Genomic DNA, 45511 nt, shown 5'->3' on the forward strand with positions numbered 1-45511 from the left:
GCCAGCAGGCCGCCGACCTGGGCATCGACACCGAACATGGTGGTGCGCTTGCTCGACTCAAAGCCGGCGAACACCTGCGCGATGACCAGGAAGGTCACCAGGCCGATGACCATCGACACCAGGATTTCGATCAGTCCGAAGCCGGCGAATCTGGCAACGGCGGGTGGGATTGAAGGGCGCATGGTCTATCCCGAAATCATGGTGGAGGTGGAAAAACTGTGCACCTGTGTTTCCTGCGGCGCTCGCCAGCAGACCGTAACCGTCACTTCGCCGGTGCCGCCATTGGCCAGGATCTGCGCGACGCCATTCGGCAGGGTGCCCAGCACGGTGCCTTTGCTGCTGCTGTTGCCGATCCAGTTGGTTACCGCGGCCAGGGCCGATGCAGAGACGGTGAAATTGCAGGTCCCCACCGTGACGGGATTGTGCGCATAGTTGGCCAGGTTTGCCCGATCGACCCACATCTGACCGATGATTTGGTTGGCGAGGTAGCTCGCTTCGGTGCGCAGTTGCGCATCACCCGCGTTCTTGATGGCGTTGGCTTTGCTGCTGACCAGCGCGAGCAGCGCGAAAGCGAGGAGAAGCATCGACACCAGCACTTCGATCAGCATCATGCCGCCTTGTTTTTTCATATCAGCACCCCAGCGGCGAGTTGGCGATCAGGAGCGCCGGGTCGCACAGTCGTAGCGCGCCGCCCTGTCCGATGGTGACCCGCAGGGGGCGGTTCGATCCGGCGCATGAGACATTGATGTTGACGACGTTCGCGGGCACCGGGTTGAGCAGACCGAGTCCACTGAAAATCAGGTTGTCCGCGTTGGCGTTGACTACCGTACATGCGGCTTCATTCCTGCTTCTGCCCTGCACGAAATCGGCGGCTGTATAGGTGCCGCCGGACTGAAATAGCCGAACCACCCAGTTCCTGCCAGCCGTCGCAGCGACGATCGAATTGACGTTAGCCACGATTGGATCGGTGTCGGTCAGTACGAACTGCACCCGGCGGTTGAGGCGAATCGCTTCGGTTTTGGCGAGCATCAAGCCACCCTGGATTGAGTCGGCGCTCGAACGCACCCGCGAATTGGCGACCCAGGGTCCGTAACTGTTCACTCCGACGCCAAGGAGAATGCCGGCGATGGCGACGGCGATGATCAGCTCGATCAGGGTCATGCCGGATTCCCCTCCTGTCCCCGGACAGCCCGATTGCGGCCGACTCATCAGCATTCACTCCCGGCCACCAGCCAGCAGGCTTTGGCCGGCGAAGGGACGACCCCCTTGAATTTTGTGCTGGCCCTGGCGTTGCTCTGGTTGAGGGTGTAGGTGTAATCGGCTGCCGACCCCAGACCGGCACCGGCCAGATTGGTGGCGGTGAGGGTGTAGGTCTGCTGGGTGTTGGCCGTGGCACAGGCCAGCAAGAAATATTTGGTGGTCGGCATCGCAACCCCGCAGGTCGGGTCGGCGGCACCATAATTGCGGTTGTCCTGGTAGAACTGCTCCATCCTGACCCGTTGCTCACTGAGGCTGGTCTGAACTTCGGTGAGCTTGGAGCGTCGGATATACTCGGTGTAGTTCGGGATGGCGATCGACGCGAGGATGCCGATGACCACCACGACAATCATCAGTTCGATGAGGGTAAAACCAGCTGGCTTCAATTTCACGGGAGCGCTCCGGAAGAATGCGACTGGTTCTCAGGCTAGCACCGGGGGCGGCCAATTGCTGAAAACACTGATCGAAGGTCGATTTACCGCGACGAGCGGTGCCTTCATCCATACTTTGTGAGGCGGCGAGCGCTTGGTGCTGTCGACAGGTGGTATCGTTTGGGCACGGCGCAGATGGGCACAGCGAGGGTCGAAAAGTGTCGAAAAATTTTACACTTTCCGGACGTAAGGAGCGGCCGAACCCCGGAAATAGCGAGACATATCAATTAAAGCAGTCTATTGTATTATCTGGCATCGTTATTGCTTTAAAGAAATTAACTGGTGATAGTCAGCCGGTAGCAGTTTTGAAATTCCACTTCAACCTCTCAAGGAGATGGCAATGCGCATTCTGACGACACTCATGCTTTCCCTCGCGGCGTTCTCTGCACACGCCATTGACACCATCCCCGGAAACAACGTTCCGGAGCCGGGCACCCTGGCCCTGCTGGGTTTGGCCGCGGTGGTCGGGCTGGTTGCCCACAAGCGGCGGAAGTAAGCCGCCACTCGAGAGAGTGTGGGTCGGAGAAGGGCGGGCGCAAAGCATCCGCCCTTCTTTGCGTTTACCAAGACAAGATCGGTCACGCCCAGGTCCAGCGCGCCGGACGTTTCGTCGGAGGGGGCCAGCAGGTCGTACAGACGTGACCGTGTGAACGCTTCGCTTCCCGACATCGGAGCAATCCAGGTACGCAGGTGTGGCCACTGTCGCCACGCCGCCGATCCCGGCGACCACGCCGCCCGCGGTGAGCAACGCCAAGCCGTGTCGACGATTCCTACGCATTATTACCTCCGGGACAGCATCGACGGAAGTTGGCGGTTTGGCTGCCTCGATTGCGGAAGTGGCTCACTGGCCGGCTGTGTGCTTCAGGTCTGGACACATCGGACCATGCGGCCATCATGAACATGCCTGGCTCCGCGGGCGATCTTCTTGCCCAAGCGGGCATGCGCTGTCGAAACACCCCCGAGCCCCTTTCCGCGCAGGGGGAGAGCGGAGACTGGTGAGTGGCGGACGCGACGCTCAGGGTAATGCCTGCCGCCAAGATCTCGCCGGACCCGGGGTGACCACCGGCGCATGGTGGCGGACGAGCGGCATGGCGGCTGTCACGGCCGGCAGTAGAATCAAGTTTCCACCGACTCCGGCATCGTTCTTGGGCACAGTGCACTACTTCTTGACATCGCTCGTCTCGGACAGCAGGTCGGCGCAGAAACAGTGGCCTGGGCCGTTGTTGGCGCTGGCGGCGTCGTTGTCCTTGCATCTGTTGGTGTTGGCCATTTTTCACGCTACTCCTGGATCGGCAGGTCACGGTTTGTCCAGGCCCGCGACGTCGGCCGTGGTGGTGACGCTGGCTGGTTCTGCTTCCCGGGAAGTTGTGGAAACGGTCGCTGCGCCGGACCGCCCTGTGGACTCGATCGAGCCGGTGGCGTCTGGTGTTCCACGTGCTGCTCACCGACTGGCGCCGTCTTTACCGGCAGTCGAGTCGCCGGTTCTTTCCCTGAACTTGCCGCTGCACTCATGGTACTTCGCGCGTTCCGAGCTGACCGTTCCCCCTGCACTAGAGGACGAACCGGTGATTCTCGCGCCGGAGGAGCGTGCTGGCGATGCCTCATCGACTGGCAAGACGGTGTTGCGGGTTTTCGTTGGCGCCGACGGTTCGGTTGACCGCATTGAAGTTGCCAGCAGCAATCTGCCATTGGCCTATGACGCCGCGGCGGTCGCCGGATTTTCGCGCGCAAGATTTCGTCCGGGGGAAATAGCCGGTGTGGCGGTGGGCAGCGAGCTTCGTTTCGAGATTGCCTTCGAGGACGGCGAAAGCGGCGCCAGCAATGGTCCAGGCATGCTCGCCGGCGGCGAGCTGCCGGTCGGTCGTCACGTTTTGCAGCAGTCTTCTCGGGCAGCGGCGGAGGCGAGCCAGGATGATCTGCTGGTGTCCTCTGCTGTGCCTGGGCAGCGCCCAGGCAGGTAGCCGGTGAGTACTGCCTTGGCTCTTTACGACTGCAGTTCGCGCGGTAAGGCGAAGGTGACGTTCTCCTCGACACCGTCGAGTTGCTCAAGCTTCCTCGGTCGGCCAGCGGAGAGTCGGTCGACAACGTTCTGGACCAGCACTTCCGGTGCCGATGCGCCGGCGGTGACGCCGACCCGGCTGGCGCCATCGAGCCAGGCGGGGTCGATGTGCTCGGCCTGGTCGACCAGGTAGGCACGGCTGCCGCGCAGTTCGGCGACTTCACGCAAGCGATTGGAGTTGGAACTCGATGGGCTGCCAACGACCAGTACGACTTCGCTTACGCCGGCCAACTGCTTGACGGCATCCTGGCGGTTCTGTGTCGCGTAGCAGATGTCGTCCTTTTTCGGACCGATGATCGCCGGAAAACGGTCCTTCAAGGCGGCGACGACCTGTGCAGCGTCGTCGACCGACAGGGTGGTTTGCGTGACGTAGGCGAGCCGGGCAGGTGTCCTGACTTCCAGTTGCAGCGCGTCGGCGACGGTTTCGACGAGATACATCCCGTCGCTGCTCTGTCCCATGGTTCCCTCGACCTCGGGGTGCCCCTTGTGGCCGATCATGACGATCTCGCAGCCGTCCTTGCGCATGCGGGCGACTTCCAGGTGTACCTTGGTGACCAGTGGGCAGGTGGCATCGAAAACCTTCAGTCCACGGCTTTCGGCCTCGTCGCGAACGGCCTTCGAGACGCCGTGGGCACTAAAGATGACGGTATTGCCGGCCGGCACGTCGGCCAGGTGGTCAACGAAAACGGCTCCCTTGGCGCGCAGATCGTTACAAACGAACTGGTTGTGCACTACTTCATGGCGAACGTAGATCGGCGCTCCGTATTTTTCCAGGGCGCGCTCGACGATGGCGATGGCGCGGTCCACACCGGCGCAGAAGCCGCGGGGATTGGCGAGGATGATTTGCATGGGGGCCCTCACATGATGGCGATGACGTGAACTTCGAAGCGGATCGCCTTACCGGCGAGCGGGTGGTTGAAGTCGAAGAGGGCGCTGGTCTCGGTCAACTCGCGCAGGAATCCGGCAAAGCTGCCGGCCCCATCCGGGGAGTTGAATTCGATCAGCGAGTTCTCCCGGAGTTCAAGCTCTGGTGGTAGGGCGCTGCGCGCGATGCGCTCAATCAGGCGCGGGTTGTGCGGCCCGAAAGCTTCTTCGGCCGTCAGCTGGAAGACACGGCGTTCACCCGCCGACAGCCCGATCAGGCAGTGTTCGAGCGTTTCAGCCAGTTGCCCGCTGCCCATCTGCAGGGTCGCCGGTGACAGGTCGAAGGTGCTGACGTAGTCCGTGGCTTCGAGGTCGGCGAGGCGGTAGTGCAGCGTCAGGTAGCTGTCACGGTCGACCGTTGGATGGTCGCCCGGGCAAGGTTTGAGAGTCAGAATCGTTCCCCCTGGCGTCGTTGGGCGGTATCAGGCCGATCGTGCGGTTTGCCGGCCAGCTGGTCCCAGATCATCAGCGTCGCCCCGATGCTGATGGCCGCGTCGGCGACGTTGAAAGCCGGCCAGTAGAAGCCGGCGGCGTGCCATTGAATGAAGTCGACGACGGCGCCGAAGCGCAGGCGGTCGATGACGTTGCCCACAGCACCGCCGAGGATCAGGGTGAGCGCCAGCGACAGGCGGAATTCACCGCTATGGCGGGGCAGGATACTGATGATCCAGGCCGATATGCCCAGCGCCAGGGCGGAGAAGAACCAGCGCTGCCAGCCGCTGGCATCGGAGAGGAAGCTGAATGCGGCGCCGGCGTTGAAGGTCAGCACCCAGTTGAAGAAGGGGGCGACATAGATCGAATCGCCCGGCTGTAGCCAGGCGAGGACCAGCCATTTACTGAGCTGGTCGATCACCACGACGACGCCGGCCAGCCACAGCCAGCGCTCAATGTTACGCGAAGGCACGTGTTTCACCCCCGCCGTACAGGTTGCTGATGCAGCGGCCGCAGAGACCGGGCTGGTCGGCGTCGCTGCCGACATCTTCGCGGACGTGCCAGCAGCGTTCGCACTTGGCCGACGCCAGCGGCGCGCAGAGCAGTTTCTCGGCAGCGTCGTGAACGACGGCGGTCTGCGAGCAGATGAGCACGAAGCGCAGGTCATCGCCCAGTGAAGTGAGGATGTCGTATTTCTCGCCAGTGCAGTGCAGGCGTACCTCGGCCTGCAGGGAGGAGCCGATCTTGCCTGCGATGCGCAGCTCTTCGAGGGCGCGCATGACGTCGGCGCGATAGCCACGGATCTTGCCCCATTTGTCGAGCAGTTCACCCTCCGATGCCGGTGTCGGTAGTGGCTGCCAGGTGTGCAGCATCACCGACTCGTTCTCGTCGCCGCTCTGGATGCGCCAGATCTCGTCGGCAGTGAAGGAGAGAATCGGTGCCATCAGCTTCACGAAGCACTGCAGAATGTGCCACAGGGCGCCTTGCGCCGAGCGCCGAGCGGTCGACCCGGCAGCGGTGGTGTACAGGCGGTCCTTGAGGATATCGAGGTAGAAGCCGCCGAGGTCCTCGGAGCAGAAGGTCTGCAGCGACTGGACGACACGGTGGAACTCGAAGCGGTTGTAATCGGCTTCGCATTGCGCCTGCAGCTGGCGGGTCATGGCCAGCGCGTAGCGGTCGATTTCCAGCCACTGTTCGACTTCCAGCATGTCGCGCGTGACGTCGAAGTCGGCGGTGTTGGCGAGCAGGAAGCGCAGCGTATTGCGGATGCGGCGGTAGGACTCGACGACGCGCTTGAGGATCTCGTCCGAAATCGTCAGTTCACCCGAGTAGTCGGTGGCGGCAACCCACAGGCGCAGGACTTCGGCGCCCAGGGTGTCGGCGATCTTCTGGGGCGCGATCACGTTGCCCCTGGATTTCGACATTTTCAGGCCCTTGCCGTCCACCACGAAGCCGTGCGTCAGCAAGGCGTTGTAGGGAGCACGGCCGTCCATCGCGCAGCCGGTCAGCAGCGAACTCTGGAACCAGCCGCGGTGCTGATCGGAGCCTTCGAGGTAGAGATCGGCAGGGTAGGCCAGTTGTCTTTGATGCGAGCCGCGCAGGACGCTCGAGTGCGTCGTGCCGGAGTCGAACCAGACGTCCAGAGTGTCGCTCATCTTGCGATACTGGGCGGTTTCGGCGCCGAGCAGCTCACTGGCGTCCAGCGCGAACCAGGCTTCGATGCCCGCTTTCTCGACCCGCTGGGCAACGGCCTCGATCAGTTCTGGCGTGCGCGGGTGCAGCGCGCCGGTCTCACGATGGAGGAAGAAGGGGATCGGCACTCCCCAGTTACGCTGCCGGGAAACGCACCAGTCAGGGCGCGTTTTGATCATCGCCTCGAGACGGGCACGGCCCCAGCTGGGGAAGAACTGTGTCTCGTCGACAGCGCGTTCCGCGGACCAGCGCAAGGTCGGTTCCTCTTCGCTGTTATGGGTAGGCGAATCGTCTGACGGTGTCGCGCGTTGCTCCATGCCGATAAACCATTGCGTGGTGGCGCGGAAAATAATCGGTGTCTTGTGCCGCCAGCAGTGCGGATAGCTGTGTTCGATCTTCGCCGATTTGAGCAGGTGGCCGCTGGCTGCAAGTTCCTGCAGGACCAGCGGGTTGGCTTCCCAGACGCTTCTTCCGGCCAGTTCGCCGACGCTCAGGGCCGGCGTACCGGCGAGGAATCGGCCGTCGTCACCGACCGGATTGTTCACCGGCAGGCCGTAGACCTTGCCGATCAGGTAGTCGTCGGTGCCGTGCGCCGGGGCCGTGTGCACCAGCCCGGTACCGGCTTCGACGGTAACGTGCCGGCCGCAAATGATGGCCACGTCGCGCGCCTGGAAGGGGTGCCTGAGCAGAACCTGTTCGAGTGCTGCGCCTTTGGCGGAGCCGAGCACGGTGCCGCTCAGCCCGTAACGCTGCAGGCAAGTGTCGGCGAGGTCGCGCACCAGGATCAAGGCGCCTTTGGGCGTATCGATCAAGTCATAGTCGAAGTCCGGGTGGGCGCTGACCGCCTCGTTGGCCGGCAGGGTCCAGGGGGTGGTGGTCCAGATCACCGCAAAGGCCGGACCACGAAGATGGGTCAGGCCGAACGCCCTGGCCACCTTGTCGGCGTGATTGGGATGCACCTCGAAGGCGACATCGATGGCCGCCGAGGTCTTGTCTTCGTATTCGACTTCCGCTTCCGCCAGCGCGGAGCCACAGTCGAGACACCAGTTGACCGGCTTGAGACCCTGGTAGAGGTAACCTTTTTCGAGGATCTTGCCAAGCGCCCGGATTTCGTCGGCCTCGGTCTTGAAGTCCAGAGTCAGGTAGGGGTTATCCCATTCGCCGAGGATGCCAAGGCGTATGAAGTCCTTTTTCTGGCGTTCGACCTGCTCGCCGGCAAAGGCGCGGCATAACGCGCGTACTTTGTCGCCGGCAATATGCTTGCCGTGCAGTTTCTCGATCTGATGCTCGATCGGCAGGCCATGGCAATCCCAGCCCGGCACGTAGGGGGCGTCGAAACCGGCCAGGGTCCTGGCGCGAACGATGATGTCCTTGAGGATCTTGTTGACCGCGTGGCCGATGTGAATGTCGCCGTTGGCGTAGGGAGGGCCATCGTGCAGAACGAAGCGCGGCCTGCCCTGCGAGGCTTCGCGTATGCGTTCGTAGAGCTTGCTCTCCTGCCAGGCGGCGACCCATAGCGGTTCGCGTCGGGCGAGGTCGCCACGCATCGGAAACGGCGTGTCGGTGAGGTTCAGGGTTTTCTTGTAGTCAGCCATCGTGTCGTTCTCACAACTGAAAGTAGGCTTGCGCGGTTTTGACGTCGCTGGCGATCTGTGCCTTGAGGGCGTTCAGGTCGGCGAATTTCATTTCGTCGCGCAACTTGTGCAGGAAACGGACGTTCAGATGAGCACCGTAGATGTCGGCAGAGAAATCGAACAGGTGGACTTCGAGTAACGGTCGGGTCACCTGGTTGGCAGTCGGGCGGTAGCCAAGATTGGCGGCGCCTTGGTGCGGGCCGCCGGGGAGTCCCTTGACTTCGACTGCGAACACACCCTGCAGGGGCGGTCGCTCATGTTTGATACGGATGTTGGCCGTGGCGAAGCCCAGTTGCCGGCCCAACTGGTCGCCACGCACGACCCGTCCGTCGATCGAGTAGGGGCGGCCGAGCAGACGGGCGGCGTGTTCCAGCCTGCCGCCCTGGAGGGCGTCACGAACCGCCGAACTGGAAGCGCGCTCGCCATCGACGGTGACACTGTCCATCGCGTCGACCTGAAAGCCGAGCCTGGCGCCGGCATCGCGCAACAAACTGAAGTCGCCAGTGCGCCTGGCGCCAAAACGAAAATCGTCGCCGACGATCAGATGCCGTACTCGCAGCGCGCGAACCAGCACGCGCTCGATGAATTCGTCGGCACTCAAGGCGGCAAAGCGGGCGTTGAAGTGACCGACGTAAGCCAGGTCGACGCCGTCGTCGGCGATCAGTTCGAGTTTCTCGCGCAGCGTGGACAGGCGCGACGGTGCCGATTCCGGCGCAAAGAACTCGCGTGGATGCGGCTCGAAGGTGAGCACTGCCGCCGGCAAGCCAGCCTCTGTCGCAGCAGCCGTCAGGCGGGCGAGCAGCTGGCGATGGCCAAGATGAACGCCATCGAAGTTACCGATGGTCAATACCGTGGCGTTGTGTGCCGGCTGTGAAAAACCGCGATAAACGAGCATCGGGAACCAGGGCTCGAAAAAACGTGCAATTATAACCAGTTTAGTGAGGCGCCTGCGGCTATCGACGGTGGCTCGGAGGTCTCGTGGCGATGACTGAAGCGGTCAGGAAAGGAGTGGGCTGACAGCCAGGGTGCCGTCTTCGCGCTTCCGCTGGCGTCGATCGGCGTGATTTGGCCTGACTTGGCGGTGGCTGTCGGTGATTCGCAGTAAGATGCGCAGCTTCTGTGTGTCGGGCGTGCTCGGTCGATCCGCTGCGACCTGCCAAGAAGTGCGCTAAAGACTGCTTCGGCGCGTGCGATCCAGGTCACCGCGACTGATCCGCCGGGCTTTCAACCCCGGTCGGCGGCCGCTGGCCGCTAGCCATTTTCGCCCAGTGTCCCTGTCATGAGTCACGGCAATTGCTACCATTGCGGCCAGTCAGTGCCGACCGGTGTCGATCTCGCAGTTGCGATCGACGGCCAGGCGCGCGCCATGTGTTGCGGCGGCTGTCAGGCCGTCGCGCAGGCCATCGTCGCCAATGGGCTGGCTGACTACTACCGCAATCGTGATGCCCTGCCGAACTCGCCACGCGAGGCGCTGCCAGAGATCGCCGGTGGCTTGCAGCTCTTTGATCACGCGGACTTCCAGAAGAGCTTCGTGCGGGTTCTCGGGGACGCTGGCGACCGCAGCGAACGTGAGGCGTCGCTGATTCTCGAAGGGATTACCTGTTCTGCCTGTATCTGGCTGAACGAGCAGCACCTGGCACGACTCGGCGGGGTCACCTCGGTCGATATCAATTACGCAACTAGACGTGCCCGGGTGCGCTGGGACGAGCGGCTGATCAAGCTGTCGGACATCCTGGCGGCGATCGCGGCGATCGGCTATCGCGCGCATCCGTACGACCCGGCGAAAAGCGAAGAACTGGCGCGTAAGGAGCGGCGCCGCGCGCTGTGGCGGCTGTTCGTCGCCGGCTTCGGCATGATGCAGGTGATGATGTACGCGGTGCCGCTGTATCTGGCCGGTGACGGTGAGATGACGCCGGAGATCGCGCAACTGCTGCGCTGGGCCAGCCTGGTACTGACGACGCCGGTGGTGGTCTACTCGGCGGCTCCCTTCTTTCGTAATTCCTGGCGTGATCTGCGACTTCGTCGGGTCGGCATGGACGTGCCGGTCGCGCTGGGGATAGGCGCCGCCTTTACGGCCAGCGTCTGGGCGACGTTGACGGCGAGCGGCGAGGTGTACTTCGACTCGGTGACGATGTTCGTTTTCTTCTTGCTCAGTGGGCGTTTCCTGGAAATGACCGCACGTCAGCGCGCGGTCAGTGTCACCGAGGCCTTGGCCAAACTGATGCCGGTAGCCGCTCGCCGTGTTCGTGCCTATCCTGACAACCGCGAGGTCGAACAGGTGCTGGCGGCGGATCTGCAGCCCGGCGATGTGGTGCTGGTCAGGCCGGGCGAGACGGTTCCAGCTGACGGCCTGGTGATCGAGGGTGAGAGCAGTACGGATGAGGCAGTGCTCACCGGCGAGAGTGTGCCGGTGAGCAAGTGCCCGGGAGCGGTGGTTACCGGCGGCGCGGTCAACATCGAAAGCCCCTTGCTGGTCGAGGTCAAGCAGGTTGGTGAGGCGACACGGCTGTCGGCGATCGTCCGCCTGATGGAGCGTGCTGCAGCGGAAAAGCCGCGAATTGTCGAGCTGGCCGACCGGATTGCCAGCCGCTTCATCATCGCGCTGTTGTTTCTGGCAGTGGCGGTGGGTATCACCTGGCTCTACCTTGATCCCGCGAAGGCGCTGTGGATTACGGTTTCCGTTCTGGTGGTCACTTGCCCCTGCGCACTGTCATTGGCAACGCCGGTGGCGCTGACCATCGCCAGCGGAGCAATGGCGCGGGCCGGATTGCTGGTGACCCGCAGCCATGCCGTGGAGACCCTCGCTCAGGCAACTCATTTCGTTTTTGACAAGACCGGTACGCTGACCACCGGCCGCATGCAGCTGCTGGAAGTGCTACCGCTGGGCGAACTCGATCGGGCCCGCAGCCTGGCGCTGGCGGCTGCTCTGGAAGGGGCGTCGGAGCACCCGATCGGCGCCGCCCTGCGTAATGCGGCCGCTGACCGGCAGCTGCCGGCCGTGGACTCGTTGAGCAATACGCCAGGCTGCGGCATCGGCGCCCGCCATGGCGGACGCAGCGTGCGCCTTGGACGGGTCGACTACGTCCTGGCCTTGCACGACCAGCCCCTGCCGGAATCGGCACAAGCCCTGATTGCCGGCGGCGATACGGTGGTTGCGCTTGGTGACGAGGCCGGATGGCTCGCCTTGTTTCGCATCGGCGACGATCCGCGGCCAGAGGCCGCGGCAATGGTTGCCGCCTTGAAGGCGAAGGGGAAGCAGGTGGTGCTGTTGAGCGGTGACGCGCTACCGGCCGTCCACCGCGTTGCGCAGGCTCTGGGGATAGAGGAGGTAATTGCGGGCGCCTCGCCACAGGCCAAGCACGACTACGTACGCCAGTTGCAGGCGAGCGGGGCGGTGGTGGCGATGATCGGAGACGGCGTCAATGATGCGCCAGTATTGGCACAGGCACAGGTCTCGGTAGCCATGGGCGGTGGCTCGCAACTGGCGCGTACGCAAGCCGACCTGGTGCTCCTCTCGGAGAACCTGGATCACCTGCTGCGTGGCGTTGACGTTGCACGCAGCTCGCTGCGCGTGATTCGGCAGAATTTGCTATGGTCTTTCGCCTACAATTTGCTGGCGCTGCCGCTGGCAATGACCGGCTTCGTGACGCCGTGGATGGCCGGTATCGGGATGTCCGGAAGTTCCCTGCTGGTGGTCTTGAATTCCCTGCGGCTGCAGAGAGCCGCCGCGAGCTGATCGCTGATGGAAACACTCTACCTGCTGATTCCGATCTCCGTCGTGCTGGTGTTCCTGATCGCCATTGCCTTCTGGTGGTCGCTGCGCAGCGGTCAGTTCGATGACCTTGAAGGACCCGCCTACCGCATCCTGATGGATGACGATAGCGCGTCGCCACCGGCGTCGGAGAGCGTTCCCGCGCCATCGCCATCCGACGAGAAGTCCGGGCAAGACTGAGCGAGATTCTCGGTGGTCGATGTGCGTCGCACTTGACCCAGGTCAAAATGATTGCTGCGCGGTCTGGTGATAATTCTTCCGTTGATGGCGCAAATGCACCGGCATTGGGCATTGGGCGCTGGGAGTGGTGTGATGCTTCTTCTCTGTTGGGGTTCGGGTGCGCTTCGGCGCACCCCTTTTTTTGCCCATAAGGATTCAATTATTCACTCGGCAGCGCTTCAGCCATGTCAAGTTTCTTTCCGGCAGGTTAAAATAGCACCCGCAAAATCAGTGCCGCAAACAAGGGCATTCAGGGCGGTGAGAACCGGTTTTCAGTCATAAACGAGGTGGGTCCATGTCGGAAACTCAGTCAACATACAACTACAAGGTGGTGCGGCAGTTTGCCGTGATGTCCGTCATTTGGGGCATTGTCGGGATGCTGGTCGGGGTGATCATCGCCGCCCAACTGGTCTGGCCCGAGCTGAATCTGGGGTTTCTGCATTTTGGTCGCCTGCGTCCGTTGCATACCAATGCGGTCATTTTTGCCTTCGGCGGTAGCGCACTTTTCGCCACCTCGTATTACGTCGTTCAACGCACTTGCCATGCGCGGATCTTTTCGGATCGCCTGGCTGCCTTTACGTTCTGGGGTTGGCAGGCGGTGATCGTTCTGGCGGCAATTACGCTGCCATTGGGAATGACCCAAGGCAAGGAGTATGCCGAACTCGAGTGGCCGATCGATATCCTGATCGCGGTGGTCTGGGTGGCCTACGCGGTGGTGTTCTTTGGCACCATCGCCAAGCGCAAGGTCAGCCATATCTACGTCGCCAACTGGTTCTACGGGGGCTTCATTCTGGCCGTCGCGCTGCTGCACATTGTCAATAGCGCTGCCATCCCGGTTTCGCTGACCAAGTCCTACTCGGCTTACGCTGGTGTTCAGGACGCCATGGTGCAGTGGTGGTACGGCCATAACGCGGTGGGCTTTTTCCTCACCGCCGGCTTCCTCGGGATGATGTACTACTTCGTGCCCAAGCAGGCCGGTCGCCCGGTGTATTCGTATCGTCTGTCGGTGGTGCACTTCTGGGCGCTGATCTTCACCTACATGTGGGCCGGTCCGCACCACCTGCACTACACGGCGCTGCCCGACTGGACGCAGTCGGTGGGCATGGTCTTCTCGCTGATTCTGCTCGCACCCTCCTGGGGCGGCATGATCAATGGCGTGATGACCCTCTCCGGTGCCTGGCACAAACTGCGCGACGATCCGATTCTCAAGTTCATGATCACCTCGCTGTCGTTCTACGGCATGTCGACTTTTGAAGGCCCGATGATGGCCATCAAGACAGTCAATGCGCTATCGCATTACACCGACTGGACGATCGGGCACGTGCACTCTGGTGCGCTTGGCTGGGTGGCGATGATTTCCATCGGTTCGATCTACTATCTGATCCCGCGCCTGTATGGCAAGCCAGAAATGTTCAGCGTCAAACTGATCACCGTGCATTTTTGGGTGGCAACGATCGGCGTTGTGCTTTACATCGCGTCAATGTGGATTGCCGGCGTAATGCAGGGCTTGATGTGGCGCGCGGTCAACGCGGACGGTACGCTGGCCTACAGCTTTGTTGAATCGGTCAAGGCCTCGTATCCGTTCTGGGCGATTCGTTTCGTCGGTGGCGTTCTCTTCTTTTCCGGCATGCTGATCATGGCCTACAACATGGTCAAGACGATCGCCGGTGGGCGAAGCGTGGACGATGCGCTGGTCCTGCTACCGGCTGCACACCACGCCTGAGAGGAATGAAATGAAATTTACGCATGACGCAATTGAACGCAACGTCTGGCTGATGGTGGTGCTGACCATTCTGGTGGTCAGCGTCGGTGGCTTGGTCGAAATCGTGCCGCTGTTCTTCCAGAAGTCGACCACCGAGCCGGTGACCGGGCTGAAACCCTATGATCCGCTGCGCTTGACCGGGCGTGACGTCTACATCCGCGAGGGCTGCTACCTCTGTCACTCGCAGATGATTCGTCCGTTCCGGGCGGAGACCGAGCGCTATGGCCATTATTCGGTCGCCGGGGAGTTTGTCTATGATCATCCGTTCCAGTGGGGATCGAAGCGTACCGGCCCGGATCTACATCGGGTCGGCGGCCGCTATTCGGACGAGTGGCACCGCGCACACCTGCACAATCCGCGCGACGTGGTCCCAGAATCCAACATGCCCGCTTTCGCTTTCCTCGAGAGCGCACCGGCCGATGCTGCGCTGATCGAGACCAAGATGCGCGCGCTGCGCAAGGTGGGGGTTCCCTACAGCGATGAAGAAATCGCCGGTGCCAAGGCGCAACTTGAAGGCAAGAGCGAGCTCGACGCCCTCATCGCCTATCTGCAGGGAATGGGCCTCGAACTGAAGAACGCGAAGTAAGCTCATGGATATCAATGATCTACGAGCCATCGTCACGGTCGTTTCGCTGCTGACCTTTTTGGGAATCGTGTGGTGGGCGTACGGCGTGAAAAGTAACAAGAAGCGCTTCGAGGAAGCGGCCATGCTGCCGTTCAGCGATGAGGAAGCGGATTGGGCCGAACTTGGCCTGGATCGCAACGGAAAAAGGAAAGCATCATGAGCGATTTTGTCAATCAGTTCTGGAACTGGTACGTCATCGTCCTGACGGCGGTCAGCATCGTTGCCTGTAGCGTCGTGCTCTGGTCGCAGAACATCTCGCCTGTCAGCGGCAAGGCGGCTACCACCGGTCACGTCTGGGACGAGACCCTCGAGGAGTACAACAACCCGTTGCCGAAGTGGTGGATGTGGCTGTTCCACATCACGGTCGTGTTCTCTTTGATTTACTGCGTTCTCTATCCGACGCTTGGCAGTTTTCAGGGCGTCCTGGGGTGGTCATCCGCTGGGCAGTACACGAAGGAAGTGGCCAAGGCCGATGCCGAGACCAAGCCGATGTACGACAAGTACCTGGCGATGGAGCTGCCGGCTCTGGCAGCTGACAAGGAAGGCGTCGAAACCGGCAAGCGTTTGTTCCTGACCTACTGCATGCAGTGTCACGGTGCCGACGCGCGCGGTGGCAAGGGTTTCCCGAATCTCGCCGACAACGATTGGCAGTGGGGTGGTGAACCGGCGGAGATCGTTGAAACGATCAGCAATGGTCGGATGGGGGTCATGCCCGCACACGCTCAACTTGGCGCCGAGACAATCAGGGATCTGGCCAACTACGTGCGCTCGCTGTCAGGCCTGCCGGTCGACTCGCTGCGTGCTGCCAAAGGCCAGGAGGCTTTCAACAGCGTCGGCTGTTCGGGCTGCCACGGTCCGGATGCGAAGGGCATGCACGCACTGGGGGCTCCCAATCTCACCGACTCGACCTGGCTATACGGCGGTTCGGAAGCAGTAATCACCGAAACCATCACCAAAGGTCGTAATAATCAGATGCCTGCTTGGCAGGCGTTTCTGGGGGATGCCAAGGTGCACGTCCTGTCGGCCTACGTACTCAGCCTGAGCAAAGGTAACGAAAGCAAGTAGCGGGAGTGCTGCTTGAGCGAGAGCGGCCGGTCGGTCGCTCTTTTTTCTTGCTGTCCGACCCGTTGCCAGCCGGTACCCTGGCTCTTGTGGTGCCCGGGAGAGCGACACCAGTGTCGTGATTGATGCGCGGTACCCAAACCAATCAGTCATACTCACGCCTTTCTTAAGGACAACGATGAAAAATTCCGCTACTGGTACACCGTTATTTCGTCAGCGCAGCATGGCCCTTGCCACGCTTGCTGCCGTCCTCCTGCTCGCGGGCTGCGCGAGCGAAAGTTCTGTCATGGGCAGCGGGGCAACGGTCACTGCCAGCGACAAGACGCGCATGACCGACAGCGGTTTCTTGTCCGACTACGCGCGCTTGAAGCCAGCCCCGGGGGGGGAGGGGGCCGAGTGCTGGCGGGATCCGAAACTGGACGCCAGAAAGTACGACAAGGTTCTGATCTCGCGCATCGTGGTGTCGCTGGTGCCACCCCGGGATAAAAGTGAGCCGCAGACCATCGACCCAAGTGATCTGAAAACGCTTACCGACTATTTTCATGATTCGCTGGTCAAGGCCTTGAAGCCGCAGATGCAGGTGGTCGACCAGGCCGGGCCCGGGGTGTTGGTGATGCGCATCGCGCTTACCGATCTGGTACCGACGAAGGTGAGCGACAGCCTTGCCGGGACACTGATTCCTTACGGCTTCGTCGTCGAAGCGGGCTCCGGTGCGGCAACCGGCCGGCCGGCCGGTTCAACCCCCTACATGGGTGAGACGGGTATGGAGATGCAGTTCCGCGATGGCGGATCGGGTGTCATCCTCGGTGAGTGCAGGGACACCGAGATCGGGCGCAAGTACGCGGCAGACGTCGATGGAAGTACCGTCGGCGCAGCGCAAACCTGGGCCAGCGGCTACCTGAATTCCTTTCAGGCCTGGTCTTACGCCAAGAACGCCTTCGACAAATGGTCACTGCTGGTTGCCAAGCGTCTCGGTGAACTACGCGGCGTCAGGCAGTAACCGAGCCAGCGTGCTGTGGCGGAGCGGGTGAATGGCGGCAGCTATCCCCTTCGCCGGGCGCGCGCCCAGCGCTGGCGCGTTGTCCGCAGGTGCGTGTTGCGGAGCCGAATGCGGCTTTGACGGCGCAGGCAGCAATCGCTCCGGGCAGGTGCCGCTCGGGTACGGCGTTGGCAAGCGGGCAGTGGTTGCCGGGTGTGCTGTGCTTCCGCTGTCCCGCCATGCCTGGCGGCAGGGTTGGGCGCGCTTTTTTTGGAAACGTACGCTGGACTTCGGGTCAAGACGTCTGAGCGAGCGCTGCCAAAGGCCTGCATACGGCCGGGTGCCCGAATCGCTCGCGTCGCTGATGCATATCAAACCCTGTTCTGATGCCGATCTGTAATATTAGAGTTTGGTGTAATTCTGAAATTGAGCGGAGCTTGGATCATGAATGAGGCGGCCAGCAGGAAGGCCAAGGAAATTCCCATCAACGTTGATGGCTTGTACGAGAAGCACAAGACCGTTCATGCTCGTACCGTAAGCGGCACCTTCAATAATTGGCGCTGGGCGATGGTTTTCTTTACCCAGGCTTTGTTCTATGGTCTGTGTTGGTTCGAATGGAATGGCCGGCAGGCGGTTCTTTTTCACATCGTTGAACGCAAATTCTACATTTTTGGTATGGTTTTCTGGCCGCAGGACGTCATCTATCTGGCGATTCTGCTGGTGATCTCGGCCTATGGACTGTTCCTCGTCACCGCCGTCGGGGGGCGCCTGTTCTGTGGCTATGCGTGTCCGCAGACCGTGTACACCGAACTCCTGACCTGGATCGAACGCAAGGTCGAGGGCGAACGTCCCGCGCGAATCAAGCTCGACGCACAGGCGATGAATCCGCGCAAGTTTCGGCTTAAATTAATCAAGCATTCTCTCTGGCTGCTGGTTGCGCTATGGACGGGGATTACCTTTGTCGGCTATTTCACGCCGGTCAAGGAGCTGCTCGCCGAAATGGCAGCGTTCCGGATCGGGCAGTGGGAAGCCTTCTGGGTCTTCTTCTACGCATTTTTCCTCTACATGATGGCCGGCTTCCTCCGTGAACAGGTCTGCAAGTACATGTGCCCCTACGCACGCTTTCAGGGCGTCATGTTCGATCCCGATACCTTGATCATCAGTTATGACCCCGAGCGTGGTGAGCCGCGCGGACTACGCAAGAAGAAGGGTGCTGGGGATGCGCCGCCACTTGGTGACTGTGTCGATTGCAGTATCTGTGTTCAGGTCTGCCCGACCGGTATCGATATTCGCAATGGCCTGCAACTCGAGTGTATTGCCTGTGCGGCCTGTATCGACGCCTGCGATCAGGTGATGGACAAGGTCGGTTCGCCGCGGGGTCTGATTCGCTACTCGACCGAGAATGCTCTGGCCCAACACTACACGGCGCGCGAGATCCTCGCGCACCTGTGGCGTTTCAGAACGCTCCTGTACACCTTCATCCTGCTGGCCATTATCGCGGCCGCGGCGTGGAGTCTCAGCCAGCGCGTGCCGCTGAAGCTGGACGTGCTGCGTGATCGCTCGACCTTGTCACGTGAGGCCACCGACGGACGTATCGAGAACGTGTTTACGCTGCGTATTTCGAATACCGATGAAGCGCCGCACCGCTATGTGATCAACGTTAGCGGCATCGATGGCATCGATATCGTCGGCGAGCGCTTCGTGGATCTTCCGGCAGCCTCATCGGACACCGTTGCTCTGTCGGCTCGGGTCGAGCCCGGGGCTGCGAAACCGGGTTCCCATCAGATCTTCTTCGAAGTCCGCTCGGAGAAGGATGATCAGATCTCGGTTCGCGAAAAAGCGAGTTTCTTCATGCCATGAAGAGCACCCACGCGACCGACAGCGGGCCATGGTACCGCGAGCCCTGGCCCTGGCTGATCATGCTTGGCCCGCTGGTGGTCATCATCGCCGGATTGGCGACGGCTTATCTGGCGGTGATCAGTAATGACGGCCTGGTGGCCGACGATTACTACAAGCAGGGACTGGCGATCAATCAACGCACCGAGCGTGACCAGCGCGCTGCCGAGTGGGGACTGGAGGCAGAGCTGATTCTGGGCGGGAACAACGATCGCATTCGCGTTCTGCTGCGCGCCAACGCGGGGACGCCACTGCCGGCTAAGCTCACTCTGCGCATTACGCACCCGACGCGGCCCGGATTTGACCAGAGCGTTTCGCTGCTCTCCGAAGGTGGGGGCGTCTATGGCGCCCAGCTGGTTCCGATACACGGCCGCTGGCGTGTTGTTCTTGAAGATGAGCGGCAGGAATGGTTGCTGGCGGGCGACTGGGAGAGCGAAAAGCAGCTGGCGTTGAGCTTGACGCCCTCTCCCCGGGCGGCGCCTGCCAAGAAAAAGGATTCAGCTAACAAAGAGAGGTAAGCGATGGCGTGGAATCTGCTGTTTTCGAGCGAGTACGGTCTGTTCAGCGTGTTTGTGATTGTCTTCTTAATCGGTATGGCGGTCTGGTTCCCGTATTTCTTCCGCAAGAAGATGCGCGAGGGCGAACAACGGAACGGGAAGTAGATCGCGGAAGGTGATCGCCGTTGCCGGCGGCGCCGAGACCAAGGACGCCGGTCGCATTCGTGGCAGGACAAACGCCGCGAGCGGCTGAAGACGCACACTCTTGGGGCGGGTCAGGGGTTTACCGCCGCGGGCCGAAGGTCGTCTTCGTGCAGCACGAAGCGACCCGCCTTGCGGTCAGCAAAGTAGGCCCGCAAGCAGAGGGTGACGCTCTGAAAGGCGAGCTCTCGCCAAGGGATCGCCTGCTCGGCAAAGAGGGCTGTTTCGAGTGTTTCAAGGCCGGCTGCGAAACCGGTATCAAGCAGGCGAGCACGGTAAAAAAGGTGTACCTGGTTGATGTGCGGGATGTTCACCAGCGAGAAAAGCGCGCCGAGTTCGATGCGTGCACAGGCTTCTTCAAGCGTTTCGCGCGCGGCGGCCTGACTGGTGGTTTCGCCGTTTTCCATGAACCCGGCGGGCAGCGTCCACAACCCATAGCGTGGGGCGATCGAACGACGACAGAGCAGGATCTGACCCTCCCACTCGGCAATACAGCCAACCACCAGCTTGGGATTGACGTAATGAATCGTGCCGCAGCGCGTGCACACGTGCCGCGGCAGGTTGTCGCCTTGCGGAATCAACAGGCTGACCTCGCCACCGCATTGACTGCAGAAATTCATTTCTTGAAGACCCTGGACGACTTCTTGAAGACCCGCCAAGTTTAGCTGATTCCGCTTGAATTGGCATTGGCTTGCGCGATGGCCGCCGGCTTACCGGTGTTGCCCAGCATGGCCCCGCGGTCATCGTTACAGGATTTGCAGGGAAGCGCCTTGAGCAGGGTGCTAATGATATCGGTGGTCGAAAGTGAAAAAGTGTTGTGCCGATGCTCGTCTTTGGCTCCTGCACGGTGTCTGCTGCGCGCAATCTGGCTACAATGCGCGACAATGCCAATGTTCGGGCAGCAGTGCTCGCAGAGCGCGCAATGACAAGGGGAGCCGGATGTTTCTGATTGTTGGATACGTGGTCATTCTGGTGTCGGCACTGGGGACCTACGCGGTTCACGGTAGCCTGGCGGCGCTGTGGGTGCCGCTCGAGTACATTGCGATCGTTGGTCTGACCATTGGTGGTTTTGTTGCGAGCAACGACCTGAAGATCATCAAGGCGACCATCGGAGCGTTGCCGGGAATCTTCAAAGGCTCGAAATTTACCAAGGTACTCTATGTTGATCTGCTGGCGATGCTCTTCGAAGTCCTGGCAAAGGTGCGCAAGGAAGGGCTGATGTCGATTGAGAACGACGTTGAGAACCCGCAGGAGAGCCCGATATTCGCCAAGTATCCGGTCCTCGCGGAGGACCATCATGTGATGGAATTCATCACCGATTATCTGCGCATGATGGTCGGCGGCAACCTCAACGCCATCGAGATCGAGAACCTGATGGATATTGAAATGGAAACGCACCATCACGAGGTTGAAACGCCTGGCCACGTCGTCTCCAAGGTCGCTGATGCCGTCCCGGCGTTCGGTATCATCGTGGCGGTGATGGGCGTGGTCAACGTCATGGGCTCGGTCGGCGAGCCGCCGGCGATTCTCGGCAAGATGATCGGCGGGGCGTTGGTCGGGACCTTCCTCGGGATTCTCATCGCCTACGGTTTCGTCTCCCCGGTGGCCAGTCTGCTGGAGCAGAAGGCGAACGAAGGTACCAAGATCTACCAGGTGATCAAGGTTGTCTTGCTGGCGTCAATGTCCGGCTATGCGCCGCAGGTAGCCGTCGAGTTTGGGCGCAAGACGCTTGCCTCGGGCGTTCGTCCGACTTTTGTTGAGCTTGAGGAAGAACTCAAGAGTCGCAAAGGCAAATAGTCCATGCCGATGAGGTCGACGGGAGACGCTGAATGAGTGAAGACGTACGCCCGATAGTCATCAAGCGCATCAAGAAGGTAGCCGGCGGTCACCATGGCGGGGCGTGGAAGATAGCCTATGCCGACTTCGTTACCGCGATGATGGCCTTTTTCCTGCTCATGTGGTTGCTTGGCTCGACCGCCAGTGGCGACCTGCAAGGGATCGCCGATTACTTTCAGAACCCGCTCAAAATCGCCGCGCAAGGTGGCTCGGGTACGGGCGATAGTTCGAGTGTCCTGAAGGGCGGCGGCAAGGACCTGACGCGCTCCGCCGGTCAGGTCAAGAGGGGTGACACCGATGCCAAGAGCAGCGCCGTAAACCTCAAGGAAACCAATGCCGAGCAGGCGCGCAAGGCCTTTGAAGAGCGCGAGAAGGTGGTACTAGGCGAACTCAAAAAGAACATCGAGCAACTGATCGACAGCAATCCGGCGCTCAGTCAGTTCAAAAGGCAACTGTTGATCGACGTTACCAGCGAGGGCTTGCGGATCCAGATCGTCGATGAGCAGAACCGCCCGATGTTCGATACCAGTAGCGCCGACCTCAAACCGTATACGCGGGTCATTCTGCACGAGATAGGCAAGGCATTGAATGCGGTACCGAACAAGTTGAGCCTGTCGGGCCATACCGACGCAGCGCGCTTCAGCGGCGGTGAGAAGGGCTTCTCGAACTGGGAGTTGTCGGCCAACCGCGCGAACGCTTCCCGCCGCGAACTGATTTCCGGCGGGATGGACGAAAACAAGGTGTTGCGCGTCGTCGGGCTTGCGTCGACGGTGTTGTTCGACAAGAACGACCCGCTGAGCTCGATCAATCGCCGGATCAGCATCATCGTCCTCAACAAAAAAGCGGAGGAGTCGCTGTTGCAGGAAGATGGCAAGGCTGACGCGGTTGAAGTCGGCGGTCAGGGAGGAGTCGACGGAAAGATGATTGCGCCGCCGTCCGGCCCCGGGTAAGGCGCGGTTGAGCGGTTTGCTGCGAGGCGACTGCTGGCTTCGCCTTGGCGAACGGTTGGCTGTGCTGAACCAAGGTCCTGTGCGATCATGCTGACACCCTCCGTCACTGATAACCGGGTAAGCGGCCTATTTTGGCTCGTTACTGGCTTGGGCGCGATATCGACATCCTGGTGAGCAACACAGAGGCGCTCGTTTCGGACGGATTCTTGCAGTTGTCGACCAGCCGCCTTCAGCCTTGTGGGACGGTCTCGGCGAAGGCGGAGCGGCCCATCAGCTTGCCGTAAAGCTGGGCGAGGTTGGGGTGCTGTTCCTGCCAGGCAATTTCGGGAAAACGGAAGGCAAGGTAGCCGAGCGCGCAGCCGACCGTGACATCGGCGAGAGAAAAATGCGTGCCCATGCACCAGGTGGTCTCGCCCAATTCCTCGGCCATGAACGCGAGGCTGCGGCCGATTTTCTCCTCCTGACGGACGATCCAGTCGGCGCTCTGCTGTGCGGCAGGGCGCTTTCTCTCGAGGAAAATCAGTGCCGCCGCGTCGCACACGCCATCAGCCAGCGCTTCCCAGCGCTTGACTTCGGTGCGCTCGCGATTCTGGCCGGGCATCAGCTTGTTGTTCGGGGCAACATTGTCGAGGTATTCGACAATGACGCGTGAATCAAAGAGAGCGGTATTGTCATCAAGGACAAGCACCGGAATCTTGCCCAGGGGATTGACATTGGCCACCTGCGCGTCCGGAGTCCATGGCGAGTCGACTTCGAACTCGTAGTCGATCTTCTTCTCGGCCAGAACGACGCGCACCTTGCGGGCGTAGGGGCTGGTCAATGATCCAATGAGCTTCATTTGTGTCCCGATGACAAATATTTGCCCACAATTATATCATCGCTGCCGCACGCGGCTTACGGGTGCACCGCGTGCACAGGTAAAATAGCGGGCTACCCTGTAAACGCCTCAAGGATGACCGGCATGACGATTTCTTCCCTCGTTTCCCTCTCGCCGCTCGACGGCCGCTACGCCGGCAAGCTTGATGCGCTGCGTCCTCACTTTTCCGAGTACGGACTGATTCGTCGCCGCTTGCAGGTCGAGATCGAATGGCTCAAGGCGCTGGCCGCAGAGCCACATTTCGCCGAGATTCCCGCTTTTTCGCCGGCAACCCTGGCCGAGCTTGATGCTCTGGTGGCCGATTTCGGGCCGTTGCAGGCCGGCCAGGTGAAAGACATAGAAGCCGTGACCAATCACGACGTCAAAGCACTTGAGTACTGGATCAAGAAGCGTTTGGCGGACAACGCGGAAGTGACGCGCGTTGCCGAGTTCATTCACTTCGCGTGCACCTCCGAGGATATCAACAACCTTTCGCATGCCCTGATGCTGCAGGCGGCGCGCGACGAAACCATGCTGCCGATGCTTGATGGTGTTCTCGCCCGTCTCCGAGAACTGGCACACGAATTTGCCGAACTACCGATGATGTCGCGTACGCACGGGCAGCCGGCAACACCGACAACGCTCGGCAAGGAAATGGCCAATGTCGCCTATCGTCTTGCTCGTGCCCGCTCGGCAATCGCTCGGGTCACGTTGCTCGGCAAGATGAATGGTGCAGTCGGTAACTACAACGCGCATCTGGCCGCTTACCGAACCTTTGATTGGGAGCAATTTGCACAAACTTTTGTCGAATCCCTGGGCCTGGAATTCAATCCCTACACTATCCAGATTGAGCCGCACGATGCGATGGCGGAGCTATTTGATGCCTTTGCGCGAGCCAATCTGATCCTGATCGACCTGAACCGTGACGTCTGGGGCTACATCTCGCTCGGCTTCTTCAGGCAGAAGCTCAAGGAAGGAGAGATCGGCTCTTCGACCATGCCGCACAAGGTCAACCCGATCGACTTCGAAAACTCCGAGGGCAACCTGGGCTTGGCCAATGCGCTGCTGCGTCACCTTGCCGAGAAGTTGCCGATCTCGCGTTGGCAACGTGACCTGACCGATTCGACCGTGCTGCGCAACATGGGCGTCGCTCTTGGCTATACGCTGCTGGCTTACGATTCGCTGCTGCGGGGACTGAACAAGCTCGAGGCCGATGCGGCTCGCCTGCATGCAGATCTTGACGCGAACTGGGAATTGCTCGCCGAGCCGGTGCAAACGGTGATGCGCCGCTACGGCATCGCCAATCCTTACGAGAAGCTCAAGGAACTGACTCGTGGCAAGCGCATTTCTCGCCAGGCGATGCTGGAATTCGTCGAATCCCTGGAGATTCCGGCGGCGGCCCGGGCCGAGCTGCTCGAACTGACGCCATGGAACTATACCGGCAAGGCTGCCGAACTCGCGCGGAGGATATGATGCGACCAGAAGAACAAGCTGCTGCGGTGCCTGCGCAGCCGGCACCGGGGGATGCGCCCGAGATGATCGTTTGCGGAAGCTGCGAGCGCTTGCTTCCCGGCGATTCACGGTACTGCCCCTTTTGCTGTGGCGCAGACGGTCGGCGGGGAGAAACGGGGCGAGGTGCTTTTCTCGGCGCCCTGTTCGGCTTGGTGAGCGGTAGTCTGGTAGTGGCCGCCTGGTCTTCGGTCGTGGGCCCCGAACGAACAGGGTGGAACATGGTACTGGTAATCCTCCTTGCCTTCATCACCACTGGTGTGGTGGTCGGCGTGATTCGGAGTCGAAAGGACTGAGAATGCCACTGTTCGCAGAGAATCTTAGGAAGCTGCCGGGAATATCACACGTCGCCGCGATTAAGCTGTTGGATGAGGCGGGCGAGGTGATCGCGACCATCGAGAACAAGTCTGGTAGCCAAGGCTCGCTGGCCGTCTACAACCACCTGGCACAGACCTACGGTGCAATTACGCCGGAGGCGGCCAGGAAAGGGTTGGAGATGTTTGCCGAGCACGCTGAGGACGCGCGCGCCAATCCAGGCAAACATGTCAATATCGATCGCTTGAAGATGCTGGTCGAAGAGCGGAAGACGCTGCGCACGAAACACGTTTTCGCACTCTGACGGCGGGCGCGCCGGGAGCCTCGGGCCGGCGAACTTCAGCGACCAAGGCCGACGCGCGTCGCAGGTCTAGACCACGGCGCCATCCTCGTTGGCGCCTTCGATCTGCTTCTTGGGCCTGACGAACTGCTCACGCGAGACGCCGAGCCACATCACCAGCGGGCTGGCGACCAGCACCGAGGAATAGATGCCGAAACAGATGCCGATGGTCAGCGCCAGAGCGAAGTAATACAAGGTTTCGCCGCCAAAGACGAGCATCGACAGCACCATCATCTGGGTCGACCCGTGCGTGATGACGGTCCGCGAAATGGTGCTGGTGATTGCGTGATCAAGCACCTGCGGGGTGGTCAGGCCGCGTGTTTTCTTGAAGGTCTCGCGGACGCGGTCGAAGACGACCACGGATTCGTTCACCGAGTAGCCGAGCACGGCGAGCACCGCCGCCAGAACGGAAAGCGAGAACTCCCACTGGAAGAAAGCAAAGAAACCAAGAATGATGATCACGTCGTGCAGGTTGGCAATGATCGCCGACACCGCAAAGCGCCACTCGAAACGAAAGGCGAGGTAGATGACGATGCCCATGACCACCACCAATAGCGCCATGGCCCCGTTCTCGGCCAGCTCTCTGCCGACCTGTGGACCGACGAACTCGACCCGGCGCAGAGTGGCGCCGGGCGCGTCGGCATCAAGGGCCTGGATCACGGCGTTGCCGATCTGGGCCGTATTCTGGTCGGCCTTGATCGGCAGGCGGACCAGTACGTCCTGGCTGGACCCAAAATGCTGTACCGATGTGTCGGCATAACCGGCTTTGCCGAGACTCTCACGAACTTTTTCCAGATCGGCAGCCTGCGAATAGTGGATCTCGACCAGCGTCCCGCCAATGAACTCGACTGACAAGTGCAGGCCGCGGCTGAAAAGAAAGAGCACCGCCAGCAGGAAGGTGATCAGCGAGATGACATTGAACACGAGCGCATGGCGCATGAACGGGATGTCTTTTCGGATGCGAAAGAATTCCATCGTGGTGCTTCCCTATTTGACTGCCGCATTGCCGGCGGTATTGGCCGGTTTCCAGACCTGGCCGATGGCCAGCGATTCGACCTTGCGGCGACGGCCATAGATCAGGTTGATCAGGGCGCGCGAAACGACCACCGCCGAGAACAGGGAAGTCATGATTCCCAGGCAGTGCACTACGGCAAAGCCGCGCACCGGACCCGAGCCGAAGATCAGCAGTGCGACGCCGGCAATCAAGGTAGTTATGTTGGAGTCGAGAATGGTGCCGAAGGCTCGCTCGTAACCGGTATGGATAGCCGCTTGCGGCGTCGATCCGTTGCGCAGTTCCTCGCGGATTCGCTCGTTGATCAGGACGTTGGCGTCGATCGCCATGCCCAGCGTCAGCGCGATGGCAGCGATGCCCGGCAGGGTCAGTGTCGCCTGCAACAAGGAGAGCAAGGCGATCAGGAAAAGGAGGTTGAAGGCCAGGGCAACGACCGAGACCAGACCGAAGAGCATGTAGTAGGCGATCATGAAGGCGGCGATGGCCGCAAAACCCCACATCGTCGACTGGAAGCCCTTGGTGATATTTTCGGCACCGAGGCTGGGGCCGATGGTGCGTTCCTCGATGATCTCCATGGGTGCTGCCAGCGACCCAGCGCGTAACAGGAGCGCGGTATCGTTGGCTTCCACGGTGCTCATGCGACCGGAAATCTGGACGCGCCCGCCACCGATCTCGGCCCGGATGACCGGCGCTGTAACCACTTCGCCCTTGCCTTTTTCGACCAGTACTATAGCCATACGCTTGCCGACGTTGTCGCGGGTAATGTCCTTGAAGATGCGGGCGCCGGGTGAATCGAGCGTGAGGTGTACGGCTGGTTCGCTGGTCTGGTTGTCGAAACCCGGCTGGGCGTCGGTCAGTCGGTCACCGGTCAGTACGACCTGCTTCTTGACCAGCAGAGGCGCGCCGCCGCGTTCGACATAGAGCTCGCTACCGAAAGGGATCTGGCCGGCCAGCGCCGCTTCGACGGCGCCGGGGGTGTCGTCGACCATGCGGATTTCCAGCGTCGCCGTGCGGCCGAGGATGTCCTTGGCCTTTGCAGTGTCCTGCACGCCCGGCAATTGCACGACAATGCGATCGGCGCCCTGCTGCGCGATCACCGGCTCGGCAACGCCGAGTTCGTTGATCCGATTGTTCAAGGTCGTGATGTTCTGCTTGATCGCGAATTCCTGGATGCGCTTGATCGCCGCCGGTTTCAGCGTGGCGACCAGCTTGAGGTCGTTGCCTTCGCCCTGATCGGCCAATAGCAGATCGGCCTGGTTCTCCTCAAGTATCAGTCGACCCTTGACGCGTGCATCTTCGTCACGGAAGCGAATCAGGATCCGGTCGCCTTCACGGGTGATGCCGGTGTGGCGGATGTTCTTGTCGCGCAACAGACTGCGCAGGTCGGCGCCGATCGAGTCCAGGCGTTTGGTCAAGGCGCCAGGCATGTCGACCTGAAGCAGGAAGTGCACGCCGCCACGCAGATCCAGTCCAAGGTACATCGGGAGTGCATGCAGGTTGGTCAGCCACTGTGGCGAGCTGGAAAGAAGATTGAGTGCGACCACGTACTGCGGGTCGCTGGCCTCCGGGTTGAACTGCTTCTCGAGGATATCCTTTGTCTTTAACTGGGTATCCGTGCTCAGTAGGCGAACTTTGACGCCGTTGGCGTCGAGAAAGATTCCGCTGTTCTCGATCCCCGCTGTTTGCAGCGTACTGGCGACGCGTTCACGGGTTCGGGCGTCGACCTTGAGCGTGGCCTTGGCGCTGGAAATCTGCACTGCAGGCGATTCGCCGAAGAAATTCGGCAAGGTGTAGATCAGGCCGAACAGCACGGCGGCGGCGACGAGAATGTATTTCCAGAGCGGATAGCGATTCATGGAGGAATGGGCGATCGGAAGACGCGGGCGCAACCTGGATGGAAGCGCCCGGCAGGGGTTAGAGTGCCTTCAGCGTGCCTTTTGGCAGAAGCAGCGTGACGGCCTGCTTTTGCACCTGAATTTCGACGGTATCGGCAATTTCGAGGGCGATGAAGTTCTCGCTGACCTTGGTAATGCGGCCGGCAATGCCGCCGCCGGTAACGACCTCATCCCCTTTGGCAAGGGCTTCGATCAGCGCCTTGTGTTCCTTGGTTCGCTTCATCTGCGGCCGGATCATCAGGAAATAGAGAACCACGAACATCAGAATGATTGGCAGTAACTGCATGAAACCACCGGTCGGGTCGGCGGCTGCGGCCGTTTGGGCGTGGGCGGTGCTGATCAGCACATCAGTCTCCTAGAATGGAAGGTTAGAATTCAACCCAAAATTATAGCACTATCGCTCCAGCTGCTGACGTGCGCTGTGGAAGCGCCTTGCCGTGTCGGCCAGTGTGCCGGTGGCAATCGCCGTTTGCAGGTCGCGCATCAGTTCGTGATAGTAATGCAGGTTATGGAGCGTACCGAGTTGGGCGCCGAGGATCTCGCCAACGCGGTGCAGATGGTGAAGGTAGGCACGCGAGAAATTGCGACAGGTGTAGCAGGCGCAGCTCGCGTCGAGCGGCAGCGGGTCGGTCTTGTGCCTCGCGTTTTTGATCCGGATATCACCGTGCCGGGTAAAAAAATGCCCGTTGCGTGCATTGCGCGTCGGTAGTACGCAGTCGAACATGTCGATACCAGCGCTTACGGCGGCGACCAGATCCTCTGGCGTGCCAACACCCATCAGGTAGCGTGGCTTGTCTTGCGGCAGACGCGGCGCGGTGTGGGCGAGGATTCTCGCCATATCGTCCTTTGGCTCCCCGACCGACAAACCGCCGATGGCGAAGCCGTCGAAGCCGATGTCTACCAGACCGGCCAGCGACTCGTCACGCAGGTTCTCGTACATACCGCCCTGGACGATGCCGAACAGGGCGTTGCCGTTGGCGAGCTGATCGTGCATCGCGCGCGAACGTTGCGCCCAGCGCAGCGACATGCGCATCGATGTTGCGGCCTCGGGGTGGCTCGCGGGGTAGGGCGTGCATTCGTCAAGAATCATCACGATATCCGAGTCGAGTACCCGCTGGATGCGCATCGACTCCTCTGGTGAGAGAAAGAGGCGATCGCCGTTGATTGGCGAGCGAAAGGTGACACCTTCTTCGCTGATCTTGCGCAAGGCGCCGAGCGAAAACACCTGAAAGCCACCAGAATCGGTCAGGATCGGGCCGTTCCAGGACATGAAACGGTGCAATCCGCGATGCGCCGCAATCACCTCCAGACCCGGTCGTAGCCAGAGGTGGAAGGTGTTTCCGAGGCAGATCTGCGCCCCGCTTTCGGTCAGGTCGCGCGGCGTCATCGCCTTGACCGTTCCATACGTGCCTACCGGCATGAAGGTCGGTGTTTCGATGCTGCCGTGTGTGAGCTGAATGCGGCCCCGACGGGCTGCGCCGTCGCTGGCGAGAAGTTTGAAGTTCATTGGTCGATGGAGATCAGCGGGAAGGAGTGGGCGCCATGCGCCGACTCGGAGGTATGGAGAGCGGCAAGCTTGCCGGTGAACCGCGGGGCATCCGGGAAGCGTGCTTCCCTAGACGTTTATTGCACTTATTGGTTCGTCCGCGGGAAAAAAGAACACCGCCGGGGAACCCCGGCGGTGTATCGCGTTGTTGCTCACCAGACGTCAGAGCCACGGCCCTGGTGTCTGGTCAAGTCGACGGAGCCGACGCGCGACGCCCCCGGAATCCTGCCGCTGCGCTGCGCAGGATGGAACCGGGAACGAAGGTGGTGGCGCCTTCAGCTGGCAGCTCGAGGTCTGCTTAGCTATCGAGGGCCGCTTGTGCGGCCGCCAGACGGGCAATCGGCACCCGGAAGGGCGAGCAGCTGACGTAGTTGAGGCCGGTACGATGGAAGAACTCGATCGAGGCGGGGTCACCGCCGTGCTCGCCGCACACCCCCAGCTTGATGCCCGGACGTGCAGAACGGCCTTTCTCGACGGCCATCTCGACCAGCAGGCCGACGCCCTTCTGGTCGATCGACTCGAACGGATCGCGCTCGTACATGCCGTCTTTGAGATAGCTGGGCAGGAACTTGCCGGCGTCGTCGCGTGAGAAGCCCATCGCCATCTGCGTCAGGTCGTTGGTACCGAAGGAGAAGAACTCCGCTTGCTGGCCGATGCTGTCGGCGATCAACGCGGCGCGCGGCGTTTCGATCATCGTTCCGAGCAGGTAGTCAAGCTTTTCACCGCGTTCTGCGAAGACGGCGTCAGCGGTCTTGCGGATGACCCGGGCCTGGGCGTTGAATTCACGCACCGTCCCGACCAGCGGCACCATGATTTCGGCCTTGACGTCGATCCCCTTGGCCTTCATGTTCAGGCCGGCTTCGATGATCGCGCGGGTCTGCATCTCGGTGATTTCGGGATAGGTAATGCCGAGGCGGCAGCCACGATGGCCCATCATCGGGTTGAACTCGTGCAGGTCATCGACGCGCATCTTGATCACCCCCAGCGGAACATTCATCTCGTGCGCCATGATCTTCTGGTTGGCTTCGTCGTGGGGGACGAACTCGTGCAGCGGTGGGTCGAGCAGGCGAATGGTGACCGACAGCCCGTTCATTTCGCGGAACAGACCCTCGAAGTCGCCACGCTGCATCGGCAGCAGCTTGGCCAGGGCCTTGCGGCGGCCGGCTTCGTCTTCGGCGAGGATCATTTCACGCACCGCCTTGATGCGGTCACCTTCGAAGAACATGTGCTCGGTACGGCACAGGCCAATGCCCTGAGCGCCAAAATTGCGTGCAACCTTGGCATCATCCGGGGTGTCGGCGTTGGCCCGAATGAGAAGTCGCTTGTATTTGTCGGTCAGCGCCATCAGGGCACCGAAGTCGCCGGTCAGTTCGGCTTCCTTGGTTGGCACTTGACCCTCGTATACCTCGCCGGTCGAGCCGTCGAGCGAGATCCAGTCGCCTTCCTTGTATTTTTCGCCACCGACCGACATGGTCCGTCCGTGGTAATCGACACGTACCGCACCGGCACCCGAAATGCAGCACTTACCCATGCCTCGTGCGACCACGGCCGCGTGCGAGGTCATGCCGCCGCGGGCGGTGAGAATGCCTGTGGCGACGCTCATGCCGCGCAGATCCTCGGGCGACGTCTCCTGACGAACCAGGATCACGGACTTTCCTTTTCTCACCCAATCTTCAGCCTCGTCGGCGAAGAACACGATCTGGCCGGTCGCGGCGCCCGGTGAAGCGGGCAGGCCGTGGGCGATCGAGCGCGCCTTCTTGATCGCCGCCGGGTCGAAGACCGGGTGCAGGAGTTCGTTGAGGCGGTCCGGACTGACGCGCCGCAAAGCTTCTTTTTCGTCGATCATGCCCTGGCGCAGCATTTCCATCGAGATGCGCACCATCGCCGCGCCGGTGCGCTTGCCATTGCGGGTCTGCAGCATCCACAGGCGCCCTTCCTGGATGGTGAACTCGACGTCCTGCATATCCTTGTAGTGGTTCTCGAGCTTCGTTTCGGCTTGCAGCAGCTGCTTGTAGATATCGGGCATCAGCTCTTCGAGCGACGGGAAGCGGGAACGGCGATCCTCTTCGCTGACCAGCGCCAGTTGCGCCCAGCGGCGCGAACCTTCGAGAGTGATCTGTTGCGGCGTGCGGGTGCCGGCAACGACGTCTTCACCCTGCGCATTGATCAGGAATTCGCCGTTGAACAGGTCTTCACCGGTACCCGCATCGCGCGTGAAGGCGACGCCGGTGCCACTGTTGTCGCCAAGGTTGCCGAAGACCATGGCCTGGACGTTGACCGCCGTGCCCCACTCGTCCGGGATGTCGTTCAGTTCGCGGTACACCTGGGCGCGGTCGTTGTTCCAGCTCTGAAAAACCGCCATCACCGAACCCCAGAGTTGTTCCCACGGATCGGTCGGGAACTCGCGACCGACGCGGGCACGAATCAGCCCCTTGAAGCGTTGCACCAGTTCCTTCAGGTCGTCGGTGTCGAGATCGGTGTCGAGTTCGACCCCTTTTTTCTCCTTGAGCATGTCGATGACCACTTCGAAGGGATCGTGCTCCTCCTTCGATACCGGCTTGAGCCCCATCACCACGTCGCCGTACATCTGAATGAAGCGGCGGTACGAGTCCCAGGCAAAACGCTCATTTTTGGCCTTGCTCGCCAGCCCAGCAACCGCCTCGTCGTTGAGGCCGAGGTTGAGGATGGTGTCCATCATGCCCGGCATCGACGCGCGCGAGCCGGAGCGTACGGACAGCAACAGCGGATCCGACGAATCGCCGAATTTCTTACCCATTTCCTTTTCGATGAAAGCGACGCTTTCACGGACTTCCGCCTCGATCAGCTTGAATACGGCATCCTGGCCCTGCTTGGTGTAGACGGTGCAGACTTCGGTGCTGATCGTCAGACCGGGCGGTACGACGATTCCCAGGCGGCACATTTCCGCCAGGTTGGCACCCTTGCCACCCAGCAGATTCTTCATCGTGGCATCGCCGTCTGTTCTGCTGGCACCAAATACGTAGACATTCTTTGTTTGATTTGACATAAATACCTCGCGGGTAATGGAACAAGGAAAGGCATTTCGAGCGGTACGCTCGAAATACCTCCAGAGTGGGTGACTCGGGCAGCTTGCCGCGCGTCACGGAGTTTCGGCGCTCCCGACCGTAGCGCTGGTCAGGAGCGGCGAGGTGGGTGCTGCGCGGCCGTCAGATCTCTTCGGCCTCCATCTTGATCGCGCCGCAGGGGCATTCGGCGACGCACATGCCACAGCCCTTGCAATAGTCGTAATTGAACGCAAAACGTTTGCCGGGGCCGAGCTTGATCACCGCATTGTCCGGGCAGACGCCGTAGCAGTTGTCGCATTCGAAGCAGTTGCCACAGGACAGGCAACGCCGAGCTTCGAACAGCGCGGTACTCTCATCGAGCCCACCCTGAACTTCATCGAAGGTCGACTGACGACGAATGATGTCGAGCATCGGCCGCACCGTTTTCGGCGCATCGGCGTAGTACCAGGTGTTTAGCTTCTCGAAGACTGCTACCTCGTGTTGTGGCTTCGGAACGTGTTGTTCGCCACGCAGCCAGGCGTCGATATGCCGTGCTGCCTGCTTGCCATGGCCAATGCCGACGGTGACGTTGCGCTCGGCGGGAACCATGTCGCCACCCGCGAAAATGCCCGGATGACCGGTCATCATGTTCGCTGCGACCTGCACCACACCGTCGCTGACCTCCAGGCCGGGAACTCCCTGCAGCAGTCCGAGATCGACGTCCTGTCCCAGAGCCAGCACCAGCGAGTCGGCTTCGATGGTCTCGAATTCGCCGGTCGGTTGCGGGAAGCCCTTGTCGTCAAGAGCCATCTTTTCAATGGTCAATGACGATTCTTCGGCCTGGGTGATGGTCGACAGCCACTTGACCATGATCCCTTCCTGAATCGCTTCTTCCATCTCGAAGTCATGCGCCGGCATTTTTTCGCGCGTCCGGCGATAGACGATCAGCGGCTCGGCGCCCATACGCTTGGCGGTACGGGCGACATCGATGGCCGTGTTGCCGCCGCCATAGACGACGACGCGGCGGCCGAGCATGGGTTTTTCTTCACCCTCCATGCTGCGCAGCAGCGAAATGGCGTCGATGATTTTCGCCGCGTCACCGGCCGGGATTCTCGCCCGTTTGCCGATGTGCGCACCGACGGCCAGGAAGGCTGCGTCGAACTTGCCATCCTGCATGGTCGTCAGGATGTTGTCGACCTTGCTGTTCAGCTTCACCGTGACGCCGAGTTCAACGACCCGCTGCATTTCTGCTTCGAGCACGTCGCGTGGCAGGCGGTACTTGGGGATGCCAAAGCGCATCATGCCGCCGAGTAGTGGCCCTGCCTCGTACACCGTGACCTGGTGACCCTGCCGACGCAGGTGGTAGGCGGCCGACATTCCGGAAGGTCCGGCGCCGACCACCAGGACATGCTTGCCAGATTCGGTTGCCGGTGGCGTCAGCTTCCAGCCGAGCTTGAGTGCCTCGTCGCCAAGAAAGCGTTCGACCGAATTGATGCCCACCGGTGCGTCGATCTGAGCGCGGTTACAGACGCTCTCGCAGCTGTGGTAACAGACCCGGCCCATGATCGCCGGAAAGGGGTTATCCCGGGTCAGGTGCCGCCAGGCACTTTCGTAGTCGCCCGATTCGGCATGGAACAGCCAGCCCTGGATGTCCTCACCAGCGGGGCATTGCTTGTTGCAGGGGGGCAGGCGGTCGATATAGACCGGCCGCGAAGTGCGCCACGAGCCGGTATGGTTGGCCAGTGAGGAGCCGGGGTCTAGGGTTATGGCAAAGGGTTTGTCCATCAGTTCGCCTCCTGGTCGAGCAGTCCGTATTTGCGAATGTTCTTGTCTGCCGCCGCTTGCAGGCGGGCGATTGTTTCGACTGCCGGCTTCTTGCCGAACAGGTGCGCGTAGCGCTTCTGCAGTCGAAGGTATTCCTCGACTGGTTGCTTCCGGCGAATCTTCAGTACGTCGGTGACCTCGCCGTTCTCCGCTTCGAAAACCGGGAAGATGCCGGTTTCCTTCGCCAGACGTGCGAGCAGGATGGTGTTTTCCGAAGCCGCGCCCCAGCCGAGAGGGCAGGGGACCAGGATGTGGATATAGCGCGCGCCGCGCATGCCCATGGCCTTGGTGACCTTGTATTCGAGATCGCGGAGGTCGGCGACGGTGGCCGTTGCGACGTAAGGGATCTCGTGCGCCATGGCGATTGCCGGGAGGAACTTACCCTGGCCGAACTGGTTGCCCGGTTCGGGGCCGACCGGCATGGTGGTCGCCGTGCGGGCGGCGGGTGGCGTGGCCGAACTGCGCTGTACGCCCGTGTTCATGTAGCCGCCGTTGTCGTAGCAGATGTAGAGGACGTCGTCATTGCGCTCGAACATCCCCGACAGGCAGCCGAAACCGATGTCGGTCGTGCCGCCGTCGCCGCCTTGGGCAACGACGCGCACGTCGCCCATCTGGCCTTTGTGTTTCTTCACCTTGATTGCGGCGGCGATGCCGGTGGCCACTGCGGCGGTATTGCCGAACAGCGAGTGAATCCACGGAATCTGCCACGAAGTTTCCGGGTATGGCGTCGAGAAGACCTCGAGGCAACCGGTGGCATTGGCCGCAATCAGGCGACCACGGGCGGCGTTCATCGCCGCATCGATGGCGTAACGTGCGCCGAGTGCTTCACCGCAGCCCTGGCACGCGCGGTGCCCGGAATTGAGCGAGTTGGTACGCTGGATGTTGGCCTGGACGCTGCGTTCTTCGGCAGCCAGCAGGCGATTGCCGACGGTGAAGGTGCCGGTCTGATAGAAATGGACGGGTTGAAAGCTCATCGTGGTTCTCCTCAACCAATGCCGGCGGCAACGACGCCGATGTCGCGCAGCATGCTTTCCGCTGCAGGACCCGAACGGCGCGTCTTACGCTCGCGTTCGAGTTGCTTGTTGACCACGTCCCAGTCGAGATCGAGAAACGTGAGGCGTTCGAGCTCGCCGCGGATAGCCTTGGCAAACAGCGCGTGCAGTGACTTCATGGTGATTGCCCGCCCGCCGAGTCCGGCGACGACGGTGTGTCCTTCCAGCTGGAGCCCGGACATTGCCATCCGCACATCGGTGGACACGACGCCGCCGATGCCGACCGCCAGGCTTTTCTCGAGGACCACGACCCGCTTCGCGTTCTGCAGCGCGGCACGGACCTCGTCAAGCGGGAACGGACGGTAGGATATGATCCCCAGCACGCCGATTTTTTCGCCAGCCTGGCGCATCTCGTCGACCACGTCCTTGATCGTTCCCAGGATCGAACCCATCGCGACGACAATGGTTTCCGCATCGTCGGTGCGATAGGAATGCGTCAGACCACCCGAATCGCGACCAAAAACCGCCTTGAACTCCGCGGCCAGCTTCGGGATCAGTTCGAGCGCCTGCATCTGCTTGGCGTGCGCGAGGTAGCGGACTTCGGAGAAAGCTTCCGGCCCGACCATGGCGCCGATCGATACCGGATCCGTGGGGTCGAGTACCTGGCGGGGCTCGTAAGGGGGCAGAAACGAGTCGACCTGTTCCTGGCTTGGCACGTCCACGCGCTCGTAAGCGTGCGTGAGAATGAAGCCGTCCATGCAGACCATTACCGGCAGGCTCACTTCCTCCGCCAGCTTGAAAGCCAGAATGTGCAGATCGAGCGCTTCCTGATTGGTCTCGGCGAACAGCTGGATCCAGCCGCTGTCGCGTTGCGACAGCGCATCGGTATGGTCGTTCCAGATGTTGATCGGCGCGCCGATGGCACGGTTGGCGACCGTCATGACGATCGGCAGACCGAGGCCGGACGCGTTGTAGACCGCTTCGCACATGAACAGAATGCCCTGCGAAGCGGTGGCGGTATAGGTGCGGGCACCGGTTGCCGACGAACCGATGGCGACGCTCATTGCCGCGAATTCGGATTCGACGTTGATGAACTCGCAGTCCTTGACTTCCCCAGACTTGACCATTTCGCCAAGGCCTTCAACGATGTGTGTCTGGGGTGAAATCGGGTAGGCACAGATGACCTCGGGTCGGCAAAGGCCGACCGCTTCGGCAACGGCGTGGGAACCTTCAGTCTGTTTAAGCATGTGCGGCCTCCTGGTGACTTGCCCCGGCGATCTCGTCAGTGACGAACTGATAAGCCTCGGTAGCAGCAGCGATGTTGTTGCTGGCTACCTTGTCGGAAAACTTGGCGTTGATCGCCTTGATCACTGACTCCAGGCGGATGATCCCGGACGCGGCGGCAAAGCCGGCCAGCAACGGGACGTTGGGCATTGGCCGGCCGACGTGCTTGCGGCTGATGTCAGTGGCGGGAACCGTGCACAGCCGCTCTTTCGGCCAGTCACGGACGAAATCAGCAAGGCCCAACTCGGTGAAGCTGCGGCTGGTGTTGATCAGGATGTAACCACCTTTCTTCAGGCCGGAGAAGACGTCCACCTGGAAAAGCAGGGTCGGATCCTGAATGATCAGGGCATCGGGCTCCATGATTGGCTCACGCAGTCGGATCTCCTGGTCAGCAATACGGCAGAAGGCGACGACCGGGGCGCCGGTGCGCTCCGATCCGAAGCTTGGGAAAGCCTGTGCATGCCGGCCTTCTTCGAATGCGGCAATCGACAACATCTCGGCAGCGGTAACCACGCCCTGGCCACCGCGACCATGTATTCGGACTTGGAACATGTTTTCTCCAGAGTTGTACTTCGGTTGTAGATCGGTGTCTTTTTGGGTTCGCGCAGCATAGCTCAGTTCGAGTTCATTGAAAACAACGTGACGGCCCCTAATCGCCGCTGCTGCCGGTTTTCTGGCCCGCTGGCGGCAGCAGGCGGTGTGCCACACCGGCTGGACATCCGTTGCGTTGGTCGACTCAGCGCCGGGTCGTCCGGCATTTCTGCTGCGGGTTGTCGGCCTGCGGCGTGCGGCCCAAGCCCGGTTGCGACCTTGCCGATACTGGCGGTGAGCAGGCCACCAGTGTGCTCGGGGAGCGACGCCACCGCTCAAGGCGATGGCGTCCCCTCCAGTCTTTTAGGCATCAGGACGGTATAGTCGAAGTCGAGGAGCACGCTCGGATCGTAGTGGCCGTCGGCAAGCCGGTAGGGGAAGTCGGTGCAGCGGTGGTCCTTGGCCGCTATCGTGCGCAGACGCAAGGCGCCGAGATCATTGCGTCCAGGCAGGGACAGTTTGTCGAGCACTTCAGACCAGGCATAGACCGTATCACCGGCGAAGGCTGGAGAAACATGCCGGCCGCCGTTGATCGCCGCGATGCTGAAGGCATTGCCCAGGCCGTTGAAGGAGATCGCGCGCGCGAGGCTGATGACATGGCCTCCGTAAATGATCCTGCGGCCGAAGCGCCCGGTTTTTTCGGCGTGCTGGTTGAAGTGCACGCGGGCGGTGTTCTGGTACAGGCGAGTGGCCATCATGTGCTCGCTTTCCTCGATGGTCATACCGTCCACGTGATCGATCCGCTCGCCGACCTGATAGTCGTCCCACAGGTCGACCGAGCCTGCCAGCGCGCAGTCGTACTGTTCGGCCCGGAGCCCCACCGGGAGAAGCAGATCGGTCGTCGCCACCGCATCGGGAAGCTCTGGCACCACCGGCTCCGGGGCTGCCGATGCAGGGTCGCGTTTGCGCACCATCACCCAGCGGCAGTACTCGAGCGCGAGTTGTCCACGCTGATTGATTCCGCGCGAGCGTACATAGACGATGCCGGTCTTGCGGTCACTGTTTTCCTTCACTCCAATTACCGTGGAGTCGGCAGTGAGCGTATCGCCCGGGTAGACCGGTTGTCCGAAACGGCCCGCAGCGTAGCCCAGGTTGGCCACGGCGTTAAGGGAGATGTCAGGTACCGTCTTGCCGAAAACCATGTTGAACGCCAGCATGTCCGACACCGGGGCGCGCAGGAAGCCCAGGGTGTGGGCGAAAGTGTCTGCCGAAGTGATAGGAAAGCGTGAAGCGGTTAGCGCCGTGTACAAGGCGACATCGCCCTCGGTAATGGTTCTCGGTGTCGCATGGGCAATGCTTTGCCCGACGCGGAAATCCTCGAAAAAATTGCCCAATGTGGTCTTTTCGCTCATCTGTGTTTCTCCTCGCAGTGCTGGGTGCTTGGCTCAGAGCCCATAAGCGGCCGCCAGATCGGGGTCACGTCTGGCGACCAACTGCGCCAGGTCGACGATCACGCGAGCCTGCTTCCAGGTTGCGTCATCCTGCATCTTGCCGTCGATGGTCGCCACGCCGCTGCCATCCGGCATCGCTTCCAGGATGCGTTTGGCAAACAGGACTTCCTTGACGTCCGGGCTGAAGACACGCTTGGCGATGGCGATCTGGTTCGGTGCCAGCGACCAGGCACCGGAGCAGCCCATCAGGAAGGCGTTGCGGAATTGTGATTCGCAGGCGGCTTCGTCCTTGAGATCGCCAAACGGGCCGTAGAAGGAGCGCAGGCCATGCGCAACGGCCGCATCGACCATCCGCGCCACGGTGTAGTGCCACAGGTCCTGCTGGAAGAAGGCGCGTTGATCCTTGCCTTCTTCGGGATCGGCGAGGACGCCGTAGCCAGGATGTCCGCCACCCACCCGCGTCGTCTTCATGCCGCGTGAAGCGGCCAGATCGGCGGGGCCGAGGCTGAGGCCGTGCATCCGTGGACTGGCGCCACAGATCGCCTCGACGTTGGTCACCCCCTGCGCCGTTTCGAGCAGGGCGTGCAGCAAAATCGGCTTGCGGATGGCGTACTTCGCTTCGAGCAGGGAGACGTACTGGTCAACGAAGTGGATGTCCCAGGGGCCTTCGACCTTGGGAATCATGATCACGTCAAGTTTGTTGCCGACGTGCTTGATGATCTCGCTCAGGTCGTCGAGGACCCACGGGCTGTTCAGGGCGTTGATGCGCACCCACATGCCGGTATCACCGAAGTCATGTTTGCTCAGCAAGTCAATGAAGCCAGCGCGCGCGGCGTCCTTGGCGTCGATCGGAATGGCGTCCTCCAGGTTGCCGCACATTACATCGCACCGGGTGGCTGTTTCGGGCGCCTTGGCGCGGATCTTGTCGATGTGGGGAGGAAAGAAATGGATCATCCTCTCCGGCCGCACCGGCAGTTCGCGCAGGGGTTGTGGCGCACCAATGGCGAGCGGCTTGTAGAAATGAATGGGTAGCTTCATGGCATTTTCCCTGGTGAAAAGAAGGGGATGGGTTCGCTTGCTGGCGAACAGGGCTTTTTACGACGCTTTCAAGCCGGCCCAGCGACCACGCCGGCGTCATGCAGGCGACCGACTTCCGCTTCGCTGAGGCCGAGGAGTTCGAGCAGAATCTGGTCGGTGTGTTGGCCCAGGACGGGTGCCGGCAGCGCCGGCAGACGTGGACTGCTGGCGAAGTCGAGTGGCGACCCGGGCATCAGGTAGGAGCCAATACCCGGCTGCTCGGTCATGGTGAACAGCGGATTGTCGGTCGAGCAATCGGGATCGTCCTCAATCGCTTCGCGCACCGAGCGATAGGGACCCCAGGTGACGCGGTGCGCGTTGAGCACCTCTGCCACTTCGGCCAGGGTGCGGGCGTGGCACCACGGTTCGATCAGCGCGGCAATCTGCTGGCGAGCGCGGAAGCGATTGCCTTCATCGTCGAGGTCGAGGGCAAGCCGCACGCCGAGAGCGTCGATTGCCTCTCTCAGGCCGGTGGCTTTTCTCAGGCAGCGCCACTGCATGTCGGTCAGTCCGACAATCATCAGGCGCTTGCCGTCCAGCGTTTCGAAGTCGCGGCCAAAGGCGCCGTAGAGGTAGTTGCCCTGTTTCGGCCGGTCGGCGTCATTGACCATCACTTCGGCGATCATCCCGATATTGGCCACCATCGCCAGTGCTACATCCTTCAGCGCCAGGTGCACGAGCTGTCCTTCGCCGGTCAGGCGCCGGTGCCGTTCGGCGGCGAGCATGCCGAGAGCAATCATCTGGCCGCTGATGAAATCCCATGCCGGAAAAACGTGGTTCACCACCTCCGGCGAACTGGTTGGCCCGGTCATGTAGGGCAGGCCAACCTGTGGGTTAACCGTGTAGTCCACTTCCGAGCCGCCGTCACGGCGACCGGTCAGGTTGATCATGATCAGGTCCTGGCGGTGTGCTTGCAGGGCTTCGTAGCTGAGCCAGCCCTTGGCCGGGAAGTTGGTGGAGAACAGCCCGGCGTTCTCGCCCGGGGCGCAGATCAGTTGCGTCAGCAACTCCTGTCCGCGCGGCTGGCGAAAGTCGACGGCGATCGATCGCTTACCTTTGTTCAGTCCGGCCCAGAAAAGGCTGTGCCGCCCATCCCTGGTCAGCGGCCAGCGACCGTAATCGAGGCCGCCGCCGATCGGGTCGAAGCGAATGACCTCGGCGCCGAGCTGGGCCAGGGTCATGCCGCCGAGCGGTGCGGCGACGAAGGCCGAGCCTTCGACAACGCGCAATCCTTTGAGAATGCCTTCCATGGTGGTCACCAATCCTTCCTGCAGTCGAAACAGGCATCAGCGAAGCGGTAGCTCGACCAACTGGCTCCCGTACTCACTCGCAGTCTGCTCACTTATCCAGTATCCAATAGAGATGTGTCGTCGTACAGCTGCCGGCAAGTCGCGCGCTGGCGACACTTGCACGACCGGCAGTTGGACCGCCGGTGTTCAGATTACGCGCTTCCGGCGCAGTTCTTTGATTTCCGCCGCGTCTACGCCCAGCAGATCGGAGAGCACGTCTTCGGTATGTTGCCCGAGCCTCGGGCCGAGGTGCTTGATACGGCCCGGCGTCACCGAAAGGCGTGGCAGGACCGACGGGACGATCACCGTCTCGCCGATGTCTTCCTCGTCGATGGCCACCAGATTGCGCCGGGAATGAAACTGCCGGTCGCCGAAGATGTCGGCAATGCTGTTCAAGGGTCCCGCAGGCGCGCCCGCCGCGAAACAGCGGTCGAGGATCTCTTCGCGACGCAGCGAACCGCACCAGTCCCTGACGATCTCGTTCACGTCGTGGCGGTTCTCCAGCCGCGTCTTCTGGTCACCGTAGACGTGCGGCGCGGCCAGCTCGGGTCGCTTCATGGCAATCGCCAGACGCTCGAAGAGCTTGTCCGTGACGCAGGATATGGCTACCCACTTGCCGTCTTCTTTGGTCGGAAAATGGCCGTGTGGGCAAGCGAAGTCGTTGTGCGTTGGGCCATGCCGCTCGCGGATACGGCCAAACATGGCGTAGGCGGGCGCCAACTCGTCGGTACAGCGAAAGACGGATTCGTACAGCGCGGCGTCGATGTACTGTCCCTCGCCGGTGCGATCGCGGTGACGCAAGGCCATCAGGATGCCGATGCAGCCATACAGCCCGGTGAGATAGTCGCCGAGCGTGGTCGACCCCGGCGTCACCGGCGTTCCCCGCGGCATTCCCGAGAGGAAGGCGATGCCACCGACAGCGTGTGCGACGCGGGCGAAACCCGGTCGGTCGCGGTAGGGGCCGGTCTGTCCGTAGCCGGTGACGCGGAGCATGATCAGGCGCGGGTTGATGGCGTGCAGCACCTCCCAGCCCAGGCCCCATTTCTCGAGGGTTCCTGGGCGGAAGTTTTCGCACAACACATCCGATTTCTCGATCAGCTTCTTGAACAGCTCGACGCCTTCGGGCAAGTGCAGGTCGAGGGTCACCGATTTCTTGTTGCGTGCTTCACTGAGCCAGGCCAGCGTGTCCTTGCGCGCGGTCGGCGTGCCGAAAGCCCGCATCGGGTCGCCTCCTTTCGGGTTCTCGACTTTTATCACGTCGGCGCCGAACTCGCCCAGAATGCTGGCGCTGTAGGGTGCGGCGATGATCGTCGCGGCGTCGATGACACGAATGCCTTCGAGCGGCAGCCTGGTCTCGGCTTGATCAGTGCTCATGAAAGTTCTCGCAATGGCCTGCTCAGATGATCTTGCGTTGCCGCAAACGTTTGATTTCCTGGGCCGAAATCCCGAGCAATTCGCGCAGGACTTCGTAGGTGGCGTTACCCAATGGTGGCCCGAGGTTGGAGATTCGGCCTGGCGTTGCAGAAAGCGTCGGCACGACCCCCGGAATCACCACCTCACCGAGGCCTTCCTCGGTCAGATGTGCCAGGTTGCCGCGGGCGATGAAGTGCTCGTCCTCGAAGATGTCGGCAATGCTGTTCAGCTTGCCGATCGGCACTTCGCCATCAATGCAGCGCGCCATCACCTCGTCGCGAGTCAGCGATTCGACCCATGCGATGACGATCCGGTTGACTTCGTCGCGCGCTGCCAGGCGCTTGCGCTGATTACCGTAGTGGTCGGCCGCCGCCAGTTCCGGCTTTTCCATCACCGCCGCAAACCGTTCGAACATCTTGTCGGTGGTGCAGGCGATGGCGACCCATTTGTCGTCAATCGTGCGGAAGTGCCCATGCGGGACGGCGACGAAGCTGCCGGCACCTTCGCGCTGGCGAACCTTGCCAAACAGCCCGTAGGCGGCGGCGATCTCGTCCATCTGGCGGAAAACTGCTTCGTAGATACCGATGTCGACGACCTGTCCTTCGCCGGTAGCTTCGCTGTGGCGCAGGGCAACCAGGATGCCAATCGCTCCATAGAGGCTGGAGAGGTAATCGCCGAGCGGCGAGGTGCCGGGGAGAACCGGCGTTTCGTGGGGAAATCCGGCCAGGTACGACAGCCCTGCGAAGCCATGGGCGATGTGTGCAAAACCCGAGCGCCGGCGATAGGGGCCGGTCTGTCCGTAGCCCGAGACGCGCAGCATGACCAGCGCCGGATTGGCCTCTTTCAGGATCTCCCAGCCAAGTCCCCATTCCTCCATGATGCCAGGGCGGAAGTTCTCGATCAGCACGTCGGACTTGGCGACCAGTTTCAGGAACAGCTCGACGCCTTCCTTCTGGCGCAGGTCCAGGGTGACCGATTTCCGGTTACGGCCTTCGCTGAGCCACGCCAGCGTCGCGTCGTGGCGCTTCGATGCCGTCCCGAAGCGTCGCATCGGGTCACCGGCGATCGGATGCTCGACCTTGAGAACCTCGGCGCCGAATTCACCGAGCATTGACGCTGCGTACGGGCCAGCGAGAAAGGTGCCAACGTCGATGACACGCAGACCGTCCATCGGCAGGCGTTCGTTCTCGCTCCCGCCTTCCTGATTCTGCTCCCGCTGGCGATCGCTTGCGTCGTGTTTTGAGCGGACGTCAGCGTGTGCATCGTCTGCCGACGTTTCGCTGCTGGTGCACTGGGCTCCAGACTTCAGCGCGGTCGCCGTGGTCGAGTCTTCTCCCTGTTTCATGGTCGTTTCTCCCGACAGCAGAGCCAGAAACCGACCCAACTCCCGCATTACGCATCGGTTCCTGTGCCGACGCATCTCGCACAGTATATGGCCAAACGGGGCCTTCCGGCGCAGCCTGCCGAGCAAATCGGCAGTCTGATGCCATATTCGTGCGCCAGCTTGAGTTTGCCTGGCGCCTGTGCTGTACTTGCCGGGAAGTCTCCCGAAAACGCAGAAAGGATCCGCTCGATGAACGACGCGACAACAGACTTTTCGCCCTGGATCGGGCGCCGCGAGGTTACCGAAGATGAGCTGGGCCTGGCACCTGCGCTCGCTGCGGCGGCGACACTGGACGACACCGTTACCCGCTTCGCGATCGGCAGCGCACTGCCGCCGCTGTGGCACTGGTTCTATTTCCTGCCACGGGCAGCGCAGTCTCTGCTCGACGTCGATGGGCATCCACAGCGCGGCGGCTTCATGCCGCCGATTCCCTACCCGCGGCGGATGTTTGCCGGCGCGCGCATGCGCTTTTACCGACCGCTGCTGATTGGGCAGCCGGCCCGCCGCGAGGCGGTGATTCGCGACATTCGGCAGAAGTCAGGCCGGTCCGGCTCGCTGGCATTCGTTTCCGTGTTGTGCAGCTTCTATCAGGATGGCGTGTTGTGCCTCGAGGAGGAGCAGGACATCGTCTATCGTGAGCCGGGCCCAGCCGTCGCCAGGCCGGAGTTGGTTGACTGGCCGGCTCTGGCCGAAGGTGTCTGGTCACGCATCGTGTCGCCGGACCCAAAATTGCTGTTCCGCTTTTCGGCGCTGACCTTCAATGCCCATCGCATCCATTACGATCGGCCGTACGCCATCGAGGACGAGGGCTATCCGGGCCTGGTGGTGCACGGACCCCTGACCGCCGTGTTGCTGATGGAATTGCTGCGACAGCACGCGGCACAGCCCGTCCACAGCTTCAGCTTCCGCGGCTTGGCGCCGCTCTTCGATCTGGCGCCTTTTCGCCTGGTCTGCAGCTGCCACGACGGCCAGGTGTCTCTTGAAGCGCAGGCGCCGAATGGCGCAATAGCGATGAGCGCCAGCGCCGAACTCACGGCGGCATAGCCGCACTGCCGGTCGCGCAGCGCAGCGCGTACCCGACCGCTTTGTGCGCGAGTTGCCGCGCCGGTGGTGCTCCGAGAGCAGCTTTCCAAACCAGACCCGACGTCGCCCTACAGGTCGTCCAAGGGCTCAAGTCTGTTCGAGCGCCGAGCGCGCCATGGCGTGGTGAAAATGCATTGGGAATGATCAGTGGCCGCGTGCTTGTCGTCAGTTGGCGGACCGCGCCCGTTGGCGAGGAAGCTCCTCATAGTCCACCGTCGGCGGGATGAAAGCGATGTATATCCGCAACAACGGTTGGCAAAATGAAAAACCGTTGACTTGGGTCAACTATTCCCGTGTCGATGAGGCGTAAACCGTCAGCGCAAGTCGGCGTTCCGCTGGCTGACTGACCCAACGGGAGGATCCAGAAGATGAGTGAGTATCGTGGATGGCGTGGAACAGGATTGTTGCTTGCCGCGGTTTTGCCATTGGCATTGGGCAACGCCTTGGCACAGGATAATG

Annotated in this window: 42 protein-coding genes; 17 read left to right on the plus strand and 25 right to left on the minus strand. The window is 61.5% G+C overall.

Features of this window, described 5'->3' with window-relative positions; translation table 11 throughout:
- The 4 genes from RUW20_RS12990 to RUW20_RS13005 form a co-directional block, all read right to left on the minus strand.
- The coding region (locus RUW20_RS12990) for a PilW family protein (RefSeq protein WP_409559364.1) at positions 1 to 182 on the minus strand (182 nt) is incomplete at its 3' end.
- A gap of 3 nt (positions 183 to 185) precedes the next feature.
- A complete protein-coding gene (locus tag RUW20_RS12995) occupies positions 186 to 629 on the minus strand; it encodes a hypothetical protein (RefSeq protein WP_313952650.1) in 444 nt (147 codons plus the stop codon).
- 1 nt (position 630) lies between these two features.
- The gene (locus tag RUW20_RS13000; protein ID WP_313952651.1) at positions 631 to 1215 is read right to left on the minus strand and encodes a GspH/FimT family pseudopilin; all 585 of its coding nucleotides are present in this window, start codon (positions 1213 to 1215) and stop codon (positions 631 to 633) included.
- Complete coding sequence (locus RUW20_RS13005; protein ID WP_313952652.1) at positions 1209 to 1649, minus strand: type IV pilin protein; 441 nt, start codon at positions 1647 to 1649, stop codon at positions 1209 to 1211. Before RUW20_RS13005 ends, RUW20_RS13000 begins: the two co-directional genes overlap by 7 nt.
- A gap of 379 nt (positions 1650 to 2028) precedes the next feature.
- On the opposite strand from RUW20_RS13005, the gene RUW20_RS13010 reads away from it, so the two are divergent.
- Together RUW20_RS13010 and RUW20_RS13015 are read left to right on the plus strand one after the other, a co-directional pair.
- Positions 2029 to 2184 carry a PEP-CTERM sorting domain-containing protein gene (locus RUW20_RS13010; protein ID WP_313952653.1) on the plus strand — a complete coding sequence of 52 codons (156 nt, stop codon included), beginning with the start codon at positions 2029 to 2031 and terminating at the stop codon, positions 2182 to 2184.
- A gap of 901 nt (positions 2185 to 3085) precedes the next feature.
- Positions 3086 to 3649, plus strand: a complete 564-nt coding sequence (locus RUW20_RS13015) for a TonB family protein (protein WP_313952654.1) — start codon at positions 3086 to 3088, stop codon at positions 3647 to 3649.
- Positions 3650 to 3672: 23 nt separating this feature from the next.
- On the opposite strand, the gene ispH is transcribed toward RUW20_RS13015, so the two are convergent.
- Genes ispH through RUW20_RS13040 form a run of 5 tightly spaced genes read right to left on the minus strand, consistent with a single transcriptional unit; the run spans position 3673 to position 9324 of the window.
- A complete protein-coding gene (gene ispH / locus RUW20_RS13020; RefSeq protein ID WP_313952655.1) occupies positions 3673 to 4596 on the minus strand; it encodes a 4-hydroxy-3-methylbut-2-enyl diphosphate reductase in 924 nt (307 codons plus the stop codon).
- Between the two features lie 8 nt (positions 4597 to 4604).
- A complete protein-coding gene (locus RUW20_RS13025; RefSeq protein ID WP_313952693.1) occupies positions 4605 to 5066 on the minus strand; it encodes an FKBP-type peptidyl-prolyl cis-trans isomerase in 462 nt (153 codons plus the stop codon).
- Positions 5060 to 5575, minus strand: a complete 516-nt coding sequence (gene lspA / locus RUW20_RS13030) for a signal peptidase II (RefSeq protein ID WP_313952656.1) — start codon at positions 5573 to 5575, stop codon at positions 5060 to 5062. The genes RUW20_RS13025 and lspA overlap by 7 nt, the downstream gene beginning before the upstream one ends.
- Complete coding sequence (ileS, locus tag RUW20_RS13035) at positions 5562 to 8390, minus strand: isoleucine--tRNA ligase (protein ID WP_313952657.1); 2829 nt, start codon at positions 8388 to 8390, stop codon at positions 5562 to 5564. The genes lspA and ileS overlap by 14 nt, the downstream gene beginning before the upstream one ends.
- Positions 8391 to 8400: 10 nt before the next feature.
- Positions 8401 to 9324, minus strand: a complete 924-nt coding sequence (locus RUW20_RS13040; RefSeq protein WP_313952658.1) for a bifunctional riboflavin kinase/FAD synthetase — start codon at positions 9322 to 9324, stop codon at positions 8401 to 8403.
- A 384-nt stretch (positions 9325 to 9708) separates the two neighbouring features.
- Between RUW20_RS13040 and RUW20_RS13045 the strand changes: the two genes are divergently transcribed.
- The 10 genes from RUW20_RS13045 to RUW20_RS13090 all read left to right on the plus strand — a co-directional run bounded on the left by RUW20_RS13045 (position 9709) and on the right by RUW20_RS13090 (position 19406).
- Positions 9709 to 12165 (plus strand): heavy metal translocating P-type ATPase, encoded by a 2457-nt coding sequence (locus RUW20_RS13045; protein ID WP_313952659.1) that lies wholly within the window; start codon positions 9709 to 9711, stop codon positions 12163 to 12165.
- A 6-nt stretch (positions 12166 to 12171) separates the two neighbouring features.
- Positions 12172 to 12381 (plus strand): cbb3-type cytochrome oxidase assembly protein CcoS, encoded by a 210-nt coding sequence (ccoS, locus tag RUW20_RS13050; RefSeq protein WP_313952661.1) that lies wholly within the window; start codon positions 12172 to 12174, stop codon positions 12379 to 12381.
- Between the two features lie 334 nt (positions 12382 to 12715).
- On the plus strand, positions 12716 to 14143 hold the full coding sequence (gene ccoN, locus RUW20_RS13055; protein WP_313952662.1) for a cytochrome-c oxidase, cbb3-type subunit I: 1428 nt from the start codon (positions 12716 to 12718) through the stop codon (positions 14141 to 14143).
- Positions 14144 to 14153: 10 nt separating this feature from the next.
- Entirely contained in the window at positions 14154 to 14768 is a 615-nt protein-coding gene (gene ccoO / locus RUW20_RS13060; protein ID WP_313952663.1) for a cytochrome-c oxidase, cbb3-type subunit II, read from the plus strand.
- A gap of 4 nt (positions 14769 to 14772) precedes the next feature.
- On the plus strand, positions 14773 to 14967 hold the full coding sequence (locus tag RUW20_RS13065) for a cbb3-type cytochrome c oxidase subunit 3 (protein WP_313952664.1): 195 nt from the start codon (positions 14773 to 14775) through the stop codon (positions 14965 to 14967).
- Entirely contained in the window at positions 14964 to 15872 is a 909-nt protein-coding gene (gene ccoP / locus RUW20_RS13070; protein WP_313952665.1) for a cytochrome-c oxidase, cbb3-type subunit III, read from the plus strand. Before RUW20_RS13065 ends, ccoP begins: the two co-directional genes overlap by 4 nt.
- Positions 15873 to 16047: 175 nt before the next feature.
- Positions 16048 to 16869 (plus strand): DUF3313 domain-containing protein, encoded by an 822-nt coding sequence (locus tag RUW20_RS13075; RefSeq protein ID WP_313952666.1) that lies wholly within the window; start codon positions 16048 to 16050, stop codon positions 16867 to 16869.
- 423 nt (positions 16870 to 17292) lie between these two features.
- Positions 17293 to 18708, plus strand: a complete 1416-nt coding sequence (gene ccoG / locus RUW20_RS13080; protein ID WP_313952668.1) for a cytochrome c oxidase accessory protein CcoG — start codon at positions 17293 to 17295, stop codon at positions 18706 to 18708.
- Entirely contained in the window at positions 18705 to 19262 is a 558-nt protein-coding gene (locus tag RUW20_RS13085) for a FixH family protein (RefSeq protein WP_313952669.1), read from the plus strand. The genes ccoG and RUW20_RS13085 overlap by 4 nt, the downstream gene beginning before the upstream one ends.
- A gap of 3 nt (positions 19263 to 19265) precedes the next feature.
- Positions 19266 to 19406 (plus strand): DUF3149 domain-containing protein, encoded by a 141-nt coding sequence (locus RUW20_RS13090; protein ID WP_313952670.1) that lies wholly within the window; start codon positions 19266 to 19268, stop codon positions 19404 to 19406.
- A gap of 110 nt (positions 19407 to 19516) precedes the next feature.
- Here the strand turns inward: RUW20_RS13090 and RUW20_RS13095 are convergent, their stop codons facing one another.
- Positions 19517 to 20062, minus strand: coding sequence for an NUDIX hydrolase (locus RUW20_RS13095; RefSeq protein WP_313952671.1), 546 nt, complete (start codon positions 20060 to 20062; stop codon positions 19517 to 19519).
- Positions 20063 to 20381: 319 nt separating this feature from the next.
- Here RUW20_RS13095 and motA point away from each other — a divergent pair, with 319 nt between their 5' ends.
- A complete protein-coding gene (motA, locus tag RUW20_RS13100; protein ID WP_313952672.1) occupies positions 20382 to 21239 on the plus strand; it encodes a flagellar motor stator protein MotA in 858 nt (285 codons plus the stop codon).
- A gap of 32 nt (positions 21240 to 21271) precedes the next feature.
- A complete protein-coding gene (gene motB, locus RUW20_RS13105) occupies positions 21272 to 22228 on the plus strand; it encodes a flagellar motor protein MotB (RefSeq protein WP_313952673.1) in 957 nt (318 codons plus the stop codon).
- A 229-nt stretch (positions 22229 to 22457) separates the two neighbouring features.
- Here the strand turns inward: motB and RUW20_RS13110 are convergent, their stop codons facing one another.
- Positions 22458 to 23066 (minus strand): glutathione S-transferase, encoded by a 609-nt coding sequence (locus tag RUW20_RS13110; protein WP_313952674.1) that lies wholly within the window; start codon positions 23064 to 23066, stop codon positions 22458 to 22460.
- 123 nt (positions 23067 to 23189) lie between these two features.
- Here RUW20_RS13110 and purB point away from each other — a divergent pair, with 123 nt between their 5' ends.
- On the plus strand, positions 23190 to 24557 hold the full coding sequence (purB, locus tag RUW20_RS13115) for an adenylosuccinate lyase (protein ID WP_313952676.1): 1368 nt from the start codon (positions 23190 to 23192) through the stop codon (positions 24555 to 24557).
- 334 nt (positions 24558 to 24891) lie between these two features.
- On the plus strand, positions 24892 to 25212 hold the full coding sequence (locus tag RUW20_RS13120) for a DUF2322 family protein (RefSeq protein WP_313952678.1): 321 nt from the start codon (positions 24892 to 24894) through the stop codon (positions 25210 to 25212).
- 66 nt (positions 25213 to 25278) lie between these two features.
- Here the strand turns inward: RUW20_RS13120 and secF are convergent, their stop codons facing one another.
- From secF to RUW20_RS13190, 14 genes are all read right to left on the minus strand, one after another.
- Positions 25279 to 26223 (minus strand): protein translocase subunit SecF, encoded by a 945-nt coding sequence (gene secF / locus RUW20_RS13125; protein WP_313952679.1) that lies wholly within the window; start codon positions 26221 to 26223, stop codon positions 25279 to 25281.
- Between the two features lie 12 nt (positions 26224 to 26235).
- Positions 26236 to 28116, minus strand: a complete 1881-nt coding sequence (secD, locus tag RUW20_RS13130; protein WP_313952680.1) for a protein translocase subunit SecD — start codon at positions 28114 to 28116, stop codon at positions 26236 to 26238.
- A gap of 58 nt (positions 28117 to 28174) precedes the next feature.
- The gene (gene yajC, locus RUW20_RS13135; RefSeq protein ID WP_313952681.1) at positions 28175 to 28501 is read right to left on the minus strand and encodes a preprotein translocase subunit YajC; all 327 of its coding nucleotides are present in this window, start codon (positions 28499 to 28501) and stop codon (positions 28175 to 28177) included.
- Between the two features lie 48 nt (positions 28502 to 28549).
- Entirely contained in the window at positions 28550 to 29662 is a 1113-nt protein-coding gene (gene tgt / locus RUW20_RS13140; protein WP_313952682.1) for a tRNA guanosine(34) transglycosylase Tgt, read from the minus strand.
- A 337-nt stretch (positions 29663 to 29999) separates the two neighbouring features.
- Positions 30000 to 32726 (minus strand): pyruvate, phosphate dikinase, encoded by a 2727-nt coding sequence (ppdK, locus tag RUW20_RS13145; protein ID WP_313952683.1) that lies wholly within the window; start codon positions 32724 to 32726, stop codon positions 30000 to 30002.
- A 160-nt stretch (positions 32727 to 32886) separates the two neighbouring features.
- A complete protein-coding gene (locus tag RUW20_RS13150; RefSeq protein ID WP_313952684.1) occupies positions 32887 to 34509 on the minus strand; it encodes an NAD(P)-binding protein in 1623 nt (540 codons plus the stop codon).
- Positions 34509 to 35522 (minus strand): thiamine pyrophosphate-dependent enzyme, encoded by a 1014-nt coding sequence (locus tag RUW20_RS13155; protein WP_313952685.1) that lies wholly within the window; start codon positions 35520 to 35522, stop codon positions 34509 to 34511. The genes RUW20_RS13150 and RUW20_RS13155 overlap by 1 nt, the downstream gene beginning before the upstream one ends.
- A gap of 11 nt (positions 35523 to 35533) precedes the next feature.
- Entirely contained in the window at positions 35534 to 36787 is a 1254-nt protein-coding gene (locus RUW20_RS13160; protein WP_313952686.1) for a transketolase C-terminal domain-containing protein, read from the minus strand.
- On the minus strand, positions 36780 to 37376 hold the full coding sequence (locus RUW20_RS13165) for a 2-oxoacid:acceptor oxidoreductase family protein (RefSeq protein ID WP_313952687.1): 597 nt from the start codon (positions 37374 to 37376) through the stop codon (positions 36780 to 36782). Before RUW20_RS13165 ends, RUW20_RS13160 begins: the two co-directional genes overlap by 8 nt.
- A 314-nt stretch (positions 37377 to 37690) precedes the next feature.
- The gene (locus RUW20_RS13170) at positions 37691 to 38767 is read right to left on the minus strand and encodes a MaoC family dehydratase (RefSeq protein WP_313952689.1); all 1077 of its coding nucleotides are present in this window, start codon (positions 38765 to 38767) and stop codon (positions 37691 to 37693) included.
- A gap of 33 nt (positions 38768 to 38800) precedes the next feature.
- On the minus strand, positions 38801 to 39844 hold the full coding sequence (locus tag RUW20_RS13175; protein WP_313952690.1) for a CoA ester lyase: 1044 nt from the start codon (positions 39842 to 39844) through the stop codon (positions 38801 to 38803).
- A 68-nt stretch (positions 39845 to 39912) separates the two neighbouring features.
- On the minus strand, positions 39913 to 41133 hold the full coding sequence (locus RUW20_RS13180; protein ID WP_313952694.1) for a 2-methylfumaryl-CoA isomerase: 1221 nt from the start codon (positions 41131 to 41133) through the stop codon (positions 39913 to 39915).
- Between the two features lie 186 nt (positions 41134 to 41319).
- Positions 41320 to 42546, minus strand: a complete 1227-nt coding sequence (locus tag RUW20_RS13185) for a CoA transferase (protein ID WP_313952691.1) — start codon at positions 42544 to 42546, stop codon at positions 41320 to 41322.
- Between the two features lie 22 nt (positions 42547 to 42568).
- Positions 42569 to 43756, minus strand: a complete 1188-nt coding sequence (locus RUW20_RS13190) for a CoA transferase (protein ID WP_313952695.1) — start codon at positions 43754 to 43756, stop codon at positions 42569 to 42571.
- A gap of 402 nt (positions 43757 to 44158) precedes the next feature.
- Between RUW20_RS13190 and RUW20_RS13195 the strand changes: the two genes are divergently transcribed.
- Positions 44159 to 45013, plus strand: a complete 855-nt coding sequence (locus RUW20_RS13195) for an acyl-CoA dehydrogenase (protein ID WP_313952692.1) — start codon at positions 44159 to 44161, stop codon at positions 45011 to 45013.
- Positions 45014 to 45511: the final 498 nt, after the last annotated feature.

Origin of the sequence: Accumulibacter sp. (assembly GCF_032229525.1) — a bacterium.
Classification (GTDB): Bacteria; Pseudomonadota; Gammaproteobacteria; order Burkholderiales; family Rhodocyclaceae; genus Accumulibacter.

Bases quoted from the DNA above. Each gene is read 5' to 3' on its own strand.
- RUW20_RS12995 (WP_313952650.1), bottom strand. From the start codon at position 629: ATGAAAAAACAAGGCGGCATGATGCTGATCGAAGTGCTGGTGTCGATG.
- RUW20_RS13000 (WP_313952651.1), bottom strand. From the start codon at position 1,215: ATGCTGATGAGTCGGCCGCAATCGGGCTGTCCGGGGACAGGAGGGGAA.
- RUW20_RS13010 (WP_313952653.1), top strand. From the start codon at position 2,029: ATGCGCATTCTGACGACACTCATGCTTTCCCTCGCGGCGTTCTCTGCA.
- ispH (WP_313952655.1), bottom strand. From the start codon at position 4,596: ATGCAAATCATCCTCGCCAATCCCCGCGGCTTCTGCGCCGGTGTGGAC.
- ileS (WP_313952657.1), bottom strand. From the start codon at position 8,390: ATGGCTGACTACAAGAAAACCCTGAACCTCACCGACACGCCGTTTCCG.
- RUW20_RS13040 (WP_313952658.1), bottom strand. From the start codon at position 9,324: ATGCTCGTTTATCGCGGTTTTTCACAGCCGGCACACAACGCCACGGTA.
- RUW20_RS13045 (WP_313952659.1), top strand. From the start codon at position 9,709: ATGAGTCACGGCAATTGCTACCATTGCGGCCAGTCAGTGCCGACCGGT.
- ccoS (WP_313952661.1), top strand. From the start codon at position 12,172: ATGGAAACACTCTACCTGCTGATTCCGATCTCCGTCGTGCTGGTGTTC.
- ccoN (WP_313952662.1), top strand. From the start codon at position 12,716: ATGTCGGAAACTCAGTCAACATACAACTACAAGGTGGTGCGGCAGTTT.
- ccoO (WP_313952663.1), top strand. From the start codon at position 14,154: ATGAAATTTACGCATGACGCAATTGAACGCAACGTCTGGCTGATGGTG.
- RUW20_RS13065 (WP_313952664.1), top strand. From the start codon at position 14,773: ATGGATATCAATGATCTACGAGCCATCGTCACGGTCGTTTCGCTGCTG.
- ccoP (WP_313952665.1), top strand. From the start codon at position 14,964: ATGAGCGATTTTGTCAATCAGTTCTGGAACTGGTACGTCATCGTCCTG.
- RUW20_RS13075 (WP_313952666.1), top strand. From the start codon at position 16,048: ATGAAAAATTCCGCTACTGGTACACCGTTATTTCGTCAGCGCAGCATG.
- ccoG (WP_313952668.1), top strand. From the start codon at position 17,293: ATGAATGAGGCGGCCAGCAGGAAGGCCAAGGAAATTCCCATCAACGTT.
- RUW20_RS13085 (WP_313952669.1), top strand. From the start codon at position 18,705: ATGAAGAGCACCCACGCGACCGACAGCGGGCCATGGTACCGCGAGCCC.
- RUW20_RS13090 (WP_313952670.1), top strand. From the start codon at position 19,266: ATGGCGTGGAATCTGCTGTTTTCGAGCGAGTACGGTCTGTTCAGCGTG.
- RUW20_RS13095 (WP_313952671.1), bottom strand. From the start codon at position 20,062: ATGAATTTCTGCAGTCAATGCGGTGGCGAGGTCAGCCTGTTGATTCCG.
- motA (WP_313952672.1), top strand. From the start codon at position 20,382: ATGTTTCTGATTGTTGGATACGTGGTCATTCTGGTGTCGGCACTGGGG.
- motB (WP_313952673.1), top strand. From the start codon at position 21,272: ATGAGTGAAGACGTACGCCCGATAGTCATCAAGCGCATCAAGAAGGTA.
- RUW20_RS13110 (WP_313952674.1), bottom strand. From the start codon at position 23,066: ATGAAGCTCATTGGATCATTGACCAGCCCCTACGCCCGCAAGGTGCGC.
- purB (WP_313952676.1), top strand. From the start codon at position 23,190: ATGACGATTTCTTCCCTCGTTTCCCTCTCGCCGCTCGACGGCCGCTAC.
- RUW20_RS13120 (WP_313952678.1), top strand. From the start codon at position 24,892: ATGCCACTGTTCGCAGAGAATCTTAGGAAGCTGCCGGGAATATCACAC.
- secF (WP_313952679.1), bottom strand. From the start codon at position 26,223: ATGGAATTCTTTCGCATCCGAAAAGACATCCCGTTCATGCGCCATGCG.
- secD (WP_313952680.1), bottom strand. From the start codon at position 28,116: ATGAATCGCTATCCGCTCTGGAAATACATTCTCGTCGCCGCCGCCGTG.
- tgt (WP_313952682.1), bottom strand. From the start codon at position 29,662: ATGAACTTCAAACTTCTCGCCAGCGACGGCGCAGCCCGTCGGGGCCGC.
- ppdK (WP_313952683.1), bottom strand. From the start codon at position 32,726: ATGTCAAATCAAACAAAGAATGTCTACGTATTTGGTGCCAGCAGAACA.
- RUW20_RS13150 (WP_313952684.1), bottom strand. From the start codon at position 34,509: ATGGACAAACCCTTTGCCATAACCCTAGACCCCGGCTCCTCACTGGCC.
- RUW20_RS13155 (WP_313952685.1), bottom strand. From the start codon at position 35,522: ATGAGCTTTCAACCCGTCCATTTCTATCAGACCGGCACCTTCACCGTC.
- RUW20_RS13160 (WP_313952686.1), bottom strand. From the start codon at position 36,787: ATGCTTAAACAGACTGAAGGTTCCCACGCCGTTGCCGAAGCGGTCGGC.
- RUW20_RS13165 (WP_313952687.1), bottom strand. From the start codon at position 37,376: ATGTTCCAAGTCCGAATACATGGTCGCGGTGGCCAGGGCGTGGTTACC.
- RUW20_RS13170 (WP_313952689.1), bottom strand. From the start codon at position 38,767: ATGAGCGAAAAGACCACATTGGGCAATTTTTTCGAGGATTTCCGCGTC.
- RUW20_RS13175 (WP_313952690.1), bottom strand. From the start codon at position 39,844: ATGAAGCTACCCATTCATTTCTACAAGCCGCTCGCCATTGGTGCGCCA.
- RUW20_RS13180 (WP_313952694.1), bottom strand. From the start codon at position 41,133: ATGGAAGGCATTCTCAAAGGATTGCGCGTTGTCGAAGGCTCGGCCTTC.
- RUW20_RS13185 (WP_313952691.1), bottom strand. From the start codon at position 42,546: ATGAGCACTGATCAAGCCGAGACCAGGCTGCCGCTCGAAGGCATTCGT.
- RUW20_RS13190 (WP_313952695.1), bottom strand. From the start codon at position 43,756: ATGGACGGTCTGCGTGTCATCGACGTTGGCACCTTTCTCGCTGGCCCG.
- RUW20_RS13195 (WP_313952692.1), top strand. From the start codon at position 44,159: ATGAACGACGCGACAACAGACTTTTCGCCCTGGATCGGGCGCCGCGAG.